32 protein-coding genes and 2 pseudogenes (1 of these 34 only partly in view) are annotated in these 40,514 nt (G+C 36.0%); 30 read left to right on the forward strand and 4 right to left on the reverse strand.

Features of this window, described 5'->3' with window-relative positions; genetic code table 11:
- The 3 genes from ACQV18_RS04775 to fsa form a co-directional block, all read left to right on the forward strand.
- Window positions 1-670: the 3' portion of a deoxynucleoside kinase gene (locus ACQV18_RS04775; protein ID WP_428873385.1), read on the forward strand. 8 nt of this gene lie to the left of the window's left edge; 670 of the gene's 678 nt are visible here — the last part of the coding sequence; the start codon falls outside the window, past its left edge; the stop codon is at window positions 668-670.
- Complete coding sequence (locus tag ACQV18_RS04780) at window positions 651-1,313, forward strand: HD domain-containing protein (protein ID WP_428873383.1); 663 nt, start codon at window positions 651-653, stop codon at window positions 1,311-1,313. The genes ACQV18_RS04775 and ACQV18_RS04780 overlap by 20 nt, the downstream gene beginning before the upstream one ends.
- 98 nt (window positions 1,314-1,411) lie before the next feature.
- The gene (gene fsa, locus ACQV18_RS04785) at window positions 1,412-2,068 is read left to right on the forward strand and encodes a fructose-6-phosphate aldolase (protein ID WP_428875247.1); all 657 of its coding nucleotides are present in this window, start codon (window positions 1,412-1,414) and stop codon (window positions 2,066-2,068) included.
- Window positions 2,069-2,113: 45 nt separating this feature from the next.
- On the opposite strand, the gene ACQV18_RS04790 is transcribed toward fsa, so the two are convergent.
- On the reverse strand, window positions 2,114-2,395 hold the full coding sequence (locus ACQV18_RS04790; RefSeq protein WP_428892643.1) for a DUF1294 domain-containing protein: 282 nt from the start codon (window positions 2,393-2,395) through the stop codon (window positions 2,114-2,116).
- 155 nt (window positions 2,396-2,550) lie between these two features.
- Between ACQV18_RS04790 and ACQV18_RS04795 the strand changes: the two genes are divergently transcribed.
- The 13 genes from ACQV18_RS04795 (at window position 2,551) to ACQV18_RS04855 (ending at window position 16,014) form a co-directional block, all read left to right on the forward strand.
- Window positions 2,551-3,228 (forward strand): LPXTG cell wall anchor domain-containing protein, encoded by a 678-nt coding sequence (locus ACQV18_RS04795; protein WP_428873379.1) that lies wholly within the window; start codon window positions 2,551-2,553, stop codon window positions 3,226-3,228.
- Window positions 3,229-3,439: 211 nt separating this feature from the next.
- Window positions 3,440-5,281, forward strand: a complete 1,842-nt coding sequence (locus ACQV18_RS04800) for a heavy metal translocating P-type ATPase (RefSeq protein ID WP_428891746.1) — start codon at window positions 3,440-3,442, stop codon at window positions 5,279-5,281.
- A 132-nt stretch (window positions 5,282-5,413) separates the two neighbouring features.
- A complete protein-coding gene (locus ACQV18_RS04805) occupies window positions 5,414-7,177 on the forward strand; it encodes an ABC transporter ATP-binding protein (protein WP_428891745.1) in 1,764 nt (587 codons plus the stop codon).
- Entirely contained in the window at window positions 7,164-8,948 is a 1,785-nt protein-coding gene (locus ACQV18_RS04810) for an ABC transporter ATP-binding protein (RefSeq protein WP_428873375.1), read from the forward strand. Before ACQV18_RS04805 ends, ACQV18_RS04810 begins: the two co-directional genes overlap by 14 nt.
- Before the next feature lie 127 nt (window positions 8,949-9,075).
- Window positions 9,076-9,441 carry a DUF937 domain-containing protein gene (locus ACQV18_RS04815; protein ID WP_428875263.1) on the forward strand — a complete coding sequence of 122 codons (366 nt, stop codon included), beginning with the start codon at window positions 9,076-9,078 and terminating at the stop codon, window positions 9,439-9,441.
- 348 nt (window positions 9,442-9,789) lie between these two features.
- Complete coding sequence (locus ACQV18_RS04820) at window positions 9,790-10,281, forward strand: FUSC family protein (protein WP_428873373.1); 492 nt, start codon at window positions 9,790-9,792, stop codon at window positions 10,279-10,281.
- 25 nt (window positions 10,282-10,306) lie between these two features.
- Complete coding sequence (locus tag ACQV18_RS04825) at window positions 10,307-11,296, forward strand: MsnO8 family LLM class oxidoreductase (RefSeq protein ID WP_428873371.1); 990 nt, start codon at window positions 10,307-10,309, stop codon at window positions 11,294-11,296.
- A gap of 85 nt (window positions 11,297-11,381) precedes the next feature.
- Window positions 11,382-11,645, forward strand: coding sequence for a YkvA family protein (locus tag ACQV18_RS04830; RefSeq protein ID WP_428873370.1), 264 nt, complete (start codon window positions 11,382-11,384; stop codon window positions 11,643-11,645).
- A 128-nt stretch (window positions 11,646-11,773) separates the two neighbouring features.
- Entirely contained in the window at window positions 11,774-12,565 is a 792-nt protein-coding gene (locus ACQV18_RS04835) for a Cof-type HAD-IIB family hydrolase (protein WP_428885050.1), read from the forward strand.
- 11 nt (window positions 12,566-12,576) lie between these two features.
- Window positions 12,577-13,656, forward strand: a complete 1,080-nt coding sequence (locus ACQV18_RS04840) for a M42 family metallopeptidase (RefSeq protein ID WP_428873368.1) — start codon at window positions 12,577-12,579, stop codon at window positions 13,654-13,656.
- Window positions 13,657-13,813: 157 nt separating this feature from the next.
- Window positions 13,814-15,322, forward strand: coding sequence for a DUF1846 domain-containing protein (locus ACQV18_RS04845; protein WP_428873366.1), 1,509 nt, complete (start codon window positions 13,814-13,816; stop codon window positions 15,320-15,322).
- Window positions 15,323-15,444: 122 nt separating this feature from the next.
- Window positions 15,445-15,594 carry a hypothetical protein gene (locus ACQV18_RS04850; RefSeq protein ID WP_428892644.1) on the forward strand — a complete coding sequence of 50 codons (150 nt, stop codon included), beginning with the start codon at window positions 15,445-15,447 and terminating at the stop codon, window positions 15,592-15,594.
- A gap of 69 nt (window positions 15,595-15,663) precedes the next feature.
- Window positions 15,664-16,014, forward strand: a complete 351-nt coding sequence (locus ACQV18_RS04855; RefSeq protein ID WP_428892645.1) for a hypothetical protein — start codon at window positions 15,664-15,666, stop codon at window positions 16,012-16,014.
- A gap of 76 nt (window positions 16,015-16,090) precedes the next feature.
- Here the strand turns inward: ACQV18_RS04855 and ACQV18_RS04860 are convergent, their stop codons facing one another.
- Window positions 16,091-17,431, reverse strand: a complete 1,341-nt coding sequence (locus ACQV18_RS04860; protein ID WP_428873364.1) for an MATE family efflux transporter — start codon at window positions 17,429-17,431, stop codon at window positions 16,091-16,093.
- A gap of 161 nt (window positions 17,432-17,592) precedes the next feature.
- Between ACQV18_RS04860 and ACQV18_RS04865 the strand changes: the two genes are divergently transcribed.
- The 5 genes and pseudogenes from ACQV18_RS04865 (at window position 17,593) to ACQV18_RS04885 (ending at window position 21,028) form a co-directional block, all read left to right on the forward strand.
- Window positions 17,593-18,780, forward strand: a complete 1,188-nt coding sequence (locus ACQV18_RS04865; protein ID WP_428873363.1) for a M20 family metallopeptidase — start codon at window positions 17,593-17,595, stop codon at window positions 18,778-18,780.
- Between the two features lie 72 nt (window positions 18,781-18,852).
- Window positions 18,853-19,404: pseudogene (locus ACQV18_RS04870) on the forward strand (2-keto-3-deoxygluconate permease).
- Between the two features lie 79 nt (window positions 19,405-19,483).
- Window positions 19,484-19,732 (forward strand): annotated as a pseudogene (locus ACQV18_RS04875) (2-keto-3-deoxygluconate permease); the annotation flags it as partial.
- A 92-nt stretch (window positions 19,733-19,824) separates the two neighbouring features.
- The gene (locus ACQV18_RS04880) at window positions 19,825-20,694 is read left to right on the forward strand and encodes a radical SAM protein (RefSeq protein WP_428873362.1); all 870 of its coding nucleotides are present in this window, start codon (window positions 19,825-19,827) and stop codon (window positions 20,692-20,694) included.
- 124 nt (window positions 20,695-20,818) lie between these two features.
- On the forward strand, window positions 20,819-21,028 hold the full coding sequence (locus ACQV18_RS04885) for a hypothetical protein (RefSeq protein WP_428873361.1): 210 nt from the start codon (window positions 20,819-20,821) through the stop codon (window positions 21,026-21,028).
- A gap of 294 nt (window positions 21,029-21,322) precedes the next feature.
- Here the strand turns inward: ACQV18_RS04885 and ACQV18_RS04890 are convergent, their stop codons facing one another.
- Window positions 21,323-22,516, reverse strand: coding sequence for a coenzyme F420-0:L-glutamate ligase (locus ACQV18_RS04890; RefSeq protein WP_428876432.1), 1,194 nt, complete (start codon window positions 22,514-22,516; stop codon window positions 21,323-21,325).
- A gap of 337 nt (window positions 22,517-22,853) precedes the next feature.
- On the opposite strand from ACQV18_RS04890, the gene ACQV18_RS04895 reads away from it, so the two are divergent.
- The 8 genes from ACQV18_RS04895 (at window position 22,854) to ACQV18_RS04930 (ending at window position 37,511) form a co-directional block, all read left to right on the forward strand.
- Window positions 22,854-27,968 carry a SpaA isopeptide-forming pilin-related protein gene (locus ACQV18_RS04895; protein ID WP_428892646.1) on the forward strand — a complete coding sequence of 1,705 codons (5,115 nt, stop codon included), beginning with the start codon at window positions 22,854-22,856 and terminating at the stop codon, window positions 27,966-27,968.
- 4 nt (window positions 27,969-27,972) lie between these two features.
- The gene (locus ACQV18_RS04900; protein ID WP_428873358.1) at window positions 27,973-29,502 is read left to right on the forward strand and encodes a SpaH/EbpB family LPXTG-anchored major pilin; all 1,530 of its coding nucleotides are present in this window, start codon (window positions 27,973-27,975) and stop codon (window positions 29,500-29,502) included.
- A gap of 99 nt (window positions 29,503-29,601) precedes the next feature.
- On the forward strand, window positions 29,602-30,948 hold the full coding sequence (locus ACQV18_RS04905; RefSeq protein ID WP_428892647.1) for an MSCRAMM family protein: 1,347 nt from the start codon (window positions 29,602-29,604) through the stop codon (window positions 30,946-30,948).
- Window positions 30,929-31,780 carry a class C sortase gene (locus ACQV18_RS04910; RefSeq protein ID WP_428875257.1) on the forward strand — a complete coding sequence of 284 codons (852 nt, stop codon included), beginning with the start codon at window positions 30,929-30,931 and terminating at the stop codon, window positions 31,778-31,780. The genes ACQV18_RS04905 and ACQV18_RS04910 overlap by 20 nt, the downstream gene beginning before the upstream one ends.
- Complete coding sequence (locus ACQV18_RS04915) at window positions 31,781-32,638, forward strand: class C sortase (protein WP_428875258.1); 858 nt, start codon at window positions 31,781-31,783, stop codon at window positions 32,636-32,638.
- Between the two features lie 145 nt (window positions 32,639-32,783).
- Complete coding sequence (locus ACQV18_RS04920) at window positions 32,784-34,139, forward strand: TrkH family potassium uptake protein (protein ID WP_428885054.1); 1,356 nt, start codon at window positions 32,784-32,786, stop codon at window positions 34,137-34,139.
- 4 nt (window positions 34,140-34,143) lie between these two features.
- Window positions 34,144-34,806, forward strand: a complete 663-nt coding sequence (locus tag ACQV18_RS04925) for a potassium channel family protein (protein WP_428873353.1) — start codon at window positions 34,144-34,146, stop codon at window positions 34,804-34,806.
- Between the two features lie 203 nt (window positions 34,807-35,009).
- The gene (locus ACQV18_RS04930; protein WP_428892648.1) at window positions 35,010-37,511 is read left to right on the forward strand and encodes a CAMP factor family pore-forming toxin; all 2,502 of its coding nucleotides are present in this window, start codon (window positions 35,010-35,012) and stop codon (window positions 37,509-37,511) included.
- A 1,130-nt stretch (window positions 37,512-38,641) separates the two neighbouring features.
- Here the strand turns inward: ACQV18_RS04930 and ACQV18_RS04935 are convergent.
- Complete coding sequence (locus tag ACQV18_RS04935) at window positions 38,642-39,076, reverse strand: PH domain-containing protein (RefSeq protein ID WP_428892649.1); 435 nt, start codon at window positions 39,074-39,076, stop codon at window positions 38,642-38,644.
- Between the two features lie 540 nt (window positions 39,077-39,616).
- On the opposite strand from ACQV18_RS04935, the gene ACQV18_RS04940 reads away from it, so the two are divergent.
- Window positions 39,617-40,514 (forward strand): hypothetical protein (locus ACQV18_RS04940; RefSeq protein WP_428892650.1); only part of this gene is annotated, 898 nt, incomplete at its 3' end.

Below are 40,514 nucleotides of genomic sequence, written 5' to 3' on the forward strand. Positions count from 1 at the left end.
GATAGTTATTGGAGGAATGATTGGAGCTGGCAAAACAAGCTTAGCGACTTTTTTAGGTAAGGCCTTAAAGAGCCAGGTGTATTACGAAAATGTAGATGATAATCATATCTTACCCTTATACTACACCGCAAGTGAAGAAGAACAAGAAAGAAAAAGGTATCCATTTTTATTACAATTAGACTTTTTGTCCAGTCGTTATCGTGATATCAAGAAAGCTTTTTATCACCCACATAATATAATAGATCGTTCCATTTATGAAGATTGGTATTTTGCCAAGGTCAACCATCAAGCGGGTAAAATTTCGGACGAAGAATTTATTATTTATGAGAAATTATTAGACAATATGATGGAAGAATTAGAAGATTTACCCAAAAAAGCACCCGATCTGATGGTTTATTTACATGGATCTTTTGAAAGCATTTTAAAAAGAATCAATCAAAGAGGTCGCGATTTTGAACAAGACCCTGAATTAATCGAGTATTATTATCGTCTATGGCAAGGTTATGATGATTGGGTAGATAACCATTATCATGCTTCCCAAGTTTTAAAGATATCGATTGATGAATTGGATGTCTTAAATAATCCTGCTGATGCAAAAAAAGTGATACAAATGGTTATTGTTAAACTAGAAGAGCTAGGGGTTCCTGCCGATGGATATGGACAAGATTAAAGACTTTAGCAAAACTTATTTAAGACAAGAAAAAAGTGGGCATGATTGGTTACATATCCAACGGGTGGTTGCCAATTGTGAGCAAATAATCAAACATATACAAGAGCCTATTAATGTTGATGTTGTTTTGGCAGCTGCTTATACCCATGATTTATTAGATGAAAAAATAAAAGTTGATTACCTCCTTACGGAAAAAGATGTAAGACATATACTTAAAGAAGCCCAAATGTCTCTGGAAGAAATAGAGCAAGTCTTACGTATTATAAAAAACCTCTCTTTTGCTGCCAATTTAATAGAAAAACAACACTTAACATTGGAAGGCCAAATTGTTCAAGATGCCGATCGCCTAGATGCAATCGGTGCGATTGGTATTGCTAGAACTTTCTACTACGGAGGTAGCAAGGGGCATAGTCTTTATGATCCGAAAGCTGTTCATACTTCGGCACAAGCTGTATGCTCCAAAGAAACTTATCGTCAAGTAAGAAACGTACGCCAACATTTTGATGATAAGTTATTAAAGCTCAAAAATTTAATGAATACTAAAGCTGGGCAGGAAATGGCTAAAAATCGTCATCAGTTAATGATTGACTTTCTACAAGCTTTTGATCAAGAAACCCTCTCAAATACCAATCAATTGAGTTAAATGGCCTGGGCAGTTGACTATAAAGTTTTCAAGATTGAAATAATTCTATAAGCTTGTTATACTCAAAGAAGTAAACGAATACAATTAGGAGGCCCTATATGAAATTCTTTTTAGATACTGCAAATGTTGAAGAAATTAAGCGCATCAACGACCTAGGTTTGGTGGATGGCATTACTACCAATCCTACATTAATTTCTAGAGAGGGAAAAGATTTTGAAACAGTTATCAAAGAGATTTGTTCAATTGTTGATGGACCTGTTTCGGCTGAAGTCATTGCCTTAGATTATGAAGGCATGGTTAAAGAAGCTAGACAAGTTGCCCAATGGGCAGATAATATCGTGGTTAAAATTCCGATGACTGAAGCAGGCTTAAAAGCTGTTAATACATTGTCTAAAGAAGGAATTAAGACTAACGTCACACTTATTTTCTCAGTGGCTCAAGGCCTTTTAGCGGCTAAGGCAGGTGCCACATATATATCTCCATTTATTGGACGAATCGATGATATGGGAGAAGATGGTATGGAATTGATTGCTGACTTACGCTTAGTTTTAGATAACTATGCATTAGACGCTGAAATTATTGCTGCTTCCATTCGTCATATTGGACATTTTGAAGCCACAGCTGTTGCAGGAGCAGATATTGCAACGGTACCCGGCAGTCTATTCCCTAAATTATGGTCTCATCCATTAACTGACAAAGGAATTGCTGGCTTCTTAAAAGACTGGGAAGCTTTTCAGCATAAACAATCTAAATAAAAAGAAAAAGGATCTAGCTTTTAGATCCTTTTTAATTAATTATTTTTAAAAATTTAGACCAGTCAGATAACCCACAAAGGCCACAATCATTAAGCAGGATAATCGGGCAGTTGCTAAAAATATCCCTTTACGGCTCTTATGACGGCAAAGATAGATAGCTAGTAGACCACCTAAGCCCCCTAAACAAAAGGTGGCTATTAATAAGCTTTTTTCTGAAATACGCCAAAGCTGATGTTTGGCTTTATATTTATCAACAGCATAGAGTGAAAAAACAAAAATATTCCAAAGACCAAGCAGTCCTATGACAAAGTAAATATAAGTCGGCATAAGTCACCTTTCTATTAATAAGTTAATATTATTATAACGCTAAACGGGCTAAATAGAGCGATGGTTCTTGCAAAATAAACTTTAAGCAAAACATTTTTCTAAAGACAAGTAAATGAGTTATAATGGTTATAACAAAATGACAGAGGAGAATGTATATGATAGATACAAGTACTTTATTATTGATACTCGGATTGGTTATTATTTTAGGAGCCATTTACTTCTTATCACGTAAAAGTAAAGATTCAAATAATAAACCTCAGGTTACTGACAAGACTATGAACGATCCTTTAGGTCCGGTTCATATTAATTCTGATATTGATTCTTCAACCAATGCTTTAGGGGAAGATCCGTTCAAAGATAACGTTCCTTTACGTGAAGGTCAAGCAGCTCAAAAAGCTCAGCATTATAATGATGAAATAGGAGTAAATCCTGATGAAGCAAGTGAAGCAGAGGACGGAAAAACTCCCCCCCTAAATAATAGTCAAAACGCATTTACCTCAAGTGAATCATTCGACCATTCTTCTTATCGTTTTGTTCACTATCAAGAACTAATTGATAATAATGGCTTAAAAGATGAATGGGTGCAACTTGAAGGAAAAATCGCATCGTTCTTTACTGAAGATTTAGGAGTAGAAGGCGCTATCGCCTTAGGTTCTTTATCTACTAGCCAAGAAGAACCCGTTAATCTTGTAGCTTTAAAATTCATTAACGAGACGGACCAAACGCTAAATACAGACGATCATGTCAAAGTTTATGGTAAGATGCAAGGTTTAAAAGTTTCTAATAAACAGCTTGTTCCAGCCATGTTAGTCGATCATTTCGAAAAGATTTAAAAACACCTTGACAAAAAATAAATAGACGGTATAATATGTTTATAAACTTTAACAATTAAATATTTCTGATCAAGCGGTGATATAATCATGCAGCCCGGTCCTCATTGCGAGGACAGCAGAGATACCTTAGCGTACCTGTGAGACAGTTTTCATTAACTGTCTTTGGTGCGCTTTTTTTGTTAGAGAATTACGAAAGAAAGAAGGAGATTTTGTGGTGGTTAGTATCTTTAGGAATCGTGAAGGGCAGTTTTTTGCCATAGGAACTATCTTAATGATCGCGGGTTTCTTATTTTCATTTAATCCTCTTTTGAGTCGGTTTGCTTTTTATTTAGCTATTTTCTTTTTAGGCTTTTTTGCCACTAAAGAAGCTGTCAGTGAGACTTTTATTGAAAAAAAATTGAATGTAGACCTCCTCATGGTTTTAGCAGCTTTAGGAGCTGTTATTATTAATTATGAGTCTGAGGGAGCTATGCTTTTATTCATCTTTGCAGGGGCCGAAGTTTTAGAAGAATATGCAACCAATAAATCTACTAAGGCCATCGAAGAACTAATGGGGCATGTGCCTAATGTAGCCTTAAAAATTTTACCAAATGGTGAAACGAAAGAAGTGCCTACAGATAGTTTAGAAATAGGTGATCAAGTATTGGTAGCTAAGGGTGATGCCTTACCAATCGATGGTTTCTCAGATCGATCGGTAATCATAAATGAAGCTGCTTTAACCGGAGAATCTTTACCAGTAGAAAAAAATCAAGGCGAAGAAGTTTTTGCTGGTACAATCAATGAAGGAAATTCTTTTAGACTAGAGGTAAGTAAGCTAAGTAAAGATACAGTCTTTTCTTCCATTATTCGGATGGTTCAAGAGGCCCAGTCCAATCCATCTAAAATAGCGAGTTTTATCGATCGCTTTGAATCGCATTATGCTATGGGTGTTTTAATCGCTGTGCCTTTATTCATTGTTGTCTTATATTTTTTAGTGGATTATTCCTTCCAAGAGGCTTTCTACCGCGGCATGGTCTTGCTAACGGTGGCTAGTCCCTGTGCGTTAGTTGCTACGGCTACTCCAGCCACTTTATCAGCCATTTCTAATGGAGCTAAAAATGGTATTTTGGTCAAGGGTGGAGCAGCCATGGAATCATTAAATACCATGGATATTCTATTTTCAGATAAAACTGGTACTCTAACTCAAGGTGTCTTTGATGTGGTAGATTATGAGCTAGAAGAAGACTACTTAAAAGAAGTAGTTTATATGGAACAAGGTTCCAACCATCCCATTGCTCTAGCAGTTGTTAAGCATTTTAAGGATCTAGACTTGTCGGAAGTAGATACCCATGAAAAGGTGGAAGAATTACCAGGACAAGGGATGAAAAAGGGAGAAATTCAAGTTGGAAAGCCTTCTACTTTTGAACACTTAGCAAATTATGCACAATATATTGATCGAATAGAAGAAGGGCATACAACTATCTTTATCGCTAATCAAGAAAAAGTATTAGGTTATCTCTCATTAGCTGATAAGATTCGTTCCGAATCAATTGAAGCGGTTAAGAAATTCCAGCAAGCCGGAGTAGAAGTTGTCCTGATTACTGGGGATAACCATCAAGTTGCTAAAAAAGTAGGTCAGCAGGTAGGGATTGAAGACGTAGTGGCTGAATGCTTACCCAAAGATAAAATAAAATATGTTAAAGAAAGTCAAGCAAAGGATAAGGTAGTGGGCATGATTGGCGATGGAATTAATGATGCTCCTGCTTTAGCCCATGCTAATATTGGTATTGCCATGGGATCTGGCTCTTCTATCGCGATGGAGTCATCTGAAATTATCGTTGTTAAAAATAATTTATTGAAATTATTTTATTCTTACCAGTTGAGTCATAAATTAAATCGAATCATTAAGCAAAACATTATCTTTGCTATTAGTGTCATCTTTATATTAATTGTCCTTAACTTTCTAGGTACTTTAGACTTACCTTTAGGTGTAGTTTTTCATGAAGGCTCTACTATTTTAGTTATTTTAAACGGTCTTCGTCTTTTAAGACAAAACGAGTCTTTAAATGAATAATTTTTACTTTTAATCTCGGTTCTCTCCCATTTTTGGTATTTTGGGAGAGTTTTATGCATTTAATATGAAATCGAGATTAAAATATACTACAATAAGAGTTACTTGAAAAAAATATAGAGAGGAAGAAAAATAATGTTTGCAATTTTTCGCAAATTAGCATGGTTTTTTAAATTAAGATGGAAGACCTATACCTTGGCAATAGGGGGGTTGATTTCTTGTGCGGTTTTATCTGCAATAATTCCTTTATTAATTGGTCAAGTAGTTGACCAAATGGCAAAAGGTAGTCTAACTTCATCCTCTCTTTTACAGTATATGTTATTGCTTTTATTGGTCGGTCTAATGATGTATGGCTTACGTTATATGTGGCGATCGAATCTATTTACTAATTCCACTATTTTAGAGTCGATTATGCGTAATAAATTATATGACCACTTTACAAAAATGGATCAAACCTTTTACGGAAAATACCGTACCGGTGACTTGATGGCTCACGCTACTAATGACCTACGAGCGTTACGCTTTGTAGCTGGGGGAGGTATTTTAACCTTAACTGATGCCTTATCTATCACAATCGTCACACTTTTTTCCATGGTAATTATTATTGATTGGAAGTTAACACTCTATACAATTGTTCCTTTCCCTTTGCTTATTTTTGTTTCAAGATACTTAGGTAAGTGGATTAATAAATACTTTAGAGAGTCCCTAAGAGCTTTTTCTAAAATGAATGATCATGTGCAAGAAAGTGTAGCTGGAATGACAGTCATTAAAGCCTTTGGCGAAGAAAAAGAAGACCACTTAGACTTTGTAAAAGCAACTGATAATGTAATTGCTCAAAATCGTAAGGTCCACTTAGTCAATTCAGCCTATTCTCCTATCATTAACTTAATTACAGGATTAACTTATGTTTTAACAATTATCTTTGGCTCATACTTTGTCAGTGAGGGGAGAATCTCGATTGGTCAATTGATTGCTTATTTTTCTTATTTAGGTAATATGACATGGCCACTTTTAGCAGTGGGTCGTTTAGTCAATACCATGGAAAGAGGGAATGCATCCTATGACCGGGTAACAGAACTCCTAGCTCAAAAGGCGAGTGTTACTAATCCAAAAGATGGCATTAAGAAACTTCCATTTAAAAACCTAAAGGTTGATATCAAACAATTTACCTATCCTACTAGTGAAGAAATTAATTTACAAGATGTTACTTTTGAACTAAGCGAAGGACAAACATTAGGAATTGTCGGTAAAACTGGTTCAGGCAAAACGACCCTTTTAAACTGTTTAGTTCGTCTCTATGATTTAGATCAAGGTCAGATTTTATTTGACGATCAAGATTTAACTAAGATTGATTTAACTTACTTAAGAGACCATGTAGGCTATATTCCGCAAACAAACCTGCTGTTTTCAACTTCTGTTAGAGAGAATGTTCGTTTTGGCCGGCCAGATATGTCACAAGATCAAGTGGAACATTACACTCAAATAGCTGATATTCACCAAGATATTCTTGATTTTACTGATGGCTATGAGACGGAAGTAGGTGAGAGAGGGGTATCACTTTCTGGCGGTCAAAAACAAAGGATTTCAATTGCAAGAACGCTGGCTATGCAGCCTCGAATTTTATTAATGGATGATGCCCTATCAGCAGTGGATGCTAGAACTGAACAAGCTATTTTAAGTAAGTTAAAAGATGAAAGAGATAATGGCATTTCGATTATTGCGACTCATCGCCTATCTTCTGTTATGCATGCCGATGAGATTATTGTGCTAGACCAAGGGAAAATAACTGAAAGAGGAAACCATCAAGAGCTAGTTGCCTTGAATGGTTGGTATGCCAATATGTTTACCCAACAACAATTAGAAGAGAAATTAGGAGGTGAAGTCGGTGAAGAAGAATAAGAAAACTAGACAAACTAAATTTTCAATTCTTGAACAAATCGATATCTTACGTTATCTCTTCTCTTTCGCTTCCAATCAGTGGTGGCGGTTTCTTATTTCTGTCATTGCAATGATTGCTTCCTCATCTATTGCTGCCTATTTGCCGATTATTATTAAACGTTATTTAGACAGTATTTCAGCTGGTCAAGTGACAAGTTTTAATATCACCATCAAAGTGGCTTTAACTTATTTGGGCCTCTTGATTATAAGAATGATCTTGATTTATGCCAAAGATTTTTACTTCTTTATGGCGAGCGAATACACTGTGGCAAGTATGCGTAACCGTCTGTATTCAAAACTAGGCCGGTTAAGTATGAACTATTTCAACCAAACTCCTAACGGCGAAGTTGTTTCGCGCATTACAAATGACACTGAAACAATTAAAGAGTTCTGGAATGTTTTCTTAACTTTTTTTGATGGCTTCATTAATGCTGTAACCGTTGGAACAGCTATGTTTAGTTTACACGCTGGTATTTCTTGGATGTTTATTGCCTTTCTACCTTTAGTGTTTATTCTAATTTATATTTATCAAAAAATATCGACAGTCGTATACCGCAAGATGCGGTCTGCTCTGGCACGAGTGAATGCTAAATTGGCCGAATCGACTATGGGAATGTGGTTAATTCAGCAGTTTAATCAGACAGAGCGTATGAAAGATGAGTTTGACCAAGTTAACCAAGAATATGTTAAAGCAAGAACGAATATGTTCAAAATGAATGCGATCTTTTTAATGCCAGCGGTTAATTTGATTGAACAAATTGTTCTAGTATTAGTAATTTGGATTTTTGGTAATCAACTATTAAAAGGAAACAACTTAGATATCGGTATAATTTATGCTTTCACCTCTTACTCCAAGTCATTCTTTAATCCAATTGGTAATATGTTGGATAGTCTTTCTGTTTATCAAGATGGCCTGGTATCTGCTTCCAGAGGGCGTAAGCTGTTATCAAACTCAGATATTAACCCCAGCCAAACTAATAAGAAAATTCAAAGACAATTGGATGGCGAAGTTTCAACTAAAGATTTAAGCTTTTCATATGACCAAGAGCAACTGGTGCTTAAAGATATAAATATTCAAGCCCATCAAGGTCAGATGATTGCTTTGGTCGGCCACACTGGATCTGGTAAATCGACCATCATCAATCTCTTAATGCGGTTTTATAACTTTGATCAAGGAGAAATTAATTTTGACGGAGTCTCTATCAAAGACTATGACATAGAGACCCTAAAAGACCAAGTCTCCTTAGTACAACAAGACGCTTTTATGTTCTATGGTAGTATCAAGGATAATATTCGTTTGCATGGAGACTATTCGGATGAAGAAGTAATTGCAGCTGCAAAATTCACCGGAGCTGATCACTTTATTGAAGCTTTCCCTGATGGTTACGACCATTTAGTAACCGAGGGAGGAGCTTCCCTATCAGCTGGTCAAAAACAATTAATCAATATTTCGCGCTCGGTGATTCGCCAACCTAAAATCTTAATTCTTGACGAGGCAACGGCCTCCATGGATACTGAAAGTGAGCAATATATTCAGACAAGTTTAGATAAAATTAGACAACAAGCTACTTTAATAGTGATTGCCCACCGTTTATCAACCATTAAAAAAGCTGATCAAATCTATGTTTTGAATAAAGGAAATATTATTGAAGTTGGCAAACATGATGAACTAATTGCTCATCAAGGAATCTATTACGATATGTACCGTTTACAGTCCTTAAAAGAAAAATAGTTAAGTTGCTAAAGCCTCAGTCAGCGTTTTAGTAGTTCTTTCTTAATTTTTACATTATCCTTAAATAATAAAACTTTAAAGAGTTGATGATGGGCTTACTTGATGTATTGAATCTATTAGATAGATTATTACAAGGTTCAAAGGCACAAATAAGAAAAATCTTGCTAATAAAGCAGGCTTAAATTTAGGAGTCTTGGGTAAAATTGCTACTATTGGTTTACCAATTATCTTGACAGCAATTAATAAAAAGACTCAAACACTTGAAGGCTTAGAATCCATTAATAATGCTTTAAGCAAGCATGAAGACATTAATGACTATCCATCCGTCGACCAATTAAGCGAAAATGTTGATCCTCAAGATAGAGATAAAATTCTAGCTCATGTCTTTGAAGATAAGCCAACTATTTTTGATTGTATCGCCAACACTTTAGAATTGTCTGTGAATGCTGTTAAGCGAACTTTGATTGTAGTAGCACCCTTGCTATTAAAATAGATGGTCGATCGTAAAATGGCTAAAAAACTAGATAAAGAGGGCCCTCAAAAAGAAGTCAGTCAGACTTATGAAAGAGTTAATTCTTCTTTAAAAGAGCGTGGAGAGGTTCCAACTAGCGCAGGTAATACCCTATAGGTGATCAAGCTGCATCCTGATTATAAAGAACAAACTAATGGCGAGGAAGGTATCCTGGGTGGGATTTTGGATCTATTTAAATAACGATTAAAAAGTTCGCTATTCTTAGCGGACTTTTTTAGCTTCATCCCTTTTTAGGGAAAATATGCGATATAATGATTATCTAGAGAAGCCGTGCTATAATAATTCTATCTATTTAAAGAGGGTGTTAAATTGGATTTTTCAAAATCGCCGGTCGGTATGCGTACTTTTAAAACAGCAGTCGCTGTCTTTCTTTGCATTCTTTTTTCCTTTTACGTCCTTAAAATCAGTCCAACCCTTTCTTGTCTGGCGGCTATTTTTTCACTCAGACAGGACTTGGAAAGTAGTTATACCTTTGGCAAGGCAAGAATTATGGGTGTTCTTTTATCAGGTGTGGTGGCTTTATTATTTATTTTCCTCTTTCCGATTACATCTAGCCAAGATGAAATATTGATTATACTCGCTCCAATAGCCATTATCTTATACATTTCTGTCGCTAATCGTATTCACTTACAAAAAGGAATTATAACCGGCTGTGCCACTATGCTAGTAATTTTTTTTAATATACCTGTAAATAATCAATTAAGCTATACGCTGATTCGTTTGTTTTCAACGGTCATGGGAGTCCTTGTGGCCCTTGCCATTAATTATCTCTTACCCAGTCCGTCAGATAAAAACCATTAACTCAATACTTAAGAAGGAGATTAAAATGAAATTAGGAATTCATGATTTATTACCTTTAAATGAAGGAGAGTCCACTCAAACCAGATATGAAAAGACCATTGAAATGGTTAAAGAATTGGAAGCTATGGGGTATGATCGCTACTGGGCTTCAGAGCATCATGGTAGGTCTAACCTGGCTAGTTCTGCTCCAGAAATTTTATTGGCCTATTTAGCAGCAGTTACCAAACAAATTCGCCTTGGGACAGGTGGAACAATGATTGTAAACTATTCCCCCTTAAAAGTTGCTGAAACTTTTAAGACTCTAACTTTATTAGCACCCGATCGGATTGATTTTGGTATTGGAAGGGCGCCAGGAACGGATTACAATGGTATGATGGCTCTTTCTCAAGGAAATTCGATTGATTTTGACCATTTATATGACAAAGCTCAAGTCATATTAGATTATATGACAGATACTATTCCCAAAGGATTTTACGGCCTGACTCAAGCCATTCCAGTTAAAACCCGGACTATTGCTCAACCTTGGATGTTAGGGTCATCTGGACAATCCGCTATCAAAGCCGGTCAAATGGGATTGGGATATTCTTTTGCAAAATTCTTTGGAGTAGAAACGGAAACTTCTGTATTTAAAGCTTATCGCGATCATTTTCAACCCAGTGAATTTTTCCAAGAACCCAAAGTGATGGTTTCTTATAAAATTATTTTAGCTGATTCAAAAGAAGAAGCAGATTATTGGGCAAGACCTTCCGAAATTACTCATATTCGTAAAAATAATTTAGCGTTAATGTCTTCTGAACGTGCTCAAGCCATCGATTTAAGTTTAGAAGAACAAGCTATGCTAGACGAAAAATATCAAAGAAGATTTATCCTAAAAGGTACACCAGAACAAGTTGGAGAGATTCTACATGAAGAAATTGATCGCTTAGGCATCGATGAATTAATGGCTTATATGCCCATACCTGATCAAAGAGCACGTCTACATTCTTATAAACTACTGGCTGAACTTTTTAAATAAAGTCAGACTCTAGTTGGATTAAAGTATAACAACAATCATTTAGAATATAATTGTAGAGTCGTAGTCAACCGAAAGAAGTGATTAAATGAAAAAGAAACCGATTAAATTAACTTTAGTCGAAAAGTTTCCACTCTTTATAACATCCTTATTCAAGAGAGAAACACCCATCTTAGCTAGAGTTCTAATTTTTGCAACTTTTTTATATGTCTTACTACCAACCGATTTGCTGCCCGATTTTTTAGGTCCTTTAGGCTTTATGGATGACGCTTTATTACTTCCTTTAATGGTTAACAGTGTGGTCAAACGTTTGCCTGAACATATGCTTCAGCAAGCAATTAAAGCCAATTAATACTATGAATTCGCCAAGTTCACTTCAAATTAAGTGAACTTGGCTTTTTGCTTATAATTTATTTTATATAATATTTGGGGTATACTAAATCAGGTAATGATAACAAATTATGTAAGTAAGGAGAAACTATGTTTAAATTATTTCTATCCGATTTAGATGATACACTTTTGGATCATAATAAGAAGTGGAGTCCCAATTTTGAACAATTTAGAGCCACTTTGGCTGAAAAAGATGTCGCTTTCACATTAGCAACTGGTCGCTCAGCTAAGGCTGTGCAACCCATTATTGATGAATTAGATTTAAAGCTTCCTTATGCGACCTCTAATGGCGCTAATATTATGCTAGAAGGACAAGTAATTCAGTCCTTTAGCTTTCCTATTGGACCTTTACGTCCTTTAATCGAAGTGGCTTTAAGCATGGGACTAACGGTTGTTTATGTTGTGAATGGGGAAGAGTTTGCTTTAGAGGATACTGAGTTTATTCGACATGAATTGAAAAACAACTTTACTGAACAAATCATTCGCCCAATTAAGCCAGAAGATTGGGCTAGCATGGAAGTGGATAAATTCTTAATCGTCGATGACCATCCACAAACAGCTTTGTCTCGACTCCATGCTTTAGTTAATAATCTTAAACCAGAGTATCGCTATCTTACTTATTCAGATTGGGCGATGGATATTGTAGCAGCGAATGTTAGTAAAGGGAGAGCCTTGCATTGGATCGCTGATTATCTAGGAATTACTAGCGATCAAGTTATAGCTGCTGGTGATAACCACAATGATATTGACTTATTAAAAGAAGCAGGGCGTAGTATTGCTGCTTTCAATGCTTTAGACGAAGTTAAACGAACAGCCATGATTACAGCTAAGAAAAAATATGGTGATGGGATTATTGAAGAAGTACTCAAAATATTAGAATAGGAGAGAATAAAGTGAACTATCAACACCTAATTCGTGATTTAGTAAACGCTAAAGGGGCGCCTGGCTTTGAAGATGAAGTCTTAGAGGTCCTTAATAAGTATAAGGGAGCTTATAGTCTACAAATCGACAACCTTAAGAATGCTTATTATAACCTTGATCAACTAGACCCTTTAAAACCCACCTTGATGTTAGACTCCCACACTGATGAAGTAGCCTTTATGGTTAAAGCAATTGATAAGAGCGGTTTAATCCACTTACAGCCTCTAGGTGGTTGGCTAGCAGAACACGTTTCGGCCCAACATTATTTAGTCCGTGATAGTCAAGGCCATTACCACCCAGGTATTTCAACTTCTAAACCAATTCATTTTATGACTGCAGAAGAAAGAGCCAAAAAGATAACCTTATTTGATTTAAAAATTGATGTTGGGGCAAGTAGTCGTCAAGAAGTGATTGAAGATTTTAAAATTACAATCGGGCAACCGATTGTGCCTGCTACAAAATTTGCTTTTAATGAGCGCAATCAAGTAATGTTTGGCAAGGGATTTGATAATCGAATCGGTGTGGCCGTTTCGGTGGCTATAATGAATGAGATGAAAGATCATCTTAAAGATCTACCTTTTAATCTTGTCGCTGCCTTTGCTGCCCAAGAAGAAGTGGGAATGCGTGGAGCAGTCATTACTAGTAAACGTGTGAATCCCCAAATGGCCTTAGTTTTTGAAGGGACCCCTTCGGATGACTTTACTGCCGATGAATACTTGGAACAAGCTCGCTTAGGAATGGGACCTCAATTACGTTACCGGGATAACTCTTATATTGCCAACGAATGGTTACTCAATCGCATTCAGCAACTAGCTACTGAAAAAAATATTCCCTTACAACATGCGGTAAGAGAAGGTGGTTCAACCAATGCTGGGTCTATTCACCTTTCTAACAAAGGAGTTCCTGTAGCTACTTTAGGTACTCCGACGCGTTATGCGCATACTAATTATTGCTTCTGCTCTTATAAAGACTTCGAAAATACTGTGGACCTGAGCCTAGCATTCGTTAAGAACTTAACAGCAGAAGACTTTAACCACTTTGAATTAAAGTAAAAGAATACAATGGATTCAGTAATTAGCAGACTTTTTCATGTAAAACTGAACGTTAAAAAGAAAAAAAGTCTTTATTAACTCATTTAATAAAGAAAATCTTTAGTCCCACCAAAAGTTTTGATAAAATAATTCGTATGTGATGAAAGGGGTTGGGAGGATGCAAAAATTAGGTTTCGATAACGATAAATATCTCAAAGAACAATCGAAATATATCTTTGAGCGACTTGAGAATATTGATAAACTCTATTTAGAATTTGGCGGTAAATTAATCGGTGATAAGCATGCTAAGCGGGTACTACCAGGTTATGACGAGGACGTCAAATTAACGCTCTTAACCAAGCTTAAAGATCGTGCTGAGATTATTATCTGTATCTATGCCGAAGATATTGAACATCATAAAATGCGGGGCGATTATGGTATTACTTATGACCAAGAAGTGTTGCGGCTAATTGATGAATACCAAGCGTTAGACATTCAAGTAAACAGTGTTCTATTAACTAGATATAAAGGACAAAAAAATGCCACTGTCTTCAAGAAAAACATTGAAAACAGAGGAGTTAAAGTTTACCTACATGAGAGTATTAATGGCTATCCAACTGATCTGGAAGTTGTCTTTTCGGAAAATGGTTTTGCTAAAAATCCATACATTGAAACTAGTCAACCTTTGATTATTGTAACTGGTCCAGGGGCTGGATCGGGCAAGCTAGCAACTTGCTTGAACCAACTTTATCATGAACATCAAAAGGGAATTAAGGCTTCATATGCTAAGTTTGAAACTTTCCCAGTTTGGAACTTACCACTAAAACATCCAATTAATGTGGCTTATGAGGCCGCAACAGTTGATTTAAATGATATTAATGTTCTTGATTCTTATCATTTAGATGCCTATAACGAAATGGCGGTCAATTATAATCGCGACATGCAGATGTTCCCAGTTATTCGTCGGATTTTAGCTAATACGAGTTCACCCAATTTAATCTACCAATCCCCAACGGATATGGGAGTTAATCGGATTAAATCGGGAATTACCGATGAAGAAGTTGTTAAAGAAGCGGCCCAGCAAGAAATTATTCGCCGCTATTTCCAAGTAGAACAAGATTATAAAGTCGGCATTGTGGATGAAGAGGTTCGTTCGAAAATGCACTTGTTAATGGAAGAAAGTGGGTTAACAGCTGAAGATCGTCTTCCAGTGGTTAAGGCTCAAGCTTATGCTCAATCGGTTAAGGAACGTTTTTCGCAGGAAGAGATTCCGGCAGTCATTGCTATTCAATTAAGCGATGGACAAATGATTACTGGCAGACGAACCGAATTAATGGATGCACCGGGGGCAGCGATTATGAATGCTCTAAAGACCTTGGCAGGTATTTCAGACCAAATCGACCTCTTAGCTCCCATGATTTTACAAACCATTCAAAATCTTAAAGCTAACAAGTTGCAAAGTAAGCATCCCATTTTAACTTTAAATGAATTACTAATTGCTCTAGCAATTTCAGCAGTGACAAATCCAACGGCTCAAGCAGCCTATCAAGCCTTATCTAAATTAAGTGGTGCTCAAGCGCATTCTAGCATCATTCTATCACAAGATACTAAAAACCAATTACAAAACTTGGGGATTGATATTACTTGTGATGCCGTTTTTGTTTCGGGTTCATTAAAAGGTAATTAAGCCCAGATGACACTCAATCCAAACTTCTACTTATTGAAGTCTCAGTAGGTAGAAGTTTTTTATTAATAGTTTAAACTAGTTTTAATACTTTATATTTACGATAATAATTTAGAAGGAAAAAGATGAAGAAATTCACAGATTCTATTCGCTTAAGACACGGTACACAATTAGCTAACCGGATTGTTCAACCCCCTATGATGTCTTTTTGGGGGGTTAAAAAGGGGGGTCCAGCCAAGAAACCTTGGAGGATTACCAAAGAAGGGTGCAATTAGCTGCTTTTCTGATGCCCATTTAGCTGGTTTAAAAGAACTAGCTAAAAAGTAAAGTCTAAAGGCAACAAAGTGATTATACAAATCCACCATTTCGGTTACCAAGCTCATCAAAGAGCCAGCGAAGGTTTAACAGTATATGGTCCGTCAGCTGTGGATTTAGATTTCCTAGATCATGAAACTGTGCCCTTAACTATCCAACAAATTGTTTTATTAGGAGGCGTATTGGATGCTAACGCTGCTCAAAAAGCCTTGAATTATACGGATTTAGTGGCTATTGGACGTGCTACGTTCATCGAACCGGACTTCGCCTTAAAAATAAGTCAAGGATTCGTATATTACAAAAGATATTTTGACCGATCTGGCTTGATCGACTGGTCGATACGAGGTTTTTGCTTCACTTCATTCAACACTACCTCCTAGAGCTGGAATGCAAGAAATATTAGAAGAACTCCATTAATTATAAAAGACTGCCGTTTATGAGCGGCAGTCTTTATTTTTATGAGATTTGATGAATCCATTTTTTGGATTTTACTCTAAATAGGCCAATCACTAATTTGGTAATTTCTTCCGTGGCCGCTAACATTACAACCCATTGAATAGAAAAGTTAAGCACAGCCGCTCCTAGAAAAGCTAAGGGAACGCCTACTAACCATACAGATCCCATTTCTAAGAAAAGGGAATACTTCGTATCGCCTCCACCTCTTAGAACACCTACAATCAGAATGGAGTTAATAGCTTTTAAAATGAAGATAAAGCCCATATAATTTAGTAAAGTCTTACAAAGTTCATAGACTTCTGGTGTTAAATTGGGAAACAACTGTAAACTAATTGAAGGGGTGACGGATAAGAAAAGGCCTACAAATAAGGCAATGACTCCGCCCATTTTAAGAAAACGGATGGCATGAGGATAAACAACATCCATAACGCCGCGCCCAATCGTATTTCCTAACATAATCGTACAAGCATTGGATAGACCACGTATTAAAACAAAGGCTAAGTTCTGGATGGCAAAAACAACTTGAATGGCAGCTGTTTCTTTAGTACCAACCATGGCGTAAGCCACACTATATAATACTTGACCGAGTCCCCAAAAGGTTTCATTAACAATGACAGGAAAGGTGATGCGCAAAAAGTTTTGAATAAAATCTCCCTTAAAATTAAACATCTCTTTAATCGAACCATTAAGCGGACAATCATAGCGACTGACTGTGTAAAAGATAACCAATAATTCCATTAATCGAGCAATGATTGTTCCCACTGCTGCTCCCACTACCCCTAATTCTGGGAAGCCAAACTTACCAAAAATAAAGGCATAATTGAAAAAAGCATTGAAAACAAAACCAACTATAGCGGCTGTTAATGGCGAACGAGGGTTTCCAGTTGAGCGAAGAGCCACACTGTTCACGAAGCTGACGCCAGTTAAGGCATACGACCAAGCAACAACCCTTAAATATTTAGACCCTTCTGCAATGACAGCAGGATCATCAATCATTAAGCCTAATATTCTTTCTGGTATTAGCCATGCCAACAAAGTGAAAAGACAAGCTACTACAAAGGTAATTAAGCACGAAAAAGCATTAACCTTTTGTAATTTAGCAAGATCACCTCGACCATGGTATTGAGCAATCATTACTGAAGCTCCCGTGGCTGTACCAAAACAAATCATAGTGAAAAAAAAGAAGACTTGATTGGCCAAGCCGACTCCTGCGATTGATTCCGGTCCCAGTGATGAGATCATCATGGTATCTAAAGTATTTAGAAACGAAACGATTAAACTTTGCAAAGAAATCGGAATCGCAATGGCTAACATTTTACGATAAAAATCTTGATTATTCATAGGACACCTCACTTTAAACTGTCCTTTCATTATACCTAATTCTAAGAAAAAAGCTGTAAGAATTTGATGAGAATTTTTTTGTCTTAATTATATATCACCCTATGTGTATGTCTTTACTTTTTAATTAAAGTAGATATGATGGAGTAGAGGAGGCGTTTGCTATGACACTATTAGAGCAATTAATTTCTAAAATCGAAAATAAAGAAGAACGCATAATTGAAATCCGCCGTTATTTACATCAACATCCAGAGTTATCCTTTCAAGAAAAAGAAACTTCTAAATATATTAAAAACTTCTATAAAGACCTTGATATAGATCATATCGAAACGGACTTAGGAGGACAATATGGCCATGTTATTACAATTAAAGGGGGGCAAGAGGGACCTACAATCGCTTTAAGGGCAGATTTTGATGCATTACCTATTACGGAAGAGGTAGATTTGCCATTTAAATCTAAAAATAATGGGGTAATGCACGCTTGTGGTCATGACGGCCATACCGCTTATATGCTGATTTTAGCCGAGTCTCTAATTGAATTAAAAGACCAAATTAAAGGTACAATTAAAATCCTTCATCAACCAGCTGAAGAAGTTCCACCAGGAGGAGCTAAAGCAATGATTAAAGCTGGAGCCTTAGAAAATGTAGACTACATTTTTGGTGCTCATGTGATGAGTCAGTTTAAACTCGGAACCGTTTATACGCATGAAGGAAATACCCAAACTGCCCGAGCTTATTTTAAATTAACCATTAAGGGTAAAAGTGGACATGGTTCGGCTCCACATGATGCAAACGATGCAATTGTAGCTGCTTCGTCTTTCGTCATGAATGCTCAAACGGTAGTTAGTCGTCGAGTAAATCCATTTGATATGGGCGTTTTATCAATTGGTTCATTCGATGGTAAAGGTCAATTTAATATTATTCGAGATAAGGTAGTTCTAGAAGGTGATGTTCGCTCAATGTCGGAAGAAACAGCTAAGACTATTCAAGATATGGTAACACAATTAGCCAAAGGTTTAGAAGAAAGTTTCCAAGTAGAAACAGAATTAGAGTATAAGCCAGACTATCCTGTATTATATAATGATCCTGCAGTTACTAAGAGGGTTACATCAGCACTTGAAAGTCTAAATATCTCTGATATTAAGGCTGTTGAAGATAGTGGACCTATTTCTCCTTCGGAAGATTTCTCTTATTATCTTAAAGAAGTTCCTGGTTGTTTCTTCTATATTGGTGCCAATGAAGATCCAGAAAATAGTTACCCTCATCATCATCCAAAGTTTGAAATCGATGAAAAATCATTAAAAATTTCGGCAATATCAATGGCTGCAGTCGTTGATGAGTTTGTAGGTTAAAAAGGAGTCCCATCTGTTACAGTGGATAAAAAATACCTGCTGGAACTTTCCTCCTTCCCTTACTAATTTCTTCTGTATTTTCACACTTTCTGGCCTGATTTGTCCTATATTGTTAGAATGACTGAGGCTATACTAAGTAAAAACTCAATTGCTTTTATTTTGGCTGCCATCACTTTTTGTTTGGGAACGATGATTAATACAAAAAGTTTGATGAAAGTTATTCAACGAGAAGGGGGCCTTTCTCTTGTTAAAGCTAATTATCAATCATTATTGGGGGGGTTGATATTAAAGGTATTTGGAGATGAAGGTTTCTTAGGTATTAGTCTTTTAGCGCTTATTCTTGCAGTATGTTCAGCCAATCTAACCATCTTCTTACCCTTAGTTACTGATTATGCCCAAGAAGAAAATAAGATTGGCTTTAACTTTATAGTCTTTTTTAGAATACCAACTTTACCATTAATCGTCTATTCGCTTGGAAAAGCTGATAGCTCTGGCTTTAATTAGATGCCTTTGCTATCAACTCTTATTCCCCTAGTAGTAGGAATTATTATTGGAAATATCGATAAAAAGGCAGTAAAACTTTTTTCGCCAGCTATCGGATTATTCCTGCCTTTATTAGGATGAGGAATCGGTCAGGCTATGAACATTGTCGATAGTTTGCATTCTGGATTAATCGGTGTGATGAGTTGTATTCTTCTATTTAGTAAGCTCACCACTATTTTTAGTAGACAAGTATTTACTTAAAAATGATGGTGTAATGAGCATGTCCTTCAATGCTAAGCTAGAAAGTTCTGCTTCATTTCCCACTTTAATCGCTCAAAGCTATCCTAGTGTAGAACCTTACGTAACACAAGCATCTGCACAAATTCTAACAGGGCTTATTCCCACATTTTTAACATCATTCTTAGTAGCAAAATTCACCAAAAAGCTTCTTAATGCTTTCTGTGGTTGAAACCGATACAAGTTCAATCATATAATTAAGCTAACCATAATTTGGGGTTAGCTTTTTATATATAAACTATTCAAATAGGAGCGATTAAGACTATGAACCAACTTTATTTAAAAATGGTCAATTTCATAACCAATCAGCTAAAAGGCCAAAAAATATCTATTCATCACCCAGCTATTAAAAATGATCAAAAGGCATTCGATTCAAATAAACCGTTGAATGTACAAGAATCTATTATAAATAAGAAAGAATTAAAAAGTAAAAAAGGTGAAGAAACAAAAGAGATAGTGATTATTAATCAAAATATATTAGATGTAGATATAGAGAGTTTAATTAATATAATCCCTGCAATTAAAAAAGATCTTTCTAATGCAAAAACTTTAAAAGGTATTACTAGCTCACAAAGTATTTTAGATTCTTCAGAAGAAGATTTATTGAAGTTAAGACTTCACGGTTTAGACCAACTTTATCTTTTAATTGAAACAGGATCAGATCAAACATTAAACTTTTACAATAAACATCTAACTATTCATCAAGAAAAAATCGCTTTAAAAAAATTGAAAAAAGTAGGCATTAACTATTCTATAGTGACTGTTATAGGAGCTGGTGGAAATGGTTTATCTGATAGACATGCCATTGAAACTGCCAAACTTATTAACCATGTCGATGCAGAAGAACTTATTTTATTGACAATCGATGCAGAAGACTTATCTAGTTTAAAAGAGGAAGAGAGAGAAGGCTTTGTAATTTTGACGCCTCGTGAAAGTTTAGAGGAAGAATTAATGCTACTGAATCATATTAATACAAATATCAAAATAAATGGAAATCACTCCTCAAATACAATTTCATTAAGTGGGAAGTTCCCTCAAGATAAAGAAGAAATTATCAGTCAACTGGAAGACAAGCTTTACAATTGGGAAGAAGAAAATAAAAAGAGCTTTAGGGACTTTTTGAAAATATTTTAAGCATCTAAAAGTTATAGAGATTAATTAATGCAACTTTTTTGCTAAAAAAGACAAGCGAATTTATATTTAGTAATGTAGGAGAGAGTATATTTATAAAATCATATCGCATCAAGTAGACTTCACCTTGTGCAGTCATTTTCTAAGTAGTAAATATTTTGACTCTTTAGATAAGTATGACCGTATAACAATCTCGCAAGTAGCCCAAATAGATAATACTTTTTATGAAAGTTTAGCTAAGATTGGCTTTAAACAAATTGCCTATTTATTAAATATGGCAGGTGGTGGCATCATTAATTCCAATGACTGGATCAAAGTTTTAGATGAAAACCATTGAGCCGGAGCTGGTCTGGATAGCTCTGAGGGTGAAGGCCCTTATGCAGGCAATGGCTTTAAAAATCAAAAAATTTCAGATGAAACCTTCTTTCAAATATTAAATCACCCTAAAATCATCTCCTCACCACACAGTGCTTTTTATACCGACCAAGCCGCAAAAAACTTAGTAGAAGGTGAGCTTAATACCATTTTAGATGTTTTGAAAACAGGAACAACAGCCTACCTCGTGAATTAATCTAAAAAAACTCTGTTAAACACTCAGGTGCTTAACAGAGTTTTTATTTAAAGGGTAAAATTATTGATCAGAAAACTTATCGAAGTAACCTTTGATATAGATGAAAGGTGTTCCTTTATCACCTGAGCCAGAAGTTAAATCAGATAAAGAACCTAATAGGTCTGTTAGTTGACGCGGGGTAGTTCCGATTCTTTCTGCTTGGTCTTGACTAGCCTCCGCATGGCCTGCAATATAATCTGAAATAGCCGTTTGTAAATCTTGACCTTCAAGATCTTTAAATTTGCCATCTGCTAAATACTTTAGCTTTACTTCATTAGGTGTTCCTTCTAACCCACTGGTGTATGCAGGGGATACTATCGGATCGGCTAATTCCCAAATTTGACTTTGAGGATCTTTAAAAGCGCCGTCACCGTAAATCATAACTTCGATTGTTTTACCAGTTAAATCTTTAATTAAAGACTGGACCTCACTGACAAAGGCTTCACCATTAATAGGGAAGAGTTTTACGATTTCATCAGAAGATAGGTTTGCACCTAACAATCCAAATTCTGGATTCGAACCACTACCGTCGACTGGCTGATTCATAATCTCATCCAGTCGGAGTACTTTTGAAGCACCAGCTTGTAATAGGCGTTTTTGAGTACGATTGCGTGTATGAAGATCTGCTGTAATTATGGTGTCTGTGTAATCTAGGACAGCTTTTGGTTGGTTAGCTAAAATAATCGTGCAAGCAGCTCCTTCAGCTTCGATGGTTTCTCGGTAAAGACTTAAATAATCAACACCTGTGAAGGGGTGCTTCATATCGGCAAATATTTTTTTTATTTCTGCTTCTGTGAAGACATCTGTCCATGGATTAATACCAGCATCATCCAAATCTTCAATTAACATAAGCGGATTTCCCACTTCATCGGACGGATAACTCAATTGAACGATCACTTCATCGGCTGCACGAGCAATCGCTTTAAGGGTTGATTGAAAACGGTTACGACTTGTAATAGGGAAGACAACTCCTATTTTTTTGGCTTGCAATTTATCCTGAATGTCCTTTGCAATTTGATCAAGGGTCACGTAATTGCCTTGAGCACGCGCTAAAATGGATTCCGTAATCGCAAGAACATCTCGATCCTCTATCTTGTACTGAGCTTCCTTAGAAGATTCTAATAAAGTCTCCACAACAATCTTGACTAAGTCGTCTCCTTCATGGACAACTGGTGCTCTTAACCCTCTTACTACGGTACCTACTGTTCTTTTCATAATCAAATTCCTTTCTCTCATTGAGATAAATTAATCGACCAACAATGTATAAATGAAAAAAACGACGGAAGACCGCCATCACCCATTTACTAAAATAGTCTATCATAGAGTCTTCTTTGGAGAAAGATTTATATGATTTTTTACAAGAAATTTAAGCCGAATGTTCGGATTCATAGTTATTTTTGCTCTTAATGTTTAATTTTTTTATAAATGCTATAGATTCATTTGCAATGGAACTGTTTTTTTAGATATAATATTTGAAGAAAGCTATGCAATTGATTATGATCTTAAAATGCTATTAAGTTATAGAATACACAACGATTAAGAGGTGATAAAATTGAAAAAATATTCACAAACCCTTTGGAATACTATGTTAGTGCTCCTATTGCTTCTATCAACCATTCCCTTTAAAACTTTCACTACGGCCTATGCCCAAGAAGCAATAGACCCGAATATTCTTCAATTAAAAAATAATCCTTCTACTTGGCAAATATTTTTGAATAGCAACAATAATATGGAACCAAGTGATCAGCTTATAATGTTTGAAACAGATGCTGAATTTGAACAAGTCCATTCATTTAAACTTATTACCAATCAAGAAGAAACTATTTCCATGCGATTAGTGAATCAGCAATCAGATTTTAATAGGGCTATTAAGAATTTTATGCAATACCGCGAAGAGATGGAGGCCTATCAGCAGGATAAGGTTCATTACGAAGAAAAATACCAAACTTATCTGGAAGCCAAAAAGCAAAATGATCTTGAGTGGCAAGCCTACCAAGAAGCCCTAGAGACTTATCAGCTAGAATATGCAAATTATGAGCAAGAACTAGAAGCATACTGGACACAATATAACCAACTAATTGAGAGTGGTCTTGAAATTCCTTCCGACCTAGTTGAACCACAAGCCCCAAGTCAAGCTGATTTAGTAGAACCTGAAGTTTTTACAATGGAAGAACCATTAGCACCAGAAAATCCTTATAATGAAGAAAAAGAGAAACTTTGGCAAGTCGGATTCAAAGCGAATGCTAATGAAGAAGTTTATCAATTTTGGATACCAAAAGCTTACTTTAAACATACACTGCAAGCAGAGGTAGATCGTTCAGATTCGATGAGTAAAAGTTTTACCGTTAAAGCCGTTACGCTTTTTTCGAATAGGAAGATTACTGCCCAGCAAACTGTTCCTAAAAACGATGACAATAATAAAGAATTAGCGACAAACGAAGAATCAACAACAGTCACGATAGTTGATGATAATGCAACTACTATAAATCAAGAAAATAAAGAATCAAGTCAAGAAGATCACACAAAAGATAAAAGTACTCAGCTAAATCCTGAGCCGATCTTAAAAGATGAAATTCTTGTTCAAGTCGATCAACCTTTGTTAGCGGAAAATGTAGTCGAAAATTACAGTGATTTATCGAAAGAAGTGCTGTACGAATGGGAGGAAGCCATAGATACTTCGCAAACAGGGGTCTTCCAAACCATTTTATCCATCACTTTTCCTGACGGTGAAACCATTAAATTACCTGTAGAATATGAAGTAATAGCAAGATTTTCTAATATCCAAGCACGATCAGCAACGGATTCTACCACACCCGTCTCAAATAAATTTAATATCTTAGCCTTAGACCAGTTTGATAATCCGGCGCCTAATGTAGAAGTAAAGCTTTTTCATTATAATCGAACAGAAGAAGATTGGTTTACCTTTGATCTAAGCCTTGTAAATGACGACTCCCAACCAACTTCATATACAGGGACTAATGGCTATACTGCTTATTACAACGTTCCAAGAGATGGAAGTTACCCTTACTTTTATGTCAAGCTTATAAGTACACCTAATGGGTATGCACCGCCTAAAATTGGCCTACTAGAAAAGAATCCAAGTCTTGTTGCAAATAAATTCGACCCCAAAGAAGGCAGTTATTATGGAGCATACAATCTTTCAGCCAATGGTACTTTATCTCCTGATTATAATAATATTTATCGTCCATTTGCCAAAAATGGTCGTGAGGTACTAAATAACGCCGCACTAATCCGACTGGAGATATTGCTGACGGATTTAACTTTTAAAAAAGTTGACCAAGAAACGCAACAACCCTTAGCGAATGCAGTCTATCGCTTAAGTAAAGAGGGGGATCCTTCCTTTAGTCAGACCGTAATTTCTAATCAAGAAGGAAAGTTAGATTTTACTAAGTTGAGCTATGGTAGCTATGAACTCAAAGAAATTAATGCGCCTGATGGGTACCTTGAAAGTGAGAAAACAATTTTATTTGATATTGATCAAAACGAGGATAAATCAGCCGTTTTCGCCAGAAATTTTCGCCAATCCTATAAAGGAAGCGTTACTTCGCTAGGGGATACCCCTCCCATTTTAGAAAACAAACCCAATCGTTTAAGAATCCGCAAAGTTAATAAACAAGGCGATTTACTTGAAGATGCTCAATTTACATTAAAAACACTTAATGGAACAGTAATTCCAAAAGAAACTAGCAATTCGTCAGCAATTTTTGAATACAGTCGCTTATCAGAGGGAAGTTATCTCTTAACTGAAGACAAGGCCCCAATTGGCTACTATTTGCCTCACAATAACAAGTGGACCCTGGTGGTGGATGCAGATGGCAAGATCCGTCTACAAGGCAATACAAGCAATATTAGTGAGATAAATTCTACAGATGATAGCCAAAGCTTTAATCTTATCAATCAAGAACATACACTTGATTTTAAGTTCACAAAAATTGGCTTAAATGAAAGCCGTTTAGCTGGGGCTCAATTTGATTTGAAACAAACACAGCCCTTTGAAGCTGAGATTGCTTCAGTCACAACGGATTCCAGTGGAGAGGTTCAATTTGAGGACTTAGGAGTCGGCTCCTATGAATTAATAGAAACAAAAACACCGCCTGGCTATGTAAAACAACATTTAAAAACCCTTTTTGATTTGGAATTATTAGCAGATAATAGCGGGTTAATAATTAAAAATATTCAAACAATTAACTTAGACACACAAAAAGAAGTGGCCCCACTTTTAAAACGCAATCCAGTTTCTAATCTTTATGAATATACTAATACTAGAGAATCCTATTCCTTCTTTAAGGTAGATGAAAAAGGCAAGCCTTTATCAGGGGCTCAATTCCGTGTGGTTAATGACGCTAAAACTGAAGAGGTTTTAATAAAGACAAGTGATACAAAAGGGCGAGTGACTCTCAATCGAACAGCCACTCAACCTAATTCAACCTTTACTATTCAAGAGATTCGAGCACCTTTAGGGTATCAAAAGAGTCAAGCAACATGGAAAATTACAACAGATGAATTTGGACAAGTCACTATGGAACCCCCTACTGGATCAGACGAATTTACTGGTTCAAGTGTCGTAGATGGGGCAGAGGATCAGATCAAAATGACTAACAAACTCTTAACCTATACCATTCAATTCACCAAGGTGGGACTTAACGACTTGCCGTTAGAAGGGGCAAAGTTTACTTTAACGCCTGTTATCAAGAATGATCAAGGTGAATATATTGAGGACTCGAATCAGACTGCTCTGATCGCTCAATCAGCTGCAGATGGCACAGTCATTTTTAACGATCTCCCCCTAGGTTTCTATCGTTTACAAGAAATACAAGCTCCACCAGGTTACGTTGCCCAAAGCGATGCCTATGATATTATTGAGATAAAATTGGATACGCTAGACAATAAATATATTGCGGATATACTGCCAGAATACAATCAATTGCTCACTGGAGATGACAATCAAGGCTATACCGTTTCAAACCTAGTGGACTCGAACTTTAAAATTGTGAAATACGGCTATAGTGAAAAAGGGGAAGAGTTGGATCCTTTTACGCAACCGGTTATTCCTTTAGCTGGTGTGCAATTTGAACTAAAAGGAATAGAAGGAAAAGACTATCTACAAACAGCCACGACCAATGCGACGGGAACAGCAGGTTTTACCGATGTAGAAACAGGTAAATATGAATTAAGGGAATTGAGTAGTCCCAACACTCATTTAAGGTCAAATAATGTCTATCAAATAGAGATTGTTTCGGATGCAGGAGGAATACGCCCTCACATCACCCGTATAGAAGGTACTGATGAGGAGGACTTCTTAACAAAAGACGACTCTGGCAAGTATCGCTTAGATTTTGCCATTAATCGTCAAAACCCCACCAATATCCAACTAAAGAAAGTAGCAGATGATAATGAAGGTCTGTCTATCGAGTCAATGCCCCCTTTAGAAGGTGCAAGCTTTCAAATTTATGAGTACGATAGACAAAAACAAGAACGAGTCGGACAAGCTTTGGCTACTAAAGTAACCGGAGCAGATGGCTTGCTTGCATTCAAGAATTTGCCAGTTGGCAAAACTTATGAAGTTGTAGAAACCCAATCACCTGTTAATTATGAGACAATAAGTGGAGGAGGTATCAGTGCAAAAGTAGAAGTTTCTGACAAAGGAGAATTAACTTGGCTTTCCCAATCTGATGCCCATTGGAATTTCGAAAGCAGTGATGGCATTCCGAGAGTGATCAACCGTTTCCATCCGATCGAAATTGAATTTTGGAAACGGGATGATATTAATAATCAAAATGGAGACTATGGCAATGCTATAGCTGGTGCCAGCTTCACATTGACCCGTATGGAAGGGGACCCAGCAAGTGGATTAAGTTCGAGTCATGAAAGCTGGACAGTTACCAGTGATACCAATGGAAGAGTTAGTTTTAACCAAGAGTTATCTAATTATCGTCCCATCAGAACAGAGGAGAATTATGTTTATTTCCATCTGGATGAAAGCTTTGTACCAGATGGCTATCGAAAAATTGTTAAGCCAGTTATCATTCAAGTAGATAGAAGTAACAACGTCTCTATAATGCCGGATGATTTAATTAAGAACGAAAATGCAATCGTCTTAGATGCTAATAAGGGCTATGTTGTGATTAATGAACTTATCAGGACCGATTTTAGTTTCAATAAAATTGACGGTGAGGACCCTACTACAAGAATAACTGGCAGCATCTTTCGCTTAAAATCTAAAGCTGAGGATAATAAAGATCACCGTCTTATTGATCAAGTCGTTAGCCAGAATAATTATAATTCCATCGTCTTTAAAGATTTACCTCTTGGAAAGTACCTATTATATGAAGAAAAGGCCCCTGCAGGCTATAAGCTCCTGGGACAACCATTAACTATTGAAATTATTGAAAGTACCGATTCCCAAGGGAATAAAACAGGCCAAGCGGAATTCATATTGGATGAAAAGCAAGTCGATTTTATTAGCAAACGAGATACAAGCTCTGACGGTAATGACAATGAAATTGTTGTAATGAATTACCAATCGCATGACCTTATACTTACTGGAGGAACGGGGGTGCTGATTTATCTAGTTTCCGGCTTCATATTAATGGCTTTAACAAGTTTTTATTATCTTCAATCAAAAAAAACACATGAAAAGGAGTAAACACATGAAAAAAAGCAACTTATTAACAGCAGTCCTTGTTTTTATTTTGGGACTCTCGAACATTTTAACTCAGGCCCCTTCAGTATTTGCAACAGAACCTTTCGATGCAAAGGTAACCATTCATAAACTGCAAGCAGATTCATATAATTCTGATTTGCCAAAAGCAAACCAGGACGGGACAATAATTACAGACCTTTCTACTCTCGGTACCAATGTAAAACCCTTATCTGGAGTAAGCTTTACAGCTTATGAAATTGATAAAGATAGCTATGATAAAGCAATTGCTGGTACAAAGCCTACCCAGCCAGCATCTGGAGGCCAACTTCTCGGTGAAACCGATTCAAATGGAACGGTTGAATGGACAGTAAATGTTGATCCTGCTAACCCTAAATACTTTGCTGTTTTTGAAACAAAAAAACCAAATTCCGTAACGGAGTCATTAGCGGTTCCATTTGTAATTGCTTTTCCAATGACTAAATTTGACGGTAGTGAATATCTTAAAGATATTCATATTTATCCTAAAAACGTTACAGGTGCTTTTCCGGTTATCGGTAAGGATATTGCTAAGTTAGGTTTTAACGAAGCCTCATTCAATGTTGGCGAAGCTTTTCAATATATTTTAAAAGGAACCATCCCAACAAATATTGAAAAATATTCAAAATATACCTTTACAGACCAGTTAGATCCGGCCTTAACGATTAAGCATGATGACCTTAAACCGACGATTAAGGTGGGAAATGAAACGTTAATTATAGAAGATCATTTCAATTATTCAGTCAGTGGTCAAACTATAAGTATTGCTTTAACACCAAAGGGTATCGAACAAATCGCTTCTCAAGTTCCTTTAGCAAATCGAAATAAAATCGCTGATAATGAAATCGATGGTATTTCGTCCAATACAAATGAAGCACCATTTATTGAAGTTAGTTTTACTGCCTACCTTAACGGCACTCACTCATCTACTGATACACCAATTACAAACAATGCAACAATTACTTACAATAATAGTGTGGTAGAAGAGACTACTAGCGCTTCAAATGATGTTTCGATCAAATACGGAAGTCAAGAATTTCAAAAAGTTGACTCCAATAAGAAAGCTCTTTCAGAAGCTGTTTTTACTGTCTTAGAAGATAATGCTCCGATGAAGTGGAACGAACATCTTATCACCCTTAACAATGCCGAGAGTAATCCAAAATTCCCAGATGCAATGGTTGGTAAGGTTATCCAATTAAAATCCGATGCCGAGGGTAATTTTTCAATTGACGGACTGGCATACTCAGCACAAGGAAATGAGGGAACTAAACCATCGCAGTATTCAGTTAAAGAAACTAAAGCACCGGAGGGTTATCAGTTGTTAGCCGATGCTGTTAATTTTTCAGTAGAAAAAGATAATCAAAAACTTGAGATTACTAATAATTTACGTCCATCTATCCCAGCAACTGGTGGTATGGGGACTGTCATCTTCATCGTAGCAGGCGCATTACTAATGTTCCTTGCAATTTATGGTCGTCGTAAGGCCAAAGAAGAAGCCTAAACGATTAAGAATTTAAGGTATGGAGATTTTCTCCATCCTTTGTTAAGGGAAATAGGCCTATTTCCCTTAACAAAGGATATTCAAACTAGGAGGTATGATATGAAGTTATTTAAACAACTTACTACATTTCTATTGATGCTTTTTACCTTAATGATCATACCGTTTAATCATATTTCAGCCACATCCAATCGCTTGATCATTCATTCTGTTGATAGTGAAACAATAAGAGAATATAGAGTATGGAAGGTCGATCCCGCCTATTCTCAAGCAGATATCGCTTCTTTAAAAGAAAAGAAAGTTAGTGAATTAGATCATCTATTTAAACAATCTTACTCTTCAAAAACGAATGAAAATTCTCTAGCTATTATTGACGGGCTTCCGGATGGTAGCTATTACGGATTAGAAATCAATCAAGCCGGTAAAAAAGAAGAACGTACGGTACCATTTATCATCGATTTGCCTTATCAAAACGCTTTTGAAGTTGATGTTTTCCCTAAGCGCGTTCAAACGGGCTACCTAAAAATCAAAGTGATCGGTGAAGTGACCACTAACCAAATGGATGATTGGAAGAATTTAGCGAATGTTACTTTTTATATTTATGCAGCGAATTCAGACCAGCCAATGTTGTTTAAAGAAGGGCATTTTACAACGGATCCTTCGGGCAAGGCTGAATTGAAGTCGAATTCTCTTGGTGAAATCACTCTCGCTTCATTACCAGAAGGAGACTATGTATTAGTTGAACTAAAAACGGTCGATGGGTATCAGCTTTCAAAAAAAATACATTTCACTATTAAGGCTGGTGAAGTTACTGAAGTTTTAGTAAAAAATTATCTGATTGCTAAAGAGACTTCTCAAGACTCAACCACAGAGCCTACAGATGAAAGCTCATTTGAAGAAGGGCTTGAAAAGGGCGGACAACATTTCCGAAAGGTCAACCATAAAAAGCCGGCGCAAGGCTTGATGGGTGCACGCTTTGAAGTAGTCACTTGGAATAGTAAAAAACGCCTCTTCGAACCAGTCTCTTCGAAAGAAGGGTCTTTCTACATTGTAGAATCTGATTCACGAGGATATTTTGAAGTCAACAATCTGCCCTTAGGAAAATACTATCTTATCGAAATCGAAGCCCCCATTGTACAAGGTCTAAAATACCAACCCTTTGAACAAGCCATTCCCTTTGAAATAACCAGTCAGAGTTATTGGAACTATACTGTAATGGAGATCGTCAACCATCCAGTTGAAGCATCAAAGCAAGAGCAAGATATTCCTATTAACCGACCTTCTAAACCAAGTGATATTGGCTTTTTACCAACGACAGGAGAATGTAAAACTAAATATTTCTACCTTGCTTTTCTTTTTATAACCATCGGTTTATTCATTCTTTTTTATAAGTCGACAACTGGTACAGAAAGGATTTCATGTAAGCTTTATGAAGAAGAAAAAAATTAAACTCTTTTTTTATAATCTACTTTTTATAATGGGAGGGATAGCTTTATGCTATCCTTTTATTTCACGTTACCTCTATGACCAAGCCTCACGCGTGGAAGTGAATAGCTATAAGGAGGCTGTGCAACAACTGTCTATACAAGAAGTGGACCGACGTGTTTTTCTTGCCCAAGCCTACAACGACCAATTAAGTCAGAAAAAAGAGGGCGTTTCAAAGCTTTCGGATCCTTTTTCAGAAAAAGATCATCAAGAAGGACGTGCAGCCTATGCGCATATGTTGGAGATTAATGAACAAATTGGTGTCATTGATATTCCTAAAATAAATGAATACTTACCAGTTTTTGCTGGAACCAGTGAAGAAGTGCTGCAAAAAGGAATCGGACATTTAGAAGGGACAAGTCTGCCGGTAGGTGGACTTCACACCCATGCAGTTATTACAGGGCATCGAGGGTTGCCGAATGCACGTTTATTTTCGCATTTAGACAAGTTAAAAATAGATGATGTCTTTTATTTTAACAACTTAAATGAAACTTTAGCCTATCAAGTCGATCGAATCGATGTCATCTTACCTCATGAAATAGGATATCTTGATATTGTTCCAGAGCATGATTATATGACATTAATTACTTGTACCCCCTATATGATCAATAGTCACCGCCTACTGGTTAGAGGACACCGTATTCCTTATGTAGAGGATGAATTTGAAAAAGACCGCAAGACCTCTATGAACTTCTTTATCAAGTACCGCTGGCTTTTATTACTCCTGTTACTTTTACTACTACTTACTATTCTTTTTTGGCTGTATAATCGAAAAAAGACTGACAATGGAAAGTAGGTGGCTACAATCAATAGAAGAAATATCAAAGCTGTTTTAAACATCTTTATTTTCCTTTTGGGTTTGACCTTGGTCGCCTATCCTTTTGTAGCGCGTTATATTCATAACCAAGCGGCAAGAACGCAAGTAGAAGAATTTAGGGACCAATCTATCAAAATATCACAAACTGAATTAGACCGTCGGATTGAATTAGCCCATGCTTATAATTCGACCATCCTTCCTAGTATGAATGGCGTGGTGGATCCTTTTACCAAAAAACAAAAGGAAGGAATTAAAGAATATGCTCGCATGCTCGAAATCAATGAACAGATAGGCTTTATCGATATTCCTAAGATTGATCTCTCATTACCTATCCATGCAGGAGCGACTGAAGAAGTCTTACAAAAAGCAGCCGCTCACCTCCAAGGAACCAGCTTACCTGTTGGTGGTAAAGGAACAAATAGCGTCATTACAGCTCATAGAGGCTTACCTAGCGCCAAATTATTTTCTGATTTAAACAAAATGGAAGTTGGCGACTTATTTTTCCTCCATAACTTGCGCGATGATTTAGCTTATCAAGTGATTGAAATCAAAGTGATTGAACCTAATGATTTTGAATCCCTCAAAATTGAAGAAGCAGAAGATCGAGTAACTTTATTAACCTGCACACCCTATATGATTAATAGTCATCGCTTATTGGTTATTGGTAAACGTATTCCATATCCGAAAGAAAGCGTTCAAGAGACAATAACAAGAAGACAGCCATCTCCATGGAAGTTATGGCTTACGATTGCGTTAAGCTTATTTATTTTCTTGTCTATTATAGTTTTATTCATCAAAAGAAAAAAAGCTAATCGTAGCTTTTCTAGGGTAAAATGAGTCTATTGATAAGTTGCTGGTCAAAATAAACAATGAGTAATTTGTGTTTGAAATTCCTGTTTTTTTTCACTACTATAGGAATAGCAAAATTAAAAAAGCTAAACCACGATATAACTAACTTTTGTGCACAGAAGGGTGGAAAGTCATGCTTGTCTATAACCAGTGGAAAAAAGATCTCATTTCAATCAATCCTGCTGAATTATTCTTCTATAGCTACTTGGGCCTCATCTTAATTGGGAGCCTCTGTTTAAAATTACCTTTTGCAACTAATGAGGGTGTGCAGACCTCATTGATTGATAGTATCTTTACAGCCGCTTCTGCAGTTTGCGTCACGGGTCTAGCGACTTTAACCACCGCAAGTCATTGGTCGCCATTTGGTAAAACGGTCATTTTAATTCTCATACAAATAGGCGGTATTGGAATCATGACCGGTGTGGGAACCATTGGTATGTTAATGGGGAGACGGCTGTCTTTTTCTAATCGTAAGTTCTTAGCAGAAGAAAAAAACACCACTACTTTTAGTGAGGTAGCAGACCTTGTGCGGTATGTCGCTTATTCTACTTTAATTATTGAAGCCATTGGTGCTGTTTTATTAAGCTTTCAATTTATACCTGAATATGGGGTCATTAAAGGCGTCATCAATAGTATCTTTCACTCTGTTTCTGCTTTTTGTAATGCCGGCTTTGATATTATCGGTGACCAAAGTTTTATGGGCTATGTCGATAATAATTGGATAAATATCGTACTAATGTTCTTAATTATAGTAGGGGGACTCGGTTTTTCAGTTAGCAGAAATTTAATCCACCATTACTTAAATGGAAAGCCTCTTCGCTTGCATACAAAACTTGTTATAGTGACAACAAGTCTTTTAATTATCTTACCTGCCTTATTCTTTTTAGTTGTTGAATGGCAAAATCCTAGTACGTTAGGACCCTTAAATCTTGTGGATAAATTTACTGCGGCTTTTTTTCAATCGGTAACGACAAGAACGGCTGGTTTTGCGACGATCGAACAAGGAGGCTTACGCACCCCGAGCTACTTGGTGACGAATCTACTGATGTTTATTGGGGGGGCACCCGGAGGAACAGCCGGTGGCTTAAAAGTTACAACCTTTGCCTTATTAATTCTTTATACTCTGTCGTATTTGCGCGAAAGTCAAGATACCGTTGTCTTTAGACGTCGGATTCCTAGGAAGAATATATTGAAATCACTGGCCATTTTCTTTCTTTCTTTTTCTTGGGTGGGTATCGCTTTAATCTTGCTTACCCTCTTTGAACCTAATAAGTCACTGGTTAATCTTTATTATGAGATTATCTCTGCTTATGGTACAGTGGGATTAAGCCAAGGAATTACAGCCAGTTTAAGTGTGATGAGTAAAATAGTGATAATCTTTACCATGATTTTTGGTAAAATTGGACCCATGGCGATGGTGTTTGTCTTCTTCAAATCCAAAGCCTCGAACAATTATCGCGAAGCACAAGAAAGTATCTTAGTGGGGTGATTATGTGAAGGAATATCTAGTGATTGGCGCCGGAAGATTTGGGCGTAGTTTAGCGGAGAATTTAATGAAATTAGGACATGAAGTGATTATTATTGATCATAATGAAGAAAGCATCAACCGAATCGCTCCTTATGTAACCCATGCAATTTGCGCAGATATCAAAAACATTGAGGTTTTTCATGAGTTAGGGCTAGCGAATATCCAAACAGCCATTATTGCAATTGGATCGGATTTAGAAGCGTCTATATTATCTACCATCACTTTAAAAGAAATCGGTGTAAAAACAATCATCGGCAAAGCTTCTACCGATTATTATGCCAAAGTTCTTAAAAAGGTTGGCATTGATAAAGTGATTATTCCAGAAAAAGAAAGTGGCCGTAAATTAGCTTATAGTTTATCCTCTAAGAATCTTGTTGATTATTTTAATATTATTGATGACTATTCCATCTTCGAAGTAACCACCCCTTCATTATGGGTGGATAAAAGTCTAATCGATTTAGACGTGAGAGCTAAACATGGCTTTAATATAGTTGGAATTATTCGAGATTCGGGTGATTTTCTTGGAAATCCTGAACCTCATTCGGTCATCCATAAAGGGGATATGTTGGTAATACTGGGAACCTCAAAAGACTTTATGACGGTTGAGAAGCTGATTAATGAGCAATAATTGATCCATTGAATAAAGTATCAAATCCTGAAACAATCTACATTTTAGATTGTTTCTTTTTTATTTTAAATGGGAGGGTTTGAGAACGAACATATTACGCATTTTAATATAAACAATTTGTATCAAACTGTTTCGAGATAAAATATTGATTTTTTTCTAATCGTGTTATAATTATTTTATCATAATAGATCGAGGTGGTATTTATGAGAAAAATGTCAATCATTTTTTCAAGTGCATTATTGCTAGCTAGTGTTGGAACTCCTCTGATGCAACAATCAATATACGCACAAGAAGAAGCGTCAAATACTTCGCAAGCTTATAGTGCAAATGTACAAGATTTAGCAATAGAAATAGTAAATCAAAAAGACAAATTAGAAGCATTAGAACAAACGGTCTTAGGGACTCCCTACGAAGATCTCCTAAATAAAAGTTTTGATATTTTAGAAACAGTCATCTCAGACGCTACTGCAATAGCAAAAGGCGAGGGTATAAATCCTGAAACAATTTATGCTTTAAATTCAATAGGGCCACGTCTAACTGCTATTACAGAAGTAATTGAGGCAATTGATTATTCCGTTAATCATTTGAATAATAAAATAATCGATGCCCACCATATGATGGGATTAAAAATTACACATCTTACATACACTCTGTTGAATCCGCTTTCTTCGAACAATAGTATTGAGAAATTAATTGCTGAATTGAGAGAAACCAAGAGTGAGGCAGCTGCTCTACCAGATCTCAGTGAAAAAGATACAGCAACTATTTACTCAAAAGCTAAATTAGATAAAGCCATTTGGAATACGCGTTTTATTCGGGATGAAAAAATATTAGGTAAGATGGGTGCCAATGTCTATCATTCTTTAAATCGCGCAATCACAAAAGCAGTAGGAATTCAACTTGATCCAAAATCAACCGTTGGAGAAATCGACCAAGCGGTGGCTGAAATTGAAAGTCAACTTAATCAAGCCTTACAAGGTAAAGTTGTAGAAGTCACTAAACGTGATCGTGTAGCTGATCACAAGGAAGATCTGCTCGTAATTAAAGATAAAGAAGAGCAAATTAAGCATCTGAAAGAAGTTTTAGCGGGTACAAATTATGAAAATATCCTTGAAAGAGCTTCAAAATTGGTTGAAAACATCAAGAAAGAAGCCACTCTCGAAGCAAGCATAGCGGGCAAAGTTCCATTAAAGGTTGATACAATTGGAAGTCGGATTGAAGCATTAGTAACGATCATTGATGGAATTGTATACGCAACGACTGAAGCTACTAATAAAGTCAGCCATGCCCATAAAGACATGGGATATACAATCACTAAAGCTTTAATCACTTTAGCAGACCCATTCTCTTCACAAGCTTCAATCGATCATCAAGTACAACAAATCTTAGATCTAAAAGAGGCCATCAATGATTATCCAGATTTAACTGAAGAGGACATTGCAACAATCTATGTAAAAGCTAAATTAGATAACGCCATTTGGAATACACGTTTTATCAGAGATAAAAACATATTAGGTAAACTTCCTTTTGAACAGTATAATGATCTTAATAAAACAATTACTAAAGCCGTAGGTGTGCAGTTGGATCCAAAATCGACTGTCAAGGATATTAATTTATCCGTTCAACAATTACAAGAAAAACTTCAATCAATTTTAGGTTACGAAGTGGGATCAATCGTATCAAAAGACTTGACACTTCCAGACATTGTAAAAGATCATAAGGTTGCTTCAGATCTAGAAGAATTAAAAATTGAAGAAGATAAACTGGTAAAAATTTCTGAAAGAGTTCTTTCTAAAAAATATGAAAAATCATTAGAACAAGCCTTTAAGTTAATCGATAAACTCGGTGGCGAGTTAAATGGGATAAAACAATCAGATACTATATTTAACCTAAACTCAATTGGTAGCCGGATGAATGCTTTAAAAAACATTATTGAGTCCATTGATTATGCAACAAGTGAACTCAAAAATAAAGATTTATCTATACATAAAGATTATGGTTTTGCAATTACAAGAACACTAGTTACTTTATCAGACCCATTTGCTTCAAAAGAAAAAATTGAAAAAAGAATGGCTGAATTGCAAGCTTTAGAAACAAAAGCAGCCCATACACCCGATCTTCATTTAGATTCTCGTGCTAATATTTATGTTCAATCAATCCTAGATGAAGTGATTTGGAATACAAGATTTAGACGGGATAAAGAAGTTCTCGGTAAACAACCTTATGAAGTATATTCTAAAATCAATCGGACACTTACAAAAGCAGTTGGGGTTCAATTAAATCCAAATTCTACTTTAAGAGATGTCTATTCAATGATTCATGAATTAGAATTATTGTTTGATGATAAGATAACAGAAACCGAAGAAGTGATTGCAACAGAAGTCACTGAAGAAGAAGCTACCATCCAAGCTCTTAATGATGAAGTTGCTGTGGATGAAGCGATTGAAGCTGATGAAGAAAGTGTTAGTGAAGAAGCTTCCGTAGAAGAAGTGATTGTCGGCGATACTTTTGAAGAGCTTTCTACAGATGAAGCGATTGAAGAAGAAATAACATCAGTTGAACAAATTGAAGAAACAACGGTTGAGAAATCGGCAGATGACGCTGAAACTGAAGAAACTCAACTTGATGCTGAGCAAACAGTTCTTCAAGACGAAACTATAAGTGACCTCTCAATAGAAGAGTCAGCCGTTGAATCAGATCTTTAATCATAGCTTGGTCCGTCTCGTTAGAAGCCTAATAGAATCATTCTATTAGGCTTTTTAGTTTGAAATACAATTTATTTATATGGGTTTACATAATATACATTATCTTATTTTTACAACGGTGACAATTCACATAGCCTCTAACCAGTAAAAAGATGAAAAGCAAACTTAGCATAACTCCAAAAGTAAATGGTAATGGAATCCTATCAATAGTACGGGGGCTTTGATTAATAGATATCAGCGCCAAAATAGATGAGACGCTCTTTACTGACTAGGGTTAATTCGGGAGGATAAAAATTAAAGGTTGGCAAGAAACGATTTAATTCCTTGTAATCATTCGCTAAAGGGATTAGAGGGAATAAATAAACACGACTCAGCCCTCTTTCTGTTTTTTATTGACCACCTATCAGAATAATTTCAATCGATCCCCGATTCAAGAATGCTCGAAATAATTGTTTATGAAGCGGATTCCTTGAATTTTATTCAGGAGAATTTTTTGTACTTTCCTTTTCAAACAGACCATATTGAATCGTGAGTGTTTCATTGCACAATGAAGTTTCAAAGTGGTAAAATTTTACTAAATTTTTTATCAGTGAAAGAATTGTTATCAAAACAATACCCAAAGGCATCAAAATTAACAAAGAACCACTCTCTACGATCTAAAGAATTCGATTAAGCCATTCCATAACCATTTGATCAGGTAGCCACTAATAAATATATGTTAAAATACCAATAAAGGGGAAAATGGCTTTGATATCTGTTATGGCGTATAAAAATATCTTTAAAGGAAAGATGAAAGCGAACAGTACTGTCGTCATTTTTTTCAGTTGTTTGAGTACGTAGATCCTTTTGCCCTATAAGGGATTGAAAGGATTCAATTTGTCTAAAGGTAGAAAGGTTGACTGCAGTTAAAGAAACTTCGGATTCGTCAGGTTCACTTCCTGCCGTTTCTATCAAAAACACTGTAGTATTTGATAAGACTCCCAAGGATACTAAGAGAAAATATAGTTAAAAGAGCGAAACTTTTAAACGGTATAGAATCGTTCCCTATCAGCAAAAGGATTATTAAATACATCCTATGTTTAACCGCTCTTATAAAATAAACCAATATAGCCATCGAATGGAAATGTAATTTATCTGTTTTCACTGTTTGTATCCATCTCAGACTTCATTGAAATTTCTTTTTGAATGTTCGTACCATCTTCAATTGATAACCCTGCAATACTGTGACTCGTTGCAGCTGTATGTATGATGACTTTCATCAATTGTGCTTGTCTAAGAAAAGGTCCCTGCTCAGTCTCTATATGTTGTATTCTAGAAAAAGGAACATACGTAATTGAGCGAAAAAAATACCCCTTTTGGAAAATTAATTCATCTTCATTCATTTCAAAACGAAAATAGTGATAGCCATAGTTGACAAGAAATAAATCCAGGATAAACAAAATGAAAACAAGGGCTAGGTACCCACCAATTAGTGCCTGCCAGATCAGTGAGAGTTGATCAATAGTTTTTAGCAAAGCTGCAACAATCAGTCCACTCCCAAAAGTAATTAAAAAAAGTAAGCACAAAAATTTTTTCCAAACCTTTTTGATCGATACGGGTAATTTGTTTGCTAATAAAGGATATTCCGTCTTCTCCCCTCCTAAAAAATTATGTTCTCTTAATCAATTTAACGAATCTCTTAATAAATTCCAAGCCTCGAAGCTGACAGTTTTCTTAGTAAATAGTTTCTCCCGATATGGAAAATGTTTAAGGAAAGAAATAATGAAAAAATTCTATTGGAATCTAGTGTGATTTTTAAAAAAGTTTAGCAGTGGATGGTATTATTTATTAAGCAAAAGTCATTATTAATAGCCTACTTTGAACTTTTTCTGAGTATCTGTCTTCTTTAAAGTACCTTCGCAATTCCTTGTCTTCAATAAATTTTTACTACCAACTAGTTTGACATTAAAATCCCCTTTGTTTCCCTCATATTTCAAGGTCATTTCTTTTTTGATAGAACTATTATTCTTTGGTATAATGCATGCCTTATTAATTCAACCAATTGTTTTTTTAAAATAAATATGTTAATCTTATAATATATATCTTTTTGGAAAGGAAGTTTAATCGTGAAAAAGAAATCGTTATTTATTTTAACGCTTGCATCTTTAAGTTCAATCCTAATGATGGATAATGTTTATGGACAAGATGTAACGCCTAGTGATGAACAATTGATAGTTTTTAGCACATCTATATCTGATGATCAATCCTCTGAAAGGACAACGACGATAGAAGCTATTCAATCTTCAGCTGAAAACCAAGACTCAGAACCTAGTACTGAAACTAGTACTATAGTTGATCCCTCTAACCTAGCTCAATCAAATACTGGAACAAGTCAATCGTTCCTAAATGATACCAATCAATTTATCGATGAAAATAGTAGAAACAAACAAACTTATAGAAATAATGATGGGGTTGTTGAAGGAAGAACCCAAAATCTTTATCTAGAAAGAAATATTCAATACGGTAGGTTGGAAAGACCCCTTCAATTTAGATTTACCGATGACTTTACTGGTGTTAAATCTATAAAAATTATAAATCCTGAAATATTAGGAGAATTTGGTTTTACTATGCCTGAAGGGACTAGTAAACTTTTAGAACCTATAGATAAAATAGGTAATTTGGATTTATACCCAAAACAAGCTTCCCTACCCTTCACTTTTAAATCACCTAAATTAGGGACAGCTTCAGTTATATTTCATGTTTCTGATGGTGCGGGTAACATTGCAAGACATACATATAACTTTATATTTTCGGAACCAGAATCAATTCCATTCGATATTATTCGCCGCCCGAATCTAGATCTTGCGCCGGGTGAAGAAAAAACTGTGATTGAAGGTGTTGAGGGAATTAAGGATAAAAATGGAAATGTTATTAAAAATCCTGCTGATGAAGTCATCGAATACGGACCGGCTGAACTTACATTTGATATCATTCGTCGCCCGAACATAGACCTTGCGCCGGGTG

The organism is Facklamia sp. P9177 (assembly GCF_050409585.1).
Classification (GTDB): domain Bacteria; phylum Bacillota; class Bacilli; order Lactobacillales; family Aerococcaceae; genus Facklamia.

Bases quoted from the DNA above. Each gene is read 5' to 3' on its own strand.
- ACQV18_RS04780 (WP_428873383.1), top strand. From the start codon at position 651: ATGGATATGGACAAGATTAAAGACTTTAGCAAAACTTATTTAAGACAA.
- fsa (WP_428875247.1), top strand. From the start codon at position 1,412: ATGAAATTCTTTTTAGATACTGCAAATGTTGAAGAAATTAAGCGCATC.
- ACQV18_RS04790 (WP_428892643.1), bottom strand. From the start codon at position 2,395: ATGCCGACTTATATTTACTTTGTCATAGGACTGCTTGGTCTTTGGAAT.
- ACQV18_RS04795 (WP_428873379.1), top strand. From the start codon at position 2,551: ATGATAGATACAAGTACTTTATTATTGATACTCGGATTGGTTATTATT.
- ACQV18_RS04805 (WP_428891745.1), top strand. From the start codon at position 5,414: ATGTTTGCAATTTTTCGCAAATTAGCATGGTTTTTTAAATTAAGATGG.
- ACQV18_RS04825 (WP_428873371.1), top strand. From the start codon at position 10,307: ATGAAATTAGGAATTCATGATTTATTACCTTTAAATGAAGGAGAGTCC.
- ACQV18_RS04830 (WP_428873370.1), top strand. From the start codon at position 11,382: ATGAAAAAGAAACCGATTAAATTAACTTTAGTCGAAAAGTTTCCACTC.
- ACQV18_RS04835 (WP_428885050.1), top strand. From the start codon at position 11,774: ATGTTTAAATTATTTCTATCCGATTTAGATGATACACTTTTGGATCAT.
- ACQV18_RS04845 (WP_428873366.1), top strand. From the start codon at position 13,814: ATGCAAAAATTAGGTTTCGATAACGATAAATATCTCAAAGAACAATCG.
- ACQV18_RS04850 (WP_428892644.1), top strand. From the start codon at position 15,445: ATGAAGAAATTCACAGATTCTATTCGCTTAAGACACGGTACACAATTA.
- ACQV18_RS04860 (WP_428873364.1), bottom strand. From the start codon at position 17,431: ATGAATAATCAAGATTTTTATCGTAAAATGTTAGCCATTGCGATTCCG.
- ACQV18_RS04865 (WP_428873363.1), top strand. From the start codon at position 17,593: ATGACACTATTAGAGCAATTAATTTCTAAAATCGAAAATAAAGAAGAA.
- ACQV18_RS04880 (WP_428873362.1), top strand. From the start codon at position 19,825: ATGAACCAACTTTATTTAAAAATGGTCAATTTCATAACCAATCAGCTA.
- ACQV18_RS04890 (WP_428876432.1), bottom strand. From the start codon at position 22,516: ATGAAAAGAACAGTAGGTACCGTAGTAAGAGGGTTAAGAGCACCAGTT.
- ACQV18_RS04900 (WP_428873358.1), top strand. From the start codon at position 27,973: ATGAAAAAAAGCAACTTATTAACAGCAGTCCTTGTTTTTATTTTGGGA.
- ACQV18_RS04905 (WP_428892647.1), top strand. From the start codon at position 29,602: ATGAAGTTATTTAAACAACTTACTACATTTCTATTGATGCTTTTTACC.
- ACQV18_RS04910 (WP_428875257.1), top strand. From the start codon at position 30,929: ATGAAGAAGAAAAAAATTAAACTCTTTTTTTATAATCTACTTTTTATA.
- ACQV18_RS04920 (WP_428885054.1), top strand. From the start codon at position 32,784: ATGCTTGTCTATAACCAGTGGAAAAAAGATCTCATTTCAATCAATCCT.
- ACQV18_RS04930 (WP_428892648.1), top strand. From the start codon at position 35,010: ATGAGAAAAATGTCAATCATTTTTTCAAGTGCATTATTGCTAGCTAGT.